Origin of the sequence: Blastococcus sp. CCUG 61487 (assembly GCF_005222955.1) — a bacterium.
GTDB lineage: Bacteria > Actinomycetota > Actinomycetes > Mycobacteriales > Geodermatophilaceae > Blastococcus.
The window spans coordinates 1-55,698 of sequence record NZ_LWUA01000279.1 but is presented as its reverse complement, the minus strand read 5'-3'; the positions used below and the strand labels follow the sequence as shown (position 1 = coordinate 55,698).

53 protein-coding genes, 1 tRNA gene and 1 pseudogene are annotated in these 55,698 nt (G+C 73.9%); 25 read left to right on the top strand and 30 right to left on the bottom strand.

What is annotated here, in order from left to right; translation table 11 throughout:
- Positions 1-683, bottom strand: a 683-nt coding sequence (locus tag A6V29_RS18775; RefSeq protein ID WP_212719614.1) for an RsbRD N-terminal domain-containing protein, incomplete at its 3' end; no start/stop codon positions are given.
- Positions 684-758: 75 nt separating this feature from the next.
- On the opposite strand from A6V29_RS18775, the gene A6V29_RS18770 reads away from it, so the two are divergent.
- Genes A6V29_RS18770 through A6V29_RS18755 form a run of 4 tightly spaced genes read left to right on the top strand, consistent with a single transcriptional unit; the run spans position 759 to position 3,943 of the window.
- Positions 759-2,060, top strand: a complete 1,302-nt coding sequence (locus A6V29_RS18770; protein WP_137161723.1) for an alkyl sulfatase dimerization domain-containing protein — start codon at positions 759-761, stop codon at positions 2,058-2,060.
- On the top strand, positions 2,060-2,422 hold the full coding sequence (locus A6V29_RS18765) for a YidH family protein (protein ID WP_137161722.1): 363 nt from the start codon (positions 2,060-2,062) through the stop codon (positions 2,420-2,422). The genes A6V29_RS18770 and A6V29_RS18765 overlap by 1 nt, the downstream gene beginning before the upstream one ends.
- A complete protein-coding gene (locus A6V29_RS18760; protein ID WP_137161721.1) occupies positions 2,422-2,754 on the top strand; it encodes a DUF202 domain-containing protein in 333 nt (110 codons plus the stop codon). Before A6V29_RS18765 ends, A6V29_RS18760 begins: the two co-directional genes overlap by 1 nt.
- A gap of 25 nt (positions 2,755-2,779) precedes the next feature.
- Positions 2,780-3,943: an acyl-CoA dehydrogenase family protein gene (locus A6V29_RS18755; protein ID WP_137161720.1), complete on the top strand. Its 1,164-nt coding sequence runs from the start codon at positions 2,780-2,782 to the stop codon at positions 3,941-3,943.
- Between the two features lie 20 nt (positions 3,944-3,963).
- On the opposite strand, the gene A6V29_RS18750 is transcribed toward A6V29_RS18755, so the two are convergent.
- Positions 3,964-4,668: a (2Fe-2S)-binding protein gene (locus tag A6V29_RS18750; RefSeq protein WP_137161719.1), complete on the bottom strand. Its 705-nt coding sequence runs from the start codon at positions 4,666-4,668 to the stop codon at positions 3,964-3,966.
- Positions 4,669-4,811: 143 nt separating this feature from the next.
- Here A6V29_RS18750 and acs point away from each other — a divergent pair, with 143 nt between their 5' ends.
- The 3 genes from acs (at position 4,812) to A6V29_RS18735 (ending at position 8,362) form a co-directional block, all read left to right on the top strand.
- A complete protein-coding gene (gene acs, locus A6V29_RS18745; protein WP_137161718.1) occupies positions 4,812-6,770 on the top strand; it encodes an acetate--CoA ligase in 1,959 nt (652 codons plus the stop codon).
- Between the two features lie 148 nt (positions 6,771-6,918).
- Entirely contained in the window at positions 6,919-7,428 is a 510-nt protein-coding gene (locus A6V29_RS18740; RefSeq protein WP_137161717.1) for a phage holin family protein, read from the top strand.
- Positions 7,429-7,435: 7 nt separating this feature from the next.
- Positions 7,436-8,362: an alpha/beta fold hydrolase gene (locus A6V29_RS18735; protein WP_137161716.1), complete on the top strand. Its 927-nt coding sequence runs from the start codon at positions 7,436-7,438 to the stop codon at positions 8,360-8,362.
- Between the two features lie 13 nt (positions 8,363-8,375).
- Here the strand turns inward: A6V29_RS18735 and A6V29_RS18730 are convergent, their stop codons facing one another.
- Genes A6V29_RS18730 through nth form a run of 5 tightly spaced genes read right to left on the bottom strand, consistent with a single transcriptional unit; the run spans position 8,376 to position 12,127 of the window.
- The gene (locus tag A6V29_RS18730; RefSeq protein ID WP_137161715.1) at positions 8,376-9,557 is read right to left on the bottom strand and encodes a MarP family serine protease; all 1,182 of its coding nucleotides are present in this window, start codon (positions 9,555-9,557) and stop codon (positions 8,376-8,378) included.
- 2 nt (positions 9,558-9,559) lie between these two features.
- Positions 9,560-10,006, bottom strand: coding sequence for a cupredoxin domain-containing protein (locus A6V29_RS18725; protein ID WP_249933342.1), 447 nt, complete (start codon positions 10,004-10,006; stop codon positions 9,560-9,562).
- Positions 10,003-10,773: an NUDIX hydrolase gene (locus A6V29_RS18720; RefSeq protein ID WP_249933341.1), complete on the bottom strand. Its 771-nt coding sequence runs from the start codon at positions 10,771-10,773 to the stop codon at positions 10,003-10,005. Before A6V29_RS18720 ends, A6V29_RS18725 begins: the two co-directional genes overlap by 4 nt.
- Positions 10,770-11,327, bottom strand: a complete 558-nt coding sequence (locus A6V29_RS18715) for a TlpA family protein disulfide reductase (RefSeq protein ID WP_137161714.1) — start codon at positions 11,325-11,327, stop codon at positions 10,770-10,772. Before A6V29_RS18715 ends, A6V29_RS18720 begins: the two co-directional genes overlap by 4 nt.
- Positions 11,327-12,127, bottom strand: a complete 801-nt coding sequence (nth, locus tag A6V29_RS18710) for an endonuclease III (protein ID WP_249933340.1) — start codon at positions 12,125-12,127, stop codon at positions 11,327-11,329. Before nth ends, A6V29_RS18715 begins: the two co-directional genes overlap by 1 nt.
- A gap of 103 nt (positions 12,128-12,230) precedes the next feature.
- Here nth and A6V29_RS18705 point away from each other — a divergent pair, with 103 nt between their 5' ends.
- Both A6V29_RS18705 and A6V29_RS18700 read left to right on the top strand, forming a co-directional pair.
- Entirely contained in the window at positions 12,231-12,470 is a 240-nt protein-coding gene (locus tag A6V29_RS18705) for a hypothetical protein (protein WP_137161712.1), read from the top strand.
- A gap of 139 nt (positions 12,471-12,609) precedes the next feature.
- The gene (locus A6V29_RS18700; RefSeq protein WP_137161711.1) at positions 12,610-13,287 is read left to right on the top strand and encodes a Crp/Fnr family transcriptional regulator; all 678 of its coding nucleotides are present in this window, start codon (positions 12,610-12,612) and stop codon (positions 13,285-13,287) included.
- A gap of 94 nt (positions 13,288-13,381) precedes the next feature.
- Here A6V29_RS18700 and A6V29_RS18695 read toward each other — a convergent pair whose 3' ends face one another.
- Genes A6V29_RS18695 through sp36 form a run of 3 tightly spaced genes read right to left on the bottom strand, consistent with a single transcriptional unit; the run spans position 13,382 to position 14,828 of the window.
- Entirely contained in the window at positions 13,382-14,194 is an 813-nt protein-coding gene (locus A6V29_RS18695) for an NUDIX hydrolase (RefSeq protein WP_137161710.1), read from the bottom strand.
- Positions 14,191-14,661 carry a RidA family protein gene (locus A6V29_RS18690; RefSeq protein ID WP_137161709.1) on the bottom strand — a complete coding sequence of 157 codons (471 nt, stop codon included), beginning with the start codon at positions 14,659-14,661 and terminating at the stop codon, positions 14,191-14,193. Before A6V29_RS18690 ends, A6V29_RS18695 begins: the two co-directional genes overlap by 4 nt.
- The gene (gene sp36, locus A6V29_RS21110; protein ID WP_170977958.1) at positions 14,658-14,828 is read right to left on the bottom strand and encodes a Sp36 family protein; all 171 of its coding nucleotides are present in this window, start codon (positions 14,826-14,828) and stop codon (positions 14,658-14,660) included. The genes A6V29_RS18690 and sp36 overlap by 4 nt, the downstream gene beginning before the upstream one ends.
- 112 nt (positions 14,829-14,940) lie before the next feature.
- Here sp36 and bagA point away from each other — a divergent pair, with 112 nt between their 5' ends.
- From bagA to A6V29_RS18675, 3 genes are read left to right on the top strand one after another with little or no spacing between them, the layout of a single operon-like run.
- Positions 14,941-15,960: an ATPase BagA gene (gene bagA, locus A6V29_RS18685; RefSeq protein ID WP_137161708.1), complete on the top strand. Its 1,020-nt coding sequence runs from the start codon at positions 14,941-14,943 to the stop codon at positions 15,958-15,960.
- On the top strand, positions 15,957-17,132 hold the full coding sequence (gene bagB, locus A6V29_RS18680) for an ATPase BagB (protein ID WP_137161707.1): 1,176 nt from the start codon (positions 15,957-15,959) through the stop codon (positions 17,130-17,132). The genes bagA and bagB overlap by 4 nt, the downstream gene beginning before the upstream one ends.
- Before the next feature lie 41 nt (positions 17,133-17,173).
- Positions 17,174-19,558 carry a transglycosylase domain-containing protein gene (locus A6V29_RS18675; RefSeq protein WP_212719612.1) on the top strand — a complete coding sequence of 795 codons (2,385 nt, stop codon included), beginning with the start codon at positions 17,174-17,176 and terminating at the stop codon, positions 19,556-19,558.
- A gap of 1 nt (position 19,559) precedes the next feature.
- Here the strand turns inward: A6V29_RS18675 and A6V29_RS18665 are convergent, their stop codons facing one another.
- Positions 19,560-20,012, bottom strand: coding sequence for a GatB/YqeY domain-containing protein (locus A6V29_RS18665; RefSeq protein ID WP_137161706.1), 453 nt, complete (start codon positions 20,010-20,012; stop codon positions 19,560-19,562).
- A 52-nt stretch (positions 20,013-20,064) separates the two neighbouring features.
- Between A6V29_RS18665 and A6V29_RS18660 the strand changes: the two genes are divergently transcribed.
- From A6V29_RS18660 to A6V29_RS18650, 3 genes are all read left to right on the top strand, one after another.
- Entirely contained in the window at positions 20,065-20,988 is a 924-nt protein-coding gene (locus tag A6V29_RS18660) for a metallophosphoesterase (protein ID WP_212719608.1), read from the top strand.
- Positions 20,989-21,039: 51 nt separating this feature from the next.
- Positions 21,040-21,116: transfer RNA gene (locus tag A6V29_RS18655), tRNA-Pro, on the top strand.
- 74 nt (positions 21,117-21,190) lie between these two features.
- Positions 21,191-22,987 (top strand): S9 family peptidase, encoded by a 1,797-nt coding sequence (locus A6V29_RS18650; protein ID WP_212719605.1) that lies wholly within the window; start codon positions 21,191-21,193, stop codon positions 22,985-22,987.
- Between the two features lie 34 nt (positions 22,988-23,021).
- Here the strand turns inward: A6V29_RS18650 and A6V29_RS18645 are convergent, their stop codons facing one another.
- A complete protein-coding gene (locus tag A6V29_RS18645) occupies positions 23,022-24,068 on the bottom strand; it encodes an aspartate-semialdehyde dehydrogenase (RefSeq protein WP_137161703.1) in 1,047 nt (348 codons plus the stop codon).
- Positions 24,065-25,330 (bottom strand): aspartate kinase, encoded by a 1,266-nt coding sequence (locus A6V29_RS18640; protein WP_137161702.1) that lies wholly within the window; start codon positions 25,328-25,330, stop codon positions 24,065-24,067. Before A6V29_RS18640 ends, A6V29_RS18645 begins: the two co-directional genes overlap by 4 nt.
- 436 nt (positions 25,331-25,766) lie before the next feature.
- Here A6V29_RS18640 and A6V29_RS18635 point away from each other — a divergent pair, with 436 nt between their 5' ends.
- A complete protein-coding gene (locus tag A6V29_RS18635) occupies positions 25,767-26,402 on the top strand; it encodes a helix-turn-helix domain-containing protein (RefSeq protein ID WP_137161701.1) in 636 nt (211 codons plus the stop codon).
- Between the two features lie 17 nt (positions 26,403-26,419).
- Here the strand turns inward: A6V29_RS18635 and secD are convergent, their stop codons facing one another.
- Positions 26,420-28,759, bottom strand: coding sequence for a protein translocase subunit SecD (gene secD / locus A6V29_RS18630; protein WP_212719602.1), 2,340 nt, complete (start codon positions 28,757-28,759; stop codon positions 26,420-26,422).
- A 167-nt stretch (positions 28,760-28,926) separates the two neighbouring features.
- Between secD and A6V29_RS18625 the strand changes: the two genes are divergently transcribed.
- From A6V29_RS18625 to mnhG (A6V29_RS18595), 7 genes are read left to right on the top strand one after another with little or no spacing between them, the layout of a single operon-like run.
- Positions 28,927-30,198, top strand: a complete 1,272-nt coding sequence (locus A6V29_RS18625; protein WP_170977957.1) for an AI-2E family transporter — start codon at positions 28,927-28,929, stop codon at positions 30,196-30,198.
- The gene (gene mbhE, locus A6V29_RS18620) at positions 30,189-32,927 is read left to right on the top strand and encodes a hydrogen gas-evolving membrane-bound hydrogenase subunit E (RefSeq protein ID WP_137161698.1); all 2,739 of its coding nucleotides are present in this window, start codon (positions 30,189-30,191) and stop codon (positions 32,925-32,927) included. Before A6V29_RS18625 ends, mbhE begins: the two co-directional genes overlap by 10 nt.
- On the top strand, positions 32,924-33,238 hold the full coding sequence (locus A6V29_RS18615) for a sodium:proton antiporter (protein WP_137161697.1): 315 nt from the start codon (positions 32,924-32,926) through the stop codon (positions 33,236-33,238). The genes mbhE and A6V29_RS18615 overlap by 4 nt, the downstream gene beginning before the upstream one ends.
- The gene (locus A6V29_RS18610) at positions 33,235-34,758 is read left to right on the top strand and encodes a monovalent cation/H+ antiporter subunit D family protein (RefSeq protein ID WP_137161696.1); all 1,524 of its coding nucleotides are present in this window, start codon (positions 33,235-33,237) and stop codon (positions 34,756-34,758) included. Before A6V29_RS18615 ends, A6V29_RS18610 begins: the two co-directional genes overlap by 4 nt.
- Complete coding sequence (locus A6V29_RS18605; RefSeq protein WP_137161695.1) at positions 34,755-35,153, top strand: Na+/H+ antiporter subunit E; 399 nt, start codon at positions 34,755-34,757, stop codon at positions 35,151-35,153. Before A6V29_RS18610 ends, A6V29_RS18605 begins: the two co-directional genes overlap by 4 nt.
- Positions 35,150-35,410, top strand: a complete 261-nt coding sequence (locus A6V29_RS18600; RefSeq protein ID WP_137161694.1) for an MrpF/PhaF family protein — start codon at positions 35,150-35,152, stop codon at positions 35,408-35,410. The genes A6V29_RS18605 and A6V29_RS18600 overlap by 4 nt, the downstream gene beginning before the upstream one ends.
- Positions 35,407-35,757 (top strand): monovalent cation/H(+) antiporter subunit G, encoded by a 351-nt coding sequence (gene mnhG / locus A6V29_RS18595; protein WP_137161693.1) that lies wholly within the window; start codon positions 35,407-35,409, stop codon positions 35,755-35,757. The genes A6V29_RS18600 and mnhG (A6V29_RS18595) overlap by 4 nt, the downstream gene beginning before the upstream one ends.
- On the opposite strand, the gene A6V29_RS18590 is transcribed toward mnhG (A6V29_RS18595), so the two are convergent.
- Complete coding sequence (locus A6V29_RS18590; protein ID WP_137161692.1) at positions 35,758-36,399, bottom strand: universal stress protein; 642 nt, start codon at positions 36,397-36,399, stop codon at positions 35,758-35,760.
- Positions 36,400-36,671: 272 nt separating this feature from the next.
- Between A6V29_RS18590 and leuA the strand changes: the two genes are divergently transcribed.
- Entirely contained in the window at positions 36,672-38,411 is a 1,740-nt protein-coding gene (leuA, locus tag A6V29_RS18585) for a 2-isopropylmalate synthase (RefSeq protein ID WP_249933339.1), read from the top strand.
- Between the two features lie 17 nt (positions 38,412-38,428).
- Here the strand turns inward: leuA and mnhG (A6V29_RS18580) are convergent, their stop codons facing one another.
- From mnhG (A6V29_RS18580) to A6V29_RS18545, 8 genes are all read right to left on the bottom strand, one after another.
- The gene (gene mnhG / locus A6V29_RS18580; RefSeq protein ID WP_249933343.1) at positions 38,429-38,866 is read right to left on the bottom strand and encodes a monovalent cation/H(+) antiporter subunit G; all 438 of its coding nucleotides are present in this window, start codon (positions 38,864-38,866) and stop codon (positions 38,429-38,431) included.
- A 5-nt stretch (positions 38,867-38,871) separates the two neighbouring features.
- Positions 38,872-39,192, bottom strand: coding sequence for an MrpF/PhaF family protein (locus tag A6V29_RS18575; protein WP_137161690.1), 321 nt, complete (start codon positions 39,190-39,192; stop codon positions 38,872-38,874).
- Positions 39,189-39,764 (bottom strand): Na+/H+ antiporter subunit E, encoded by a 576-nt coding sequence (locus A6V29_RS18570; protein WP_137161689.1) that lies wholly within the window; start codon positions 39,762-39,764, stop codon positions 39,189-39,191. The genes A6V29_RS18575 and A6V29_RS18570 overlap by 4 nt, the downstream gene beginning before the upstream one ends.
- Positions 39,761-41,515: a Na+/H+ antiporter subunit D gene (locus A6V29_RS18565; protein WP_170977956.1), complete on the bottom strand. Its 1,755-nt coding sequence runs from the start codon at positions 41,513-41,515 to the stop codon at positions 39,761-39,763. Before A6V29_RS18565 ends, A6V29_RS18570 begins: the two co-directional genes overlap by 4 nt.
- The gene (locus A6V29_RS18560) at positions 41,512-42,039 is read right to left on the bottom strand and encodes a Na(+)/H(+) antiporter subunit C (protein ID WP_137161688.1); all 528 of its coding nucleotides are present in this window, start codon (positions 42,037-42,039) and stop codon (positions 41,512-41,514) included. Before A6V29_RS18560 ends, A6V29_RS18565 begins: the two co-directional genes overlap by 4 nt.
- A complete protein-coding gene (locus A6V29_RS18555) occupies positions 42,036-44,906 on the bottom strand; it encodes a Na+/H+ antiporter subunit A (RefSeq protein WP_137161687.1) in 2,871 nt (956 codons plus the stop codon). Before A6V29_RS18555 ends, A6V29_RS18560 begins: the two co-directional genes overlap by 4 nt.
- A gap of 89 nt (positions 44,907-44,995) precedes the next feature.
- A complete protein-coding gene (locus A6V29_RS18550; RefSeq protein ID WP_137161686.1) occupies positions 44,996-45,655 on the bottom strand; it encodes a response regulator in 660 nt (219 codons plus the stop codon).
- Positions 45,652-46,878 carry a sensor histidine kinase gene (locus A6V29_RS18545; RefSeq protein ID WP_137161685.1) on the bottom strand — a complete coding sequence of 409 codons (1,227 nt, stop codon included), beginning with the start codon at positions 46,876-46,878 and terminating at the stop codon, positions 45,652-45,654. The genes A6V29_RS18550 and A6V29_RS18545 overlap by 4 nt, the downstream gene beginning before the upstream one ends.
- Positions 46,879-47,024: 146 nt before the next feature.
- On the opposite strand from A6V29_RS18545, the gene A6V29_RS18540 reads away from it, so the two are divergent.
- On the top strand, positions 47,025-47,726 hold the full coding sequence (locus tag A6V29_RS18540) for a hypothetical protein (RefSeq protein WP_137161684.1): 702 nt from the start codon (positions 47,025-47,027) through the stop codon (positions 47,724-47,726).
- Positions 47,727-47,837: 111 nt separating this feature from the next.
- On the opposite strand, the gene A6V29_RS18535 is transcribed toward A6V29_RS18540, so the two are convergent.
- The 7 genes and pseudogenes from A6V29_RS18535 to A6V29_RS18505 all read right to left on the bottom strand — a co-directional run.
- The gene (locus A6V29_RS18535) at positions 47,838-49,652 is read right to left on the bottom strand and encodes an ABC-F family ATP-binding cassette domain-containing protein (RefSeq protein ID WP_137161683.1); all 1,815 of its coding nucleotides are present in this window, start codon (positions 49,650-49,652) and stop codon (positions 47,838-47,840) included.
- Positions 49,653-49,695: 43 nt separating this feature from the next.
- A complete protein-coding gene (locus tag A6V29_RS18530; protein WP_137161682.1) occupies positions 49,696-50,556 on the bottom strand; it encodes an alpha/beta fold hydrolase in 861 nt (286 codons plus the stop codon).
- A 41-nt stretch (positions 50,557-50,597) separates the two neighbouring features.
- Positions 50,598-52,505: a clostripain-related cysteine peptidase gene (locus A6V29_RS18525; protein WP_137161681.1), complete on the bottom strand. Its 1,908-nt coding sequence runs from the start codon at positions 52,503-52,505 to the stop codon at positions 50,598-50,600.
- A gap of 117 nt (positions 52,506-52,622) precedes the next feature.
- Entirely contained in the window at positions 52,623-53,387 is a 765-nt protein-coding gene (locus tag A6V29_RS18520; protein WP_249933338.1) for a class I SAM-dependent methyltransferase, read from the bottom strand.
- Positions 53,384-54,358, bottom strand: coding sequence for a methylenetetrahydrofolate reductase (locus A6V29_RS18515; RefSeq protein WP_137161680.1), 975 nt, complete (start codon positions 54,356-54,358; stop codon positions 53,384-53,386). The genes A6V29_RS18520 and A6V29_RS18515 overlap by 4 nt, the downstream gene beginning before the upstream one ends.
- A gap of 110 nt (positions 54,359-54,468) precedes the next feature.
- Positions 54,469-55,227, bottom strand: a complete 759-nt coding sequence (locus tag A6V29_RS18510; RefSeq protein WP_137161679.1) for a VOC family protein — start codon at positions 55,225-55,227, stop codon at positions 54,469-54,471.
- Positions 55,228-55,295: 68 nt separating this feature from the next.
- Positions 55,296-55,698: pseudogene (locus A6V29_RS18505) on the bottom strand (TPM domain-containing protein); the annotation flags it as partial.

Sequence of the window (55,698 nt, the reverse complement as noted above, 5' to 3'; positions counted from 1 at the left end):
GGCGGGCAGCAGGACGAAGCCGCCGACCTCGTCGCGCAGGCTGAGCGCCCGGCTGCCGGCGCGGGCGGCCGCCTGGGCCAGCACCCACCGCACGGCCCGCGGGCGTCGGAGCCCGCCGCGGCGCGCACCCGCAGCACCAGGTAGCCGCTCTCCAGCGGCAGCCCGTACCGGGCGGCGACGTCGTCCGGCCCCTCCCCGCGGACCAGCGCCCAGGTGAGCTCGCGGAGCGCGGCGTGCTGGTCCGCGGCGCCCGCCTGGTATGCCTCGGTCACCTGGGCGACGGCCCGGCTCACCGCCCGCAGCTGCTCGCGGGTCAGCCGGAGCACGGCCGCCTCCTCCCCCGGGCCCGCGGCGTCGGCCAGCGCTTCCACGACCACCTCGGCACCCACGTGGTAGGTGTGCACCAGCGCCGCCAGCGGCACGCCCTCCTCGGCGCGCTGCACGGCCCGCTGCCGGGAGAGCCCCCCGCCGTCGACCGGCAGGCCCTGCGCGTGCCGGAGGAAGGCGCGGATCGCCGAGCGGGCGGTGGCCGCGACCTCGACGTCCTGCACCTCGCGCGGCAGCAGCCCGAAGCCCGGCACCTCCGCGGCGATCCGCTCGACGACGCGGCGGGCGAGCCGGGGCACCTCCGGGACGAGTCGTGCCGCGAGCGCGGCGGCCTGCTCGTCCCGCGCTTGTGACATCTCACAACCGTAGCCGTGCCTCACTGGTCGCCCAGCCGGTTGCCCGCCGCCCCCCGAACCGCCACGGTGGTCGGCATGACGCGCTCGCTGATCGACTACGCCGACGACGTCTGGCGCGGAGCCGCCGACGACAACATCGCCCAGAGCGGATCGAGCGGCACCGGCGTGCTCGACGTGACCGACGGCGTCGGCTTCCACGCCGGCTTCGGCAACGTCGTGACGTTCCGCGCCGGCGGTGAGCTGGTCCTCTTCGACAGCGGCAACCCGCTCGGGGCGCAGGCCCTGCACGAGGCGGTCCGCGCCTGGAGCCCGGACCCGGTGAGCACGGTGGTCTTCTCCCACGGGCACATCGACCACGTGTTCGGCGTCGGCCCCTTCGACGCCGAGGACTCCCCGCGTCCCACCGTCATCGCCCAGGAGCTGATCGGCGACAGGTTCGACCGCTACATCCTCACCAACGGCTACAACGCAGTGATCAACCAGCGGCAGTTCCAGGCGCCCGGCATGACCTGGCCGACCGAGTACCGCCGTCCCGACGTCACCTACCGGGACGGGATGACCGTCACCCGCGGCGGGCTCACCATGGAGCTCTTCCACGTCCAGGGCGAGACCGACGACGCCACGGTGGCCTGGCTGCCGGAGCAGCGCATCCTGTGCCCCGGCGACATGTTCATCTGGGTGACGCCGAACTGCGGCAACCCGCAGAAGGTGCAGCGCTACCCCCGCGAGTGGGCGATCGCGATGCGGCGGATGGCGGCCCTGGACGCCGAGATCATGCTGCCCTCGCACGGGGCGCCCATCTTCGGCGCCGACCGGATCAAGCAGGCGCTCACCGAGACGGCGGAGTGGCTGGAGAGCCTGGTCGAGCAGACCCTGGCGGGCATGAACGCCGGCGCCCGGCTGGACGAGCTCGTCCACGAGGTCACGCCACCGGCGCACCTGGCCGACCGGCCGTACCTGCGGGCCCGCTACGACGAGCCGGAGTTCATCGTCCGCAACCTCTGGCGCCGGTACGCCGGCTGGTACGACGGCAACCCGGCGCACCTGAAGCCCGCCCCCGACCGGCAGCTCGCCGCCGCGGTGGCCGAGCTCGCCGGCGGCGCGGCCGCGCTGGCCGACGTCGCCCGCCGCTACGCCGACGCCGGTGAGCTGCGCCTGGCCGGGCACTTCGCCGAGCTCGCCGTCCAGGCCGACGAGGACGACGCGACCGCGCACGCCGCCCGGGCCGACGTCTTCGAGGCGCGGGCGAAGGTCGAGGACTCCCTGATGGCGCGCGGCATCTTCACCTGGGCGGCCGCCGAGTCGCGCAAGCGCACCGGAGGGTCGGGACCGCAGGCCGGGCCGTCGTCGCGGCTGCTCGCGCCGAAGCCCGAGTAGTGCGGCGCTGGCCCGCCGCCCTCTACCGGGAGGGCGAGGAACCGGACCCGCGGTTCACCTTCGCCAACGAGCGGACCTTCCTGGCCTGGCTCCGGACCTCGCTGGCCCTCGTGGTGGGCGGCGTGGCGATCGACGTCCTCGCCGAGTCGGTCGAGTCGGGGAACGCCGACGGCTTCCGGCCGCTGGCCGCCGCGCTCGTCGTGCTGGGCATGCTGGCCAGCGGCAGTGCCTTCTTCCGCTGGATGACCAACGAGCGGGCGATGCGCCGCGGTGAGCCGTTGCCGGGGCTGGGGATGGGGGCGGTCCTGGCGCTCGGCATCGCGATCGTCAGCGCGGGACTCCTGATCCTGTTCCTCCTCTGATGACGCGCAGCCCCGGCCCGTGGGACCCCGGGCTCCAGCTCGAGCGCACGACGCTGGCCTGGCGCCGCACCGTGATCTCGGGGTACGGCGCCTCGCTGCTCATCGGCCGGCTGCTGCTGGACCGCTCACCGGTGCTGGCCGGGACGCTCGCCGCCGTCACCACCGCGCTCGTGGCGGTGATCGGCGTCCTGGCGTCCCGGCGCTCACGTGCCGCGGACGCGCGGCTGCGGCGCAACGACGTCCTGCCGGACGCCCGGCTCTTCCCCGTCATGTCGGCGCTGATGTTCCTGGCCGGCGTGATGGCGCTGTTCACCGTCGTCCTGCCACGGTGACCCGCCGCTCGCTACGTTCAGCCCCGTGAGCAGCGACGAGGAGCTGCGCGGCGAGGTCCGCACCTGGCTGGCCGCCCATCGGGACCGCGCGATCGACCCCACCGAGTGGCTGGCCATGGTGGTGGACGCCGGGTACGCCGTCCCCCGCTGGCCCCGCGACGCGTTCGGCGCGGAGCTGACCGAAGAGCAGGCGCGCATCGTCGAGGCCGAGTTCGCGCGGGTCGGCGCCCCGGGCAGCGGGCAGGACCGGACCAACCTCTGGGCGAACACCCTGCTCACCTACGGCACCGACGAGCTGCGCGAGCGGCTGCTGCGCCAGCTGCTGGAGAGCCGGCTGCGCATGTGCCTGCTCTACAGCGAGCCCGGCGCCGGCTCCGATCTGGCCGGCGTGCGCACCAGCGCCGTCCTCGACGGCGACGAGTACGTCGTGAACGGGCAGAAGGTGTGGACGTCGAACGCCGCGGGCGCCGACTTCGGGATGCTGCTGGCCCGCACCGACCCGACGGTGCCCAAGCACCGCGGGCTCAGCTTCTTCTTCCTGCCGATGGACCAGCCCGGCGTCCAGGTCCGCCCGCTGCGGCAGATCACCGGCGAGGCGCACTTCAACGAGGTGTTCCTCACCGATGCCCGGGTGCCGCAGGCGAACATGCTCGGCGAGCCAGGGCAGGGCTGGCGGGTCCTGGTGACGGCGCTGGCCTACGAGCGGGTCGCGCTCGGCGAGACCAACCTCGGGGCGAGCACCCGCGCGAACGGTCGTGGGCCGGTCGACCTGGCCGACCTCGTCCGGCGGCACGGCCGGACCGGCGACCCGCTGATCCGCCGGGACCTGGCCCGGGTGCACGCCCTGCGCGCGGTCAACCGCTGGACCAACCAGCGCGCACAGGCCCAGCTCGAGCAGGGCAGCTCCTCACCGCTGGCGTCGCTGGGCAAGCTGGCGATGTCGCGCATCGTGCACGAGACCGGCCGGGTGCAGTCGGCGATCGTCGGAGCCGAGGCGCTGCTGGAGGGGCCCGACCACCCGGACGGCGACGAGGCGAACTTCGCCTCGATGAACGCCTACTTCACCTCGATCGGCGGGGGCACCGACGAGATCCAGCGGAACATCATCGGCGAGCGGCTGCTCGGCCTGCCGAAGGAGCCCGAGGTCGACCGCGACGTCCCGTTCGAGGACATCCGGCACTCCTCCTGACCCAACCGTCCGGCCGGCGGTCACCAGCGGCGGGCGAGCTGCTCGAGGAGTTCCCGGCGCTCCTCCGGGGGGCGGCGGGGGCAGGACGTGCACAGCGCTCCCCCGGGCAGCCGGTAGAGCAGGCAGCACGACGCCCGGCGGGTGAACCGGGCGCCGCCGACGTCCTCGTACCGCGGCAGCGGCAGCGGGGCGCCGACCGCCTCGGCCAGCGGCCGGGCGCACGCCGTCGCGGCGGCCACGTCCCCGGTCGCCCGGCCCAGCGCGAGCAACTGGTTGGCCACGGAGTCGGCCGCCAACGCCCACAACGGGCGCTCGCGCACCCCGCCGGCCTCGGAGACGACGGCGATCACCGCTGCCAGCGAGGTCCGCAGGTCCGCGGCGAGCTCCGGCGAGCCGGACCCGCGGGCCACCGCCGCCATCGGCGCGTACCCGGGGAGCAGCGCCACGGTGAGGTCGGCGAGCCGGGCCGACAGCGGGATGCCGGTGACCAGCCCGGCCAGCGGCGGGGTCACCAGCACCGACGACGCCGAGTACCACCAGACGGTGGCGACCACCCGGCGGTCGACTGGCCGATGCCGTGGGGTGCGGGCGTCCAGGACCTGCGCCGTCCAGCCGGGATCGGCCAGCGCCGTCGCGGGCACGACCGCCGCCCCGGTCGGGAGCAGCAGGCCGAGAGCCGCGGCGCCGGGGATCCGGGCGGCCACGGCGGCCTGGGCGCTGCTCATCCCGCCAGTCTGACCGGCCATCGCACGGAACCGCCCGCCCGTCGCCCCGGGGCAGACGAGGAAACCCCCGACCCCATACCGTGTGACCCGAGCCACGTCGCGTCGCCAGGCTCCCGAGCGGCGCCGGACACCGGAGGTAGCGCATGAGCGACACGGTCCAGTCACCGGCCGAGGGTCAGACCTTCGCCCCGCCGGAGGCGCTCGCCGCGCAGGCCAACGTCGGGCCCGAGGTCTACGAGGAGGCCTCGCGCGACCGGCTCGCGTTCTGGGCGAAGGCCGCCGAGCGCCTGGACTGGGCGCAGCCCTGGGACGAGGTGCTCGACTGGAGCAACCCGCCCTTCGCGAAGTGGTTCGTCGGCGGGAAGCTCAACGTCGCCTACAACTGCGTGGACCGGCACGTCGAGGCCGGCCACGGCGAGCAGGTCGCCTACCACTGGGAGGGCGAGCCCGGCGACACCCGGGCGATCACCTACAGCCAGCTCAAGGACGAGGTGAGCAAGGCCGCCAACGCGCTCACCGAGCTGGGCGTGAACGCCGGCGACAGGGTCGCGATCTACATGCCGATGATCCCGGAGACGATCATCGCGATGCTGGCCTGCGCCCGCATCGGCGCCGTCCACATGGTCGTGTTCGGCGGCTTCTCCGCCGACGCGCTGGCCAGCCGGCTCGACGACTCCGGCGCCGTCCTCGTCATCACCGCCGACGGCGGCTACCGGCGGGGGGCGCCGAGCGCGCTCAAGCCCGCCGTCGACGACGCCGTGGGCCGCTCCCCCGGCGTCCGCAACGTCGTCGTCGTCAAGCGGACCGGCGAGGACGTGGACTGGACCGAGGGCCGCGACCTGTGGTGGGACGACGTCGTCGGGCGGCAGTCCACCGAGCACACCTGCGAGTTCTTCGACGCCGAGCACCCGCTGTACATCATGTACACGTCGGGGACGACGGCGAAGCCGAAGGGCATCCTGCACACCTCGGGTGGCTACCTGACCCAGGTCAGCTACACCCACTGGGCGAGCTTCGACCTCAAGCCCGACACCGACGTCTTCTGGACGGCGGCCGACGTCGGCTGGGTCACCGGCCACAGCTACATCGTCTACGGCCCGCTCTCCAACCGGGCGACGTCGGTGATGTACGAGGGGACGCCGGAGACGCCGCACCGGGGCCGCTGGTGGGAGATCGTGCAGAAGTACGGCGTCACGATCCTCTACACCGCGCCCACCGTCATCCGGACCTTCATGAAGTGGGGCGAGGAGGTGCCGGCCGGCTTCGACCTCTCCACGCTGCGCGTCCTCGGCTCGGTCGGTGAGCCGATCAACCCCGAGGCGTGGCTCTGGTACCACCGCAACATCGGCGGCGGCCGCTGCCCCGTCGTCGACACCTGGTGGCAGACCGAGACCGGCGGCCACATGATCAACCCGCTGCCCGGCGTCACCTCGCTGGTGCCGGGCTCCGCGCAGGCCCCCTTCCCAGGGATCTCGGCCAAGGTCGTCGACGACGAGGGCAACGAGCTCGCCGACGACTCGACCGGGCTGCTCGTGCTCACCGAGCCCTGGCCGTCGATGCTGCGCACCATCTGGGGCGACGACGACAGGTACGTCGACACCTACTGGTCGCGGTTCGCCGAGCAGGGCTACTACTTCGCCGGCGACGGCGCGAAGAAGGACGCCGACGGCAACATCTGGCTGCTCGGCCGGGTGGACGACGTCATGAACGTCTCCGGGCACCGCATCTCCACCACGGAGGTGGAGTCCTCGCTGGTCGGGCACCCGACCGTCGCCGAGGCCGCGGTGGTCGGCGCCAGCGACCCGACCACCGGGCAGGGCATCGTCGCGTTCGTGATCCTGCGCGGCACCGCGGAGGATTCCGGCGACGAGCTGGTGCAGACGCTGAAGACGCACGTCGCGAAGGACATCGGCCCGATCGCGAAGCCGCGCCAGATCATGGTCGTGCAGGAGCTGCCGAAGACCCGCTCGGGCAAGATCATGCGCCGGCTGCTGCGCGACATCGCCGAGAACCGCGAGCTCGGCGACGTGACGACCCTGACCGACTCCTCGGTGATGAACATGATCAAGGAGAAGCTGCCCGCCGCCCCCTCCGAGGACTGACCCCGCCCGGTGGTGGGGCCACAAGCATGCTTCTGGCCCCACCACCGGGGCGCGGACCTGCCTCGGTCGGAGGACGCGGGGGCGCGCGCTCGGGCGGGGTGCGGCACGATCTTCGGTGACCAGCACGTCCGTCGAAGAAGGAGCCACCGTGGCGCACAGCGTCTCCCACGCATCCGGCGCGTCGTCGGCCGCCCGCCCGGCGGGGACCGAGGAGCCGTCGGTCGGCACGCTCGTGCAGAGCGCGATGGCCGACGTCTCGACCCTGATCCGCGCCGAGGTCGAGCTGGCCAAGACCGAGATCAGCGGGTCGGCGAAGAGGGCCGGGATCAGCGTCGGGCTGTTCGCCGCGGCCGGCGTCCTCGTCGCCTTCGCCGCGATCTACCTGTTCATCACCGTGGCCGAGATCCTCGACATCTGGCTGTGGCGTTGGGCCGCCTTCGGCATCGTGACCCTCTTCCTCTTCCTGGTGGCGGGCGTCGCGGCGATGATCGGCCGGCGGATGCTCAAGAAGGTCGAGAAGCCCGAGCGGACCCTCGAGACCCTGCAGGACCTGCCCGACGTGCTGCACCGCGAGGCCCCGGGGCAGCGCCACCGCGCCGTGCCCGAGGTGAGCAACGGCAAGGTCGCCCTGCGGGGCAGCGAGTCGTACAAGCTCTGAGGACCGCGTGACAGTCCCGCCGGCCGGGCAGCCGGACGCGACCAGCGTCCTGCTCCCCGGCCCCTGGACCCACCGCGACATCTCGGCCAACGGCATCAGCCTGCACGTCGCCGAGGCCGGCGACGGGCCGCTCGTGCTGCTGCTGCACGGCTTCCCCCAGTTCTGGTGGACCTGGCGCGCCCAGCTCATCGGGCTGGCCGACGCCGGATTCCGGGCCGTCGCCGTCGACCTGCGCGGCTACGGGGCCAGCGACAAGCCGCCGCGGGGCTACGACCTGCCGACGCTGTCCGCCGACGCCGCGGCGCTGGTGCGGGCGCTGGGCGAGGAGGACGCCGTCGTCGTCGGGCACGACTGGGGCGGGCTGCTCGGCTGGACCATGGCCGCGCTGCACCCACGCACGGTGCGCCGGCTCGTCGTCCTGTCGATGGCGCACCCGCGCCGGCTGCGGGCCGCGATGACCGATCCGCGGCAGCGCCGCGCCTCGCGCTACGCCCTGGGGTTCCAGGTGCCGCGGCTGCCGGAGAAGCGGCTCACCCGAGCCGACGACGACCCGGTCGCCGACCTCATGCACCGCTGGGCCGGGCCGGAGTGGGCCCGGAGCGCCGACTTCGCGGAGGCTGTCGAGCGCTACCGCTCCGCGGCCCGCATCCCGCAGGCCGCCTACTCGGCGATGGAGTACCACCGCTGGGCGGGCCGCTCGCAGCTGCGGCCGGACGGGCTGCGGTACGCCCGCCGGATGGCGGCGCCGATCACCGCGCCGACGCTGCAGTTGCACGGCGGGGCCGACCCGTGCGTGCTGCCGGACACCGCCCGCGGCTCGGGCAGGTACGTGGCCGGCGCCTACGAGTGGCGGGAACTCCCCGGCCTCGGCCACTTCCTCCCCGAGGAAGCCCCCGACGAGGTCACCCGCGCCATCGCCGGGTGGGCGGCGTAGCGAGGGGGTCCTTCTACTCGCAGGGGCCGGTGGCCACTGCTGCTACGGCGTTCGCGCCGATGCCCGCGGCCTCGGCGACCTGCGGGCCGGTGAGCGCGTACCCGGTGTTCGGGTCGTCGATCGCCGAGGCGAAGACGACGCCGAGGACGGTGCCGTCGGGGGCGAACAGCGGTCCGCCGGAGTTGCCGGCCCGCACGGTGCCGTACAGCGCGTAGACGTCGCGGACGACGGTGCTCGAGTTGCGGAAGTCGGGGCCGCTGATCTCACCGCGGTCGCGGACGCGGGCCGCCCCGACGTACAGGTCTCCGCCCCCGGGGTAGCCCATGATGATCGCGTCGTCGCCGGCCTCGGCGACGCCGTCGGTGAAGGACAACGTCGCCTGGGGCAGCCCCGGCACCGCGAGGACGGCGACGTCGAGCGCCTCGTCGACGAAGACCGTCCGCGCGTCGTACTCCTCGCCCTCGGCCTGCACCGTCGGCTCGGTGACCCCGGCGAGCACGTGGGCGTTGGTCATCACCCGCTCGGTCGCGTACACGAACCCGGAGCCGTCGATCTGCCGCGAGCACGACGGCGCGACGCCCCGGATCTTCACGACCGATCCCTGCACCCTCGCGACCACCTCGCTGCCGGCGAGAGCGGGGTCGGGCGGGGGCACCTCGCGCACCCGCGTGGGGGTGAGCGGGTCGAGGACGTCGGGCAGGCCGCGCCGGTCGATGGCCTCGCGGAGGCTGTCGTAGACCGATCGCACGCTGCTGGGCACCGCGCTGTCGACGGCCTGGACCAGGGCCGACTGACGCACCTGGCCGGCCACCTCGGGGAACGGGGAGGTGGCCAGCGGCGAGGCCACCATCCAGGCCACCAGCAGCACGGCGACGGCGGAGACGACCGCGCCGGCGACCGAGTCGAGCATCTTCGCCGGTTCCCACGTCACCTGGCGGCGCACGGCCCGCCCGATCGCGCCGGCCAGGATCTGTCCCAGCAGCGCCCCGGCGAGGACGACGACGAGCGCGACGAACACCCGGGTGACGCTCGAGCCGTCGATGCTGTCGGCCACCGGGCCGGACAGCTGCGCTCCCACCACGGCACCGGCGAGGAAGCCGGCGATCGAGGTCGCCGAGACGAGCAGGCCCTGCCGGAAGCCCGACAGGGCGAACGTCAACGCCAGCACGATGAGGACGACGTCGACGAAGGACACGATCAGCCGTCCTGGCGGACGATCATCGTGCCGAACTGGCCCTGCGCGGTGTGGAACGTGCAGGTGAAGGGGTGCTCCCCCGGCACCGACACCTCGAACTCGATGGTCTTCTCCTGGCCCGGGCCGAGGAAGTCGACGCCGGCGTCGATGGCCTCGGGGCCCTCCCCCTCGTCGAACTCGAGGTTGTGCGTCATGTGGGTGGCCACGTTCCGCACGGTGAGCCGCACCGTCCCCGGTGCCACCGTGAAGCGGTCGGGGGTGAACTCGTAGTCGTCCTGGGTCTGGACGGTGACCTCCTGGACGCCGTCGGCCGCCACCGTCACCTCCCCGATGCCCTCGGGCACGGGGGCGGCGTCCCCACCGTTCCCGCCACCGTTGCCGTTCCCGCCGCAGCCGACGAGCAGCACACCGGCGGCAGCCACGACCGCCATCTTCCTCAGCGCCATCATCGGGGCGGAACCGTACGCGTCGGCGGACCGTCCGGCGCGGGATCGGCGACGGTCGGCGCGGCGGCGTCACCGGCCGGGTCGTCGTCGCCGGAGCCGGGCAGCGTGTACGGGCTCAGCCGGGGCGCGCCCATCGACCGCACGTCGCGGGTGTTCCACGGGCGCGCCAGCCCGGCGGCGTCCAGGATCGCGTCGACCAGCCCCGCGGTGAACCCCCAGATCTCCATGTCGGCGACGCCGAACGCCGGCCCGATGTAGCCCGACGGGTGCCGCAGCCGGTAGCGGTTGGCCGGGTCCACCAGGTCGTCGAGCGGCACCCGCGCCACCCGGGCGACCTCGTGCGGATCGCCGACGGTGACCTCGCGCGGGTCGTCCCACCAGCCGACGACGGGCACGACGAGCCGGTCCGACGGCGGCAGGTACAGCTCCTGCAGGGTCGCGAGCACCCGGACGCCCTCGGGGTCGATCCCGGCCTCCTCCTGCGCCTCGCGCAGCGCGGTGCCGATCGGGAAGTCGTCGCCGTGCTCGACGCCGCCGCCGGGGAAGGCCGGCTGGCCCGCGTGGGTGCGCAGGTGCGCGGACTTCTCGATGAAGACGAGGTCGGGCCCCACCGGCCCCTCGCCGAAGAGGATGAGCACCGCCGACTTGCGGGCGCTGGCCGCCGGCCGGGGCATCCGGCGGGCCAGCGGGAGGTCGTGCGCCCCGTCGAGGAGGCGGACCAGGTAGTCGGGCAGCCCGTCCGTGCCGGGCGGGCGCAGCGGTGCGCTCACACCTGCACCCCGAGGTGCTCGGCGACCAGGTCGTTCAGCTGGGCCACGGAGGTGACCGGCCTGGTCTGCACGTGCCGCAGCCCGCCGTCGGCGTCCACGAAGTAGGTGAAGGGGAGGGCGTTGAGCCCGAGTTCGGTCATCAGCTCGCCCTGCGGGTCGAAGGCGTGCGGGAACGCGGCACCGGACTCCACGGCGAAGGACTCCGCCTGCGACTGCCCGTCCTTGCTGATCACCCCGATGACGCGGACGCCGTCGCCGGCCTGCTCGGCGAACTCCTGCAGGACCGGCAGCTCCTCGCGGCACGGGACGCACCAGCTCGCCCACAGGTTGACCACGGTCGGCACTCCCGGCGCGCGACCGAGGTCGAGCTCCCCACCGCCCGGGCAGTCGAGCGCGACGGCCGGCATCAGCTCGGTGCCGCTCGACAGCTGCTCCGGCTGGTCCGGGCAGGCGCTCAGCGCGCTCCGCTCGGCGGGCGCCGGCTCGGGCTCGTCGGCGGTGCAGCCGGTCAGGAACAGGGCGGCGACGGCCGCCGCGGCCCACGCTGCGCGCATCACTCGGTGTCCGAGGCGGCCGGGGTCTTCACGAGCTTCATGGCCTCCTCCGGGTCGACCGGGCCGATGCCGAACGAGGGGCACCACTTCGCCAGGCCGCAGCCTCCGCAGGCCGCCTTCTTCGCGTGGCAGACGCGGCGGCCGTGGAAGATCACGCGGTGGGAGAAGTCGGTCCACTCCTTCTTGGGGATCAGCTCCGCGATCTCGGCCTCGACCTTGACCGGGTCCTCCTCCTCGGTCCAGCCGAAGCGCCGCACCAGCCGGCCGAAGTGCGTGTCGACGGTCAGCCCCGGGACGCCGAACGCGTTGCCGAGGACGACGTTCGCCGTCTTGCGCCCGACTCCCGGGAGCGTCACCAGATCGGCCATGCGGCCGGGCACCTCGCCGTCGAACCGCTCGACCAGCGCCTGCGACAGGCCCAGCACCGAGTTCGCCTTGGCGCGGAAGAACCCCGTCGGCTTGAGGATCGTCTCCAGCTCCTCGCGCTCGGCCCCGGCGAGGGCGACCGCGTCGGGGTAGCGGGCGAACAGCGTCGGCGTGACCTTGTTGACCATCTTGTCGGTGGTCTGGGCGGAGAGCACGGTGGCCACCAGCAGCTCGAAGGCGTTGGTGAAGTCGAGCTCGCAGTGCGCGTCGGGGTGGATGAGCGCCAGCTCGCGAGCCATCCGGCGGGCACGCCGGGTGCGGGCCAGCGGCGTCTCGGCGGGATCGTAGGGCGACGCCCCCGTGCGGGCCGCCACCGTGGGCCGGCGGGGAGGCGCCGGGATGGCGTAGTCCGGCGTCGGGGCAGGGGCTGACACGCTGTCGAGCGTAGGCGGCCCTGCTGACAGTGCCCGTTCGTGGGACCATCGACGGCGGACACGGCGGTCCGAGACGTACGAGCAGGCCCAGGAGGTGGTCGAGGTGGTCGCACTGAGCGTCATCCTCTTCCCCCCGCTGCTGATCGCCTTCCTCCTCGTCATGGAGCGGGTGGAGGAGCCCCTGCGCCGTCCCGCCTCGCCCCGCGAGGTCGACGAGTTCCTCGACACGGCGACCCCCGCCGAGGTCGACACCCTGGCCAGTTCCGGCCTGCGCCGCGCCCTCTTCCGCTGGCGCCGACGCCGTCGCGGTCGCCCGACGAGCAGCAATCCGCCCCTGGTCTGAGCAGGCCTGTGAGCCGGCCCACACGCCCGTAGGGGGGACGCCGCAGCCCACCGAACGGGTGACCAGCAGCACAGCCGCCTAGACTCCGACCGGACACGGGACGCCTCGCGCCCGTCGAGCAGCAGTGGGAGGACGTGCAGTGGACGAGCAGGTGCTGGCCCAATCGGGGCTCTTCCAGGGGATCTCGGAAGAAGCAGCGGCCCCGGTGATCAGCCGGCTCGAGGTCGTCACGCTGCCTCGGGGTCGGGTCGTCTTCAACGAGGGCGAGCCCGGCGACAGCCTCTACATCGTCATGAGCGGCAAGATCAAGCTCTCCCGTCGGGCACCGGACGGCCGCGAGAACGTGCTCGCCGTCATGGGCCCGTCGGACCAGTTCGGCGAGCTGTCGGTCTTCGACCCGGGCCCGCGGACGGCGACGGCGACGGCCGTGACCGACGTCCGGCTGGCGCACATGCCGCAGACGGTGCTCCGCCCGTGGATCGAGGCGCACCCGGAGATCGGCGAGCAGCTGCTGCGCGTGCTGGCCCGCCGCCTGCGCCGCACCAACGACTCGGTCGCCGACCTGATCTTCACCGACGTCCCCGGTCGCGTGGCCAAGGCGCTGCTGCAGATGGCCGACCGCTTCGGCAGCCGCGACAACGACGGGCTGCGCGTCAAGCACGACCTCACGCAGGAGGAGCTCGCCCAGCTGGTGGGTGCCTCCCGCGAGACGGTGAACAAGGCGCTGGCCGACTTCGTGCAGCGCGGCTGGATCCAGCTGCAGGGCAAGTCCGTCGTCGTCCTGGACGAGGACCGCCTCCGCCGCCGCGCACGCTGACGCCTTCCGTGTTGATCAGGTTTCCTGATCAACACGGGTCCTCCCTCGTGGTCGACCATGAGGGAGGACCCGGAACGACGAGGTAGGACGTCGCTCAGGACGGGAGCGGCGCGACCAGACGCACGCGGGTGCCGTCGGGGAGCAGCACCCAGCGGCCCTCGTCGTCCTGCTCGAAGCGGGGCAGGATCGGCTCGAGCGGGTCCGGCGGCGAGCCGGCCAGCGCGGAGGCGACGTCGGCGAACCGGCCCAGCTGCGAGAGCGTGTGCGACGTCGGCGGCAGCATCGGCCGGGTGCTCGCCAGGTGCTCCTGCAGCGCGGCGGCCGGCGAGAGCCACGCGGCCTCGTCCGCCTCGCCGGAGACGTCCCGCGCCTCCTGCCCGGCCGGCAGCGCGGCCACGAAGAACTTCGTGTCGTAGCGCCGCGACTCCATCGGCGGGGTGATCCAGTGCGCGAACGGCCGCAGCAGGTCCGAGCGCAGCACCAGCCCCCTGTCGGCGAGCAGCTCGCTCAGCGACAGCTCCCGGCTCAGCAACGCCTGCCGCTGCTCCTCCCAGTCGTCCCCGCTCACGTCCGGGACGACGGTGCCCTCGGCGGGCCCGGCCAGCAGGACGCCGGCCTCCTCGAACGTCTCGCGCACGGCGGCGCACACCAGCTCGCGCGCCAGCGGCTCGTCACAGCCGAACGCCCTCGCCCACTCGGCCGGCGTCGGACCGGCCCAGCCGATCTCGATGTCGGCGTCGCGCGGGTCCACCCCACCGCCGGGGTAGGCGGTCATGCCCCCCGCGAACGGCATCCCCTTCGTGCGCCGCAGCAGGTAGACCTCCAGCCCCGACGCTCCGTCCCGGAGCAGCAGGACGGTGGCCGCCTGGCGGGGCTCGACAGCAGGTTCGGCGGGAGGCGGGGTCACGCGGACAGCTCGACGGTGAGCTCGACCTCGACCGGCGACCCGAGCGGCAGCTCCGCGACCCCGATCGCGCTGCGGGCGTGCTGCCCGGCCTCGCCGAAGATGGTCCCCAGCAGCTCGCTGGCCCCGTTGACCACGCGCGGCTGCCCGGTGAAGCCCTCGGCGCTGGCGACGTAGCCGACCACGCGGACGATCCGGGCCACCGAGTCCAGCCCCACCAGCTCGTCGATCGCGGCGAGGCCGTTGAGCGCGCACACCTTGGCGTCGGCCGCCGCCGCCTCGACGTCCACCGAGCCCCCGACCTTGCCGGTCCGGCGCAGCCCGCCGTCGACGAACGGCAGCTGGCCCGAGGTGAAGACCAACGAGCCGCTGCGCACCGCCGGCACGTAGGCCGCCACCGGCGCGGCCACCACCGGCAGCCGGATGCCGAGCTCGACCAGCCGGGCGTGCCAACCGCCGGGGGCGCTCACGCCGGTCGCTTGAGGTAGGCCACCAGCTGGTCGGTGCCGCCAGGGCCGGGGAGCACCGTCACGAGCTCCCACCCGTCGACACCCCAGGAGTCGAGGATCGCCTTCGTGTTGTGGATCAGCAGCGGGATGGTCGCGTACTCCCACCGCTGGCGCGCCGTCTCGGTCATGCCGCGACGCTAGCGCAGCCCCCCTCGTGACGTGCTGGAGCGGCCCTCCTGCAGGGCCCCGCCGTGAGCTCGCGAACGGCGGGGGGCAGCAGGGTCCTTCTAGGCTGGAGCGGTGAGCCCGGCCCCGTCGTCCCCACGCCTGCACGTCGTCTCGGGCAAGGGCGGGACGGGCAAGACCACTGTCGCCGCCGCCCTGGCCCTCGCGCTCGCGGCCGACGGCGGGCACGTGCTGCTCGTGGAGACCGAGGGCCGGCAGGGCATCGCCCAGCTCTTCGACACCGCGCCGCTGCCCTACGAGGAGCGCCGGGTCGCGGTCGCGCGCGGCGGTGGCGAGGTCAAGGCGCTCGCCATCGACACCGAGGAAGCGCTGCTCGACTACCTCGACATGTTCTACAACCTGCGCCGCGCCGGCCGGGCGCTGCGCAAGATGGGCGCCATCGACTTCGCGACGGCGATCGCACCGGGCCTCCGTGACGTGCTGATCACCGGCAAGATCAAGGAGGCGGTCACCCGCCGCACGGACAGCCGGCACGTCTACGACGCCGTCGTCGTCGACGCTCCGCCGACCGGCCGGATCACCAGGTTCCTCGGCGTGACCGGGGAGATGTCGCAGCTCGCGCGCTCCGGGCCGATCCGGACCCAGAGCGACGGCGTCATGGCCGTGCTGCGCTCGCCGCAGACGGCCGTGCACCTGGTCACCATCCTCGAGGACATGCCGGTGCAGGAGACCGCCGACGCGATCGAGGAGCTGACCAAGGCGGACCTGCCGGTGGGGTCGGTCATCGTGAACATGGCGACCGACCCGGTGCTCCCGCCGGCCGAGCTCGCCCGCGCAGCCCGCGGCGAGCTCACCGCCGACGACCTGCTCCCGGGCCTGACCGCCGCCCACCTCCCCGGCGGGCGGGAGCTCGCGGCCGCGCTCGCGGCCGAGGTCACCGAGCACGCCGAGCGGTGGTCCGGCCAGGACGCGCTGCGCTCCCGGGTGGAGGCGCTGGGGCGCCCGACCGTCGAGCTGCCACTGCTCCCCGGCCCGATGGACGTCGGGCTGCTGTTCGAGCTGGCCGCGCTGCTGGAGGACCACCTCGGCGCGCAGACCGGCACCCTCGCCCGGGCGGCCGGGGGGACGGCGTGAGCGCGCGCCCCCTGGACCTGCAGGGGCTGATCACCGACCCCGACACCCGGATCGTGGTCTGCTGCGGCGCCGGCGGGGTGGGCAAGACGACGACGTCGGCCGCGCTGGCACTGGCCGCGGCCGAGGCCGGGCGCACCGTCGTCGTCCTCACCATCGACCCGGCCCGCCGGCTGGCCCAGTCGCTCGGCCTGACCGAGCTCGACAACGAGCCGCGGCGGGTCGACGTCGACGGGGCCGACGGCGAACTGCACGCGATGATGCTGGACATGAAGCGCACCTTCGACGACATCGTCGTGGCGCACTCGACCCCCGAGCGGGCCGAGCAGATCCTCGAGAACCCCTTCTACCAGGCGCTCTCCTCCTCCTTCTCCGGGACGCAGGAGTACATGGCGATGGAGAAGCTCGGGCAGCTGCGGTCCAGCGAGAAGTGGGACCTGATCATCGTCGACACCCCGCCGTCGCGGTCGGCGCTGGACTTCCTCGACGCCCCGAAGCGGATGGGCCGGTTCCTCGACGGCACGATGATCCGGCTGCTCATGGCGCCCAGCCGCGCCGGCTTCAAGTTCGCCAGCGCCGGGTTCCTGCTGTTCAGCCGGATCGTCTCGAAGATCCTCGGTGGGCAGCTGCTGCGGGACATCTCCGCCTTCGTCGCGGCGCTGGACACCATGTTCGGCGGCTTCCGCGAGCGGGCGACGGCGACCTACGAACTGCTCCGCCGCCCGGGCACGTCGTTCGTGGTGGTGGCCTCCCCCGAGCCCGACGCGCTGCGCGAGGCCTCCTACTTCGTGGACCGGCTCTCGGCGGAGGGCATGCCCCTGGCCGGGCTGGTGCTGAACCGCACCCACCCGCCGGCCACCGCGGCGCTCTCCGCGGAGCGGGCCGAGGGCGCGGCGGAGGAGGTGCTGGAGGCCGGTCGCCCCGACGCCCCGCTGGTCGCCGCGGCGCTGCGGGTGCACGCCGAGCGGATGGGGCAGGCCGCCCGCGAGCAGCACCTCGCGGACAGGTTCACCAGCGCCCACCCGGAGGTCGCCGTCCGGACGGTTCCCGCGGCGGCCGGTGACGTGCACGACCTGCCGGGCCTGCGGACGATGGCCGAGGCGCTGACCGGCGCCGACGCGGACACCCCGACCGGGACCCCGCGGACGCGGATCCTGCCCGCGCGCCGCGCCTGACGGCGGCGTCGCGGAGGCCGCGCGCCGTACGCTGGGCGGCGATGTCGGAGAACGCCCGTATCCAGACCCGTGTGCTCGCCAAGCTCGCCCTGACGATCGTCGTCGCCGGCGTGCTGCTGGCGGGCCTCCTGCTGCCCTGGGTCGGGGGCGGCGGGCTCGTCGCCCGCAACTCCGCGGACCTGCTCGACGCGCTCCCGGTGGAGCTCACCGACGCCACACCGGCAGGCCCGACGAAGGTGCTCGCCGCCGACGGGCAGCTGATCACCAACCTGTACGAGAAGAACCGCACGCCGGTCGCCTCCGACCAGATCGCCGACGTCATGAAGCAGGCGCTGGTGGCCATCGAGGACTCGCGGTTCTACGAGCACAACGGCCTGGACGTGCAGGGCACGATGCGCGCGCTGGTGAAGAACCTGGCCGCCGGCTCGGTGCAGGAGGGCGGCTCCACGCTCACCCAGCAGCTGGTCAAGCAGACGCTCCTGCAGACGGCCGACTCCCCCGAGGCGCGGAACGCCGCCACCGAGCAGACGCCGGCCCGCAAGCTGCGCGAGGCCCGGCTGGCGCTGGCCCTGGAGGAGACCTACGACAAGGACGAGATCCTCACCCGGTACCTGAACATCGTGTACTTCGGGAAGGGCGCCTACGGCATCCAGGCCGCCGCCCAGCAGTACTTCAGCACGAACGCCTGGGACCTCACCCTGCCGCAGGCGGCGATGCTGGCGGGGCTCGTGCAGCGCCCCTTCTACGACGACCCCATCGACAACCCGGAGAACGCCCAGCTCCGGCGCAACGTGGTGCTGCAGCGGATGCTGGACCTCGGGTACATCGACGAGCAGCAGTACACCGAGATCGCGCCGACGCCGGTCGAGGTCGCGCCGGGCATCGCGCCGCCCAACGGCTGCATCGACGCCACGATGGGCGGCTTCTTCTGCGCCTACACCCTCGAGTACCTGGTCCGGGAGCTCGGGCTCACCGACCGGCAGCTGAAGACCGGCGGGCTGACCATCCAGACCACCCTGCGCCCCGACATGCAGGTCGCCGGTGACCAGGCGGTGCTCAACACCCTGTCGATGGGCAACTCGCTCGCCGGCATGTACACCGCGCTGGAACCCGGCACGGGCAACCTGCTGGCGATGAGCGTCAACCGGCGCTTCGGCTGCGAGGGACCCGAGTGCGAGTCGGTCATCCTCAACGCGCGGGCCAGCCAGGGCGCGGGCTCGACCTACAAGGTGTTCACCGCAGCCGCCGCACTGGCCGAGGGCTACGCGCCCAGCCACACGATCACGACCCCGAACACGTACTCGTCCCGGGTGTTCAAGCAGAACGGTGGCACCCGCGGCGCGCCGTACACCGTGTCCAACGTCGGGAACTACCCGAACACCCTGGACATGACCGGCGCCCTGGTCCGGTCCTCCAACACCTACTTCCTGGCGCTCCTCGACCAGCTCGGCAGCGTGGAGAAGCCGGTGCGGATGGCGCAGGCCATGGGGCTGCACTCCATCGACCCCGTCGCCGACGAGATCATCGACGGTCGACAGGGCTCCTTCGTGCTGGGTCCGCACGCGACGAGCCCGCTCGACCTCGCCAGCTCGTTCAGCACGATGGCGGCCAGCGGCACCCAGTGCGACCCGACGCCGATCGCCGGCGTCCTCGACCGCAACGGGAAGCCGCTGGAGAAGGACGACGGCACGCCGGTCTGGGACGGCAACGAGTGCACCCCGGAGGCGATCCCGCAGGGAGTGGCCCGGACGCTCAACCAGATCCTCATCGGTGACGTCAGCAGCCCTGCGGGGACCGGCACCCGGGCCGCCGTCCCCGGCCACGAGATCGCCGGCAAGACGGGTACCTCGCAGAACAACTTCTCGGCGGCCTTCGTCGGGTACACCCCGCAGTACGCGGCCAGCGTGATGGTGCTCAACCCGAAGTCCAACCAGGACGTCGGCGGCTACGGCGGGGGCAAGCCGGCCACGATCTGGCACGACGCCATGGCGCCGATCCTCACCGCGCAGGAGCCGGTGCCGTTCCCGCCGGCCGACCCCGAGGTCGTGCGCGGCCGGAGCGTGCCGGTGCCGGACTGCGCCTCGGTGACCCAGTGCGAGGAGCTGATCCGGGCGGCCGGCCTGCAGACGAGCGTCGTCGAGGTCGAGAACGATGCCCCGCAGGGCACGTTCCTGGGCACCAGCCCGGGCGCCGGCGTGGAGGCCTACGGCAACGAGCCGGTGCAGATCCTGGTCAGCAGGGGCCCGCGGATCATCGTCGAGACGATCCCGGAGCCCGAGCCGGAGGTCGTCGTCGTGCCGCCGGGGCCCGGTCCCGGGCAGGGCGGCGGAGGCGGACCCGGCCCCGGTAACGGGGGCGGGCCGCCGAACCAGGGCGGCGAACCGGCGCCCGACGACCCGTTCGGCGAGGGCTTCCCCTTCGACTGATTCAGGCCAGCTGGCGGCGGACCTCCGCGGCCACCCGGCCGCCCTCGGCCCGGCCGGCCACCGCGGCGTTGGCCGCGCCCATGACCTTGCCCATGTCCTTCATGCCCGAGGCGCCGGTGCGGGTGATGACGTCGGCGACGAGCGCGGCCAGGTCGGCGTCCTCGAGCTGGGCCGGGAGGTAGCCGGCGAGCACCTCGCCCTCGGCCTCCTCGCGGGCGGCCTGCTCCGCGCGGCCGGCGCCGGCGAAGGCCTCGGCGGCCTCGCGGCGCTTCTTCGCCTCCCGGCGCACGACCGCCTGCACCTCGTCGTCGGAGAGCTCGCGGGCCTCCTTGCCCGACACCTCCTCGGCGCTGATCGCCGTCAGCACCATGCGCAGGGTGGCGGTGCGCAGTTCGTCACGGGCCTTCATGGCGGTGGTCAGGTCATCGCGCAGCTGCTTCTTCAGGTCGGGCACGGTCCCAGCCTGGCACGGCGCGCACCGAGCGCGCGCCCGTAGGCTCCCGGACGTGCGCTGGTACACCGCCGTCCCCACCGCCGTCCCCACCGCCGTCATCGCCACGGGCGCCGGCGCGCTCGCCTACGCGAGCCTCTACGAGCGCACCCGCTGGACCCTGCGGCGCTTCGAGGTGCCGGTGCTCGCACCCGGCTCCGCGCCGCTGACGATCCTGCACCTCTCCGACCTGCACATGACCGCGGGCCAGCGGTCCAAGCAGGAGTGGGTCGCCGGCCTCGCGGCGCTGGAGCCGGACCTGGTGATCAACACCGGCGACAATCTGGCCGGGTTCGACGCCGTCCCCGGCACGCTGCGGGCGCTCGATCCGCTGCTGGACCGGCCGGGCGCCTTCGTGCTGGCCAGCAACGACTACTACGCGCCGCGGCCGAAGAACCCGCTGAAGTACTTCTTCCCCGACCACAAGCGGGTGCACGGCACCGAGCTGCCCTGGCGCGACCTGCGCGACGGGATGGCCGACCGCGGCTGGCTCGACCTCACCAACGCCGCCGGCGAGCTCGTCGTCGGCGGACGGCGGATCGTGTTCGCCGGCGTCGACGACTCGCACCTGCACCGCGACAGGTACGACGTCGTCGCCGGGCCGGCCGACCGGGACGCCGATCTGCGGCTGGGCCTGGCCCACTCCCCCGAGCCGCGGGTGCTCGACAGGTTCGCCGCCGACGGCTACGACCTGCTGCTCTGCGGGCACACCCACGGCGGCCAGCTGCGGGTGCCGTTCTACGGGGCGCTGGTCACCAACTGCGGCATCGACCGGGAGCGGGCGCGCTGGCTGCACCGCTGGGCGGCACCGGCGGACGGCCGCCCGAACGGCACCTGGCTGCACGTCTCGGCGGGGCTGGGCACCAGCCCCTACGCCCCCGCTCGGTTCGCCTGCCCGCCCGAGGCAACCCTGCTCACGCTCACCGCGCGCCCCGCCTGAGCCCGCCGCCTGCCCCCGCGAGGAGGAGCGTTAGACTCGACCAGCGCACCTCGGGGTGTGGCGCAGCTTGGTAGCGCGCGTCGTTCGGGACGACGAGGCCGCAGGTTCAAATCCTGTCACCCCGACCAGTTGCTCAGGGGCCGCCGATGGCGGCCCCTGAGTCGTTCCCGGCCCGGTTCACCCGCCTGGGACCATGGACGTCGTGACCACCGAGCAGACTGCCTCCTCCGCCCTTCCGCCCGAGGTGACCGCCCGCTGGCAGGCCCGGTTCCGGGCGCCGCGCGTCTCGCTGCCCGACTGGGCCTTCGACGCCCCGCACCGCAACCTGTACAGCTCCGACGTCAGCGGCGTCGTCGAGCAGTACGCGTGGGACCGCTCGACCGGCACCCACCGGCAGGTCACCGACCGGCCCAACGGCACGCTCATCGGCACGCTCAGCCCCGACGGCGAGACCATCTGGTGGTTCGCCGACACCGACGGCGACGAGTTCGGCGTCTGGATGACCCAGCCCTTCGACGGCGGGGAGGACGACGTCGCCGTCCCGGAGGTCGGCCCGGCCTACCCGGCCGGGCTGGAGATCGGCGACGACCTGGTCGCGATCGGCCGCTCGACCGACGACGGCAGCGAGCTGTGGCTCGCCCCGTTCGGGGGCACCCCGCGGGTGATCTACCGGCATCAGGACCCGGCGTCGGTCGACGCGCTCACCCACGACGGCGACCTGCTGGTCATCTCGCACTCCGAGCACGGCGACCCGCGCTACCCCGCGCTGCGCGTGCTCCGGACGTCGGACGACTCGGTCGTGGCGGAGAAGTGGGACGGCGAGGGCCGCGGCCTGCACGCCTCGGAGTTCGCGCCGCTGCCCGGCGACACCCGGCTGCTGGTCGGGCACGAGCGGCGCGGCCGCGAGGAGCTGCTCGTCTGGGACGTCGCCACGGACACCGAGACCGAGATCGTGCTGGACCTGCCCGGCGACGTCTCGGCCGGCTGGTACCCCGACGGTACGGCGCTGCTGGTCGGCCACGACCACGCGGCCCGCACCGAGCTGTACCGCTACGACCTCGGCACCGGGGCGCTGGAGAAGCTGGACACCCCGACCGGCGTCGTGCGCGGCGCCAGCACCCGGCCCGACGGCGCGGTCGAGCTCGCCTGGTCCAACGCGGAGCGGCCGCCGGTGATCCGCCGCGCGGACGGCCCCGTCGTCCTCTCGGTGAGCGAGGAGGAGCCCCCGGCGGCCTACCCGGTCGAGGACCGCTGGGTGCCCGGCCCCGGCGGTGACATCCACGCGCTCGTGGTGCGGCCCGCGGGCCCGGCCCCGTACGCGACGGCGTTCCTGGTGCACGGCGGCCCGGAGGCGGCCGACGACGACTCCTACCGCGCCCGGCGGGCCGCCTACGTCGACGCCGGCTACGCGGTGGTGCACGTGAACTACCGCGGCTCCACCGGCTACGGCTCGGCCTGGCGGGACGCGCTCACCGGCCGCCCCGGGCTCACCGAGCTGGAGGACATCGGCGCCGTCTACGACGCGCTGGTGGCCGAGGGCTTCGTCGACCCGCAGCGCGCGATCCTGTCCGGCGGGTCGTGGGGCGGCTTCCTCACCCTGCTCGGCCTGGGCACCCAGCCGGAGCGCTGGGCGGCGGGCATCGCCGAGGTGCCGGTGGCCGACTACCTGGCCGCCTACGAGGACGAGATGGAGGGCCTGCGGGCCTACGACCGCGCGCTGTTCGGCGGGTCACCGGACGAGGTGCGCGACGTCTACGTGCGCTCCTCGCCGATCACCTACGTGGACGCCGTCGCCGCGCCGGTGCTGGTGGTGGCGGGCGCCAACGACCCGCGCTGCCCGATCCGGCAGATCGACAACTACCTGGCCCGGCTCGAGCAGCTGGGCAAGCCGCACGAGGTGTACCGCTTCGACGCCGGGCACGGCTCACTGGTGATCGAGGAGACCATCCGGCAGGTCGAGGTCGCGCTCTCCTTCGCCCTCCGCCACGTCAAGCCCTAGCCCCTGCCGGGCCAAAAGCGTGCTTGTGGCCCCTTCAGCGCTGGGCGGCGATGAGCTCGGCGATCTGGATGGTGTTGAGCGCGGCGCCCTTGCGCAGGTTGTCGTTGCTCACGAACAGCGCCAGCCCGCGGCCGCCGTCGACGCTCTGGTCCTGCCGGATGCGGCCCACGTAGCTCGGGTCCTTCCCGGCAGCCATCAGCGGGTTCGGGACGTCGGCGAGCGCCACCCCGGGCGCGGCCGCGAGCAGCTCGGTGGCCCGCTCGACGCTGATCGGACGCTCGAACTCCAGGTTCAGCGAGAGCGAATGCCCGGTGAACACCGGCACGCGCACGCAGGTGCCGGAGACCCGCAGGTCGGGGATGCCGAGGATCTTGCGGCTCTCGTTGCGGAGCTTCTGCTCCTCGTCGGTCTCGAACGAGCCGTCGTCGACGACGGAGCCGGCCATCGGCAGCACGTTGAACGCGATCGGCGCGACGTAGGTCGCCGGGTCGGGGAAGGCCACCGCCTCGCCGTCGTAGGCGAGCGCGTCGGCCTTGTCGACGACGGCCTTCGCCTGACCGTGCAGCTCCCGCACGCCGGCCACACCCGAGCCCGAGACCGCCTGGTACGTGCTGGCGACGATCCGCACCAGCCCGGCCTCGTCGTGCAGCGGCTTGAGCACCGGCATCGCGGCCATGGTGGTGCAGTTCGGGTTGGCGACGATCCGGCCGTGCGCCTTGGCGATGTCGCCCGGGTTGACCTCGCTGCACACCAGCGGGATCTCCGGGTCGCGGCGGAACGCCGAGCTGTTGTCGATCACGGTGACCCCGGCCGCGGCGAAGCGGGGCGCCTGCGCCCGCGAGGTCGTGGCGCCGGCGGAGAAGAGCGCCACGTCCAGGCCGGTGGGGTCGGCGGTGGCGGCGTCCTCGACGGTGATCTCGCCGCCGTCCCAGGGCAGGGTGGTGCCGGCCGAGCGGGCCGAGGCGAAGAAGCGGACCGAGGCGATCGGCAGGTCGCGCTCGGCGAGGATCGACCGCATCGCGGCGCCGACCTGGCCGGTCGCGCCGACGATGCCGATGTGCAGGCCGTCGCTGGTACTCATCGTCCCGTCCCTCCGTAGACCACGGCCACGTCCTCCGAGCCGAGGTCGAACGCGTCGTGCACCGCGCGGACGGCGATGTCGACGTCGGTGTCGCGGCAGACCACGGAGATGCGGATCTCCGAGGTGCTGATCAGCTCGAGGTTGACGCCCGCGTCGGCGAGCGCCCCGAAGAAGCGCGCCGACACCCCGGGGTGCGAGCGCATGCCGGCGCCGACCAGCGACACCTTGCCGATGTGCTGGTCGAAGTCGACCCGGCTGAAGCCGACGGTGTGCTTGACCCGCTCCAGCGCCTCGAGCGCCGCCGGGCCGTCGCTCTTGGGCAGCGTGAAGGAGATGTCGGCCAGCTTCTCGGCGCCGATCGACACGTTCTGCACGATCATGTCGATGTTGATCTCGGCGTCGGCGAGCACCCGGAACAGCTGCGCCGCCTCGCCCGGGCGGTCCGGCACGTCGTAGACGGTGATCTTGCCTTCGGAGCGGTCGTGCGCGACGCCCGTGATGATCGCCTGTTCCACCGGGAGGTCCTCCATCGAGCCGGTCACGAGTGTGCCCGGGAACTGTGAGTAGGAGCTGCGGACGTGCACGGGGATGCCGTAGCGGCGGGCGTACTCGACGCAGCGGAGCATGAGCACCTTGGCCCCGGAGGCGGCGAGCTCGAGCATCTCCTCGTAGGTGATGGTGTCGAGCCGCTTGGCGTTGGGGACGATCCGCGGGTCGGCGCTGAAGACGCCGTCCACGTCGGTGTAGATCTCGCAGACGTCGGCGTTCAGCGCGGCGGCGACGGCGACGGCGGTGGTGTCGGACCCGCCGCGGCCCAGCGTGGTGATGTCCTTGGTGTCCATGCTGACGCCCTGGAAGCCGGCCACGATGACGATCGAGCCCTCGTCCAGCGCCGAGCGCAGCCGGCCCGGGGTGACGTCGATGATCCGCGCCTTGCCGTGGCTGCCGGTCGTGATGACGCCGGCCTGCGAGCCGGTGAACGACCGCGCCTCGTAACCGTGCGTGGAGATCGCGATCGCCAGCAGCGCCATCGAGATGCGCTCACCGGCGGTGAGCAGCATGTCGAGCTCGCGGCCGGGCGGGTTCTCGGTGATCTGGTTGGCCTGGTCGAGCAACTCGTCGGTGGTGTCACCCATCGCGGAGACGACGACGACGACGTCGTCGCCGTTCTTCTTCGCGGCGACAATCCGCTCGGCGACACGCTTCATGTGCTCTGCGGAGGCGACGGATGATCCGCCGTACTTCTGGACGACGAGGGCCACGGGTCCACAGGCTACCGACGTGCGGCGCCCGACCGGCGGCTGCGTCCGCCGCTGCCTGCGGAATGACGCCCCGGGACGAGCTGCGGCGTCCGACCCGGCCACCAGGTTCCTCCGTCGAACCTCGGTCTCTGCTTCCACCTGGAAGCAGAGCCCGAGGATGGCCGGGAAGTTTTCTGCTCCACGCTCGGTCTCCGCTTCCACCTGGAAACAGAGCCCGAGCATGGCCGGGATGTTTTCTGCACACAGTCGGTCTCTGCTTCCACCTGTGAGCAGAGCCCGAGGATCGCCGGGGGTGTTCTGCGCACAGTCGGTCTCTGCTTCCACCTGGAGGCAGAGACCGACTGTGTGCAGAACTGGTCACCCACCCCGGCGCGCCCCGTCCACAGATGGGTCGCCGGCCCGCCGCGGCAGGCCGGCCACCGGCACGCTCGGTGGCGTGACCCCTGCCTTCGACCTGTGTGGCGCGCTGCGCCGCATCCGCCGGGTCGCCGACCTGTCGCAGCGGGAACTCGCGGCCGCCGCGGAGCTGAGCAGCTCCGCCGTCGCCCACGCCGAGGCAGGCAGCCGTGACCTCCCGGTCGGGGCGCTGGCACGTGCGGCGGCGGTGGCCGGGCTGCGGATCGCCCTGCTGGACGGGGCGGGCGACGAGGTCGGCGGGATGCGCCCCGAGGCGGTGCGCGACCGCGGCGGCCGGCGCTTCCCCGCGCACCTGGACACCATGCTCAGCGAGGAGCGCGCCTGGCGCTGGGACCACCGGCCCCGGTTGCGTCGACCCACCTACACCTTCGACCGGCGCTCCGAGTGGGACGACCCCCGCAGCCGGGAGACCGGCAGGCCCGACGACCATCTCGTTCCGCAGCCAGGTGATGCGCCGGAGGAGCGAGCCCGCGCCCGGGCCGACGCGGCACGGCGACGGCGGGAGGCGGAACTCGAGCGCCGACGGGCGGCCGGTGAGCTGCCGACGGTCGCCCCCTTCGCCTGCAGCTGCCCGCCGGCGTGCGACGAGCTCGACGACTGGTCGGCCCGTCCGGTGCACGCCGAGCACTGCCCCTGCCGCTGCGACGTCGGCTGACGGCGCGGCCCCAGGAGCTAGACGACCGCCCCGTCGGAGCGCCGCACCGGCGACTTCGGGCGCTCGGCCGGCTCCACCTCGGGCGCCGGCCACCGCCGGTCGAGCGCGACGGCGAGGGGCACGGCGACCGAGATGGTCGAGATCGTCCCGGCCACGATGCCCAGCACGAGCGCGAGCGCGAAGTCCGACAGCGACTCCCCACCCAGGAAGAGCAGCGCCAGCAGCACCAGCAGGGTCGAGGCGCCGGTGTTCACCGTGCGCGGCAGGGTCTGCATCACCGCCTCCCCGGCCACCGTGGAGAAGGGGCGCCGGCCCGGGCCGCGCCAGGTCTCCCGGACGCGGTCGAAGACCACCACGGAGTCGTTGACCGAGTACCCGATCACGGTCAGGACGGCGGCGAGGAACACCCCGTCGGCGACCCGCCCGGTCCAGGCGAAGAACCCGACGACGATGGTCGCGTTCGCCGCCAGCGCGGCCACCGCACCGGCGCCGTAGGTCCAGCGGAACCGGATCGCGAGGTAGGCCAGCTGGGCGAGCAGTGCGATGCCCAGCGCGATGAGTGCGTTGCGCCGGAGCTCGTCGCCCAGCGTCGGGCCGATCAGCTCGTCGGAGACGACCTCGGCGCCACCCCCGGCCTCGGCCAGGGCGTCCCTGATCTCCTCCTGCTGCGCGTCGTCGATCGGTCCGGTGCGGACCCGGATGTCGCCACCGTCGGCCTCCTGCACGACCGCCGTCGGCTGCCCGGCGTCCGCGACGGCCTCGCGGGCGCGGTCGGCGGAGAGGGTCTGCTCGGTCGAGTACTGGATGCTGCGGCCACCGGTGAACTCGACGCCGAGGTCCAGGCCGCGCACGACGAGCCCGCTGCCGAGGAGCACGACGACCAGCAGCGAGCCGGCGAGCCAGCGCAGCGGGCGCGCGTACAGGTCGATGTCCCGAGCGGCCAGCCAGGTGCGTACCCGCCCCAGCGTGTGCAGCCCGGTGAGCTCCGGCCGGCGGGAGACCGAGCGGCGGGTGGCCGCGAACTCCGCCAGCGACCGGGTGATGACCAGGGCGGAGAACATCGAGGCGAGGACGCCGACGCTCAGCGTGACGCCGAAGCCGCGGACCGGGCCGGAGGCGAGGAAGAACAGCAGCCCGGCGGCGAGCAGGGTGGTGACGTTGGAGTCGGCGATGGCCGAGAAGGCCTTGCGGAACCCTGTCGTCACCGCCGCGCGCAGCGTGCGCTTGGGGAGGGCGAGCTCCTCCCGGGCTCGTTCGTAGACCAGCACGTTCGCGTCGACCGCCATGCCGACGGCGAGCACGAACCCGGCGAGCCCGGGCAGGGTGATCGTGGCGCCGAGCGTGAGGAGTGCGGCGTAGGAGATGAGCGCGTAGCAGACCAGCGCGACGATGGCGAGCAGGCCCATCAGCCGGTAGACCGTCACGATGAACAGCGCGGTCAGCACGACGCCGATCGCCACCGCCTGGACGCTCGCGTCGATCGCCGCGGCACCGAGGCTGGGGCCGACGGTCCGCTGCTCGATGACCTCGACCGGAACCGGCAGCGCGCCGCCCTCGACGAGCGCGGCGAGGTCCTGCGCCTCGTCCTGGGTGAACTGCCCGGTGATCCGCGTGTTGCCACCGGTGATGCCCACCCCGCAGCGGACGTCCGGGTTCACCGCCGGCGACGTGATCACCTCGCCGTCGAGCACGATCGCCACCCGGCGGGTCGGGTCGCCGGGCGGGGCGCAGGCGGCCTTCCCGGTGAGCTCCTCCCACGCCGTCCGCCCGCTGCCGGTGAAATCGACCGTCACGAACCAGCCGAGCGCCGACTGCAGGTCGACCGCCGCGTCGGCGGCCTCGACGCCTTCCCCGGTCAGCGCGGCCGGCGCGAGCCGCAGCGGTGTCCCGTCCTCGTCGGGGAGCGTGAGCTCGTCCTCGGGCCCGACCGCCTCGGGGTCCGTGGGCTCCGCCTCGGGATCAGCGAAGCCGAGCACCTCGTGGAAGGTGAGCTGGGCGGTGCGGCCGATGACCTCCACGGCCTCCCGGGGCTCCTGGAGACCGGGCAGCTCCACCACGATGCGGTTCTCGCCGGCCCGCACGATGGTGGGCTCGGCGACCCCCAGCGCGTCCACGCGGCGGCGGAGCACCTCCAGCGCGCGGTCGGTCGCCTCGGCATCGGCCTGGACCGTCGGGGTGTCCTGGGCCTCGAGCACGATCTGCGTGCCCCCACGCAGGTCGAGCCCCAGCGTCGGCGACGAGGTCAGGACGGCGGCGGTCGCCGCGATCAGCACGGCGAGGGAGATGAGCGCCCGCAGGAGTGGGCCGCGGTCGGGCGAGTTCGACGCCTTGGCGGTGCTCCGAGAGGAGGAGGCCACGCATGCACTCCGAGACATCGGGATCAGGGACAGCTGTCAGCGCGCCGACTGGCGAGGACGTGTCGACCGTGACCGCCGCATCCTCCGCTCCCCCGGTGCGTGGCGGGAGCCTAGCGGGCGACCGGACGCCCACGGATGAGGACCGCGGCCGTGGGCATGACCCGACCATGACCGACACGGATGCTCCGCCGCACAACGACGCCATCCTCCTGCGCTCCGGGCGGCGGGCATGGGCGGCGCTCGGGATCGCCGGCGTCGTCGTGCTCGTCTACCTCCTGCTCCGGGAGGTGAGCATCATCGCCACTCCGCTGGCCGTCGCGCTCTTCCCGGCAGCGGTGCTGTGGCCGGTCGCCCAATGGGTGAAGCGGCGCGGGGTCCCGCCCTCGCTGGTCGCGCTGGGACTGGTCCTGGCCCTGCTCGCGGTCATCGGGTTGGCGCTCTGGTTCGTGGTGCCGCGCTTCGTCGACCAGGTGCCCGACCTCGTCGACAGCGTCGAGCAGGCCGTGGCCGACCTCGACGACGTGCTCGCCGACGCGCCGGTGTCGCTGCCCTTCGACGTCGGGGAGGGCGGGTTGGCCGAGGCGGCCCGGCAAGCGCTGGACTCGTTCGACGGCGACGCCGGCGCCGTGGTGGGACAGGGCATCGGCGCTCTCTCCCGGCTCACCGACATCGGGACGTCGCTGCTCCTGTTCCTGGTCGCGCTCTTCTTCTACCTGCGCGACGGCGAGCGGATCTGGGCCGGCGTCACCAGCGTGCTGCCCACGGGGACCCGGCGGCACGTCCGGCGGGTGTCCCCGCGGGTGGGCTGGACGCTGGGGGCCTACTTCCGCTCGCAGATGCTGGTGGCGCTGGTCGACGCGGTGGGGATCGGGATCGGTCTCGTCCTGCTCGACGTTCCTCTGGCACTGCCCCTGGCCCTGCTGGTGTTCCTGGGCGGGTTCTTCCCCATCGTCGGGGCGTTCGTCTCCGGTCTCGTCGCCGTGCTGGTGGCGCTCGCCGACCAGGGGCTGGGGACGGCGCTGCTCGTCCTGGCTCTGGTGATCCTGGTCCAGCAGGCCGAGGGCAACCTGCTGGAGCCGCTCATCCTCGGGCCCGTCCTCCGGCTGCATCCCTTCGCGATCATCCTCGCCGTCACCGCCGGCGCGGTCACCTACGGCGTCCTCGGCGCGTTCCTCGCGGTGCCGGTGGCGGCCTCCGTCGCCCGGATAGTCGACTACGTCCGCGGCCGACCACCCGCCGCGGGTCCTGGCTCCGATGTCGAGAGCGGCGAGTCCGCATGGGGGACGGACGAGGACGACGACGGGGACGAGGACGGGGCGAGGACGGCGACGCCAGCCCGGCCCCGGAACGGCCGGGTGGCGCGACCGCCGCGCGTGGGTGAGGCTGGAGGCAGGGTCGGCGCGGAGCGGAGGGACCGAGAGGTGCGGCAGTGGTCCTGATCGCCGCCATCAGCGCGATGCTCGCCCTCGCCGTCGCCGCCCCGCTGCTCGCGCGCCGGTGGGGCCCTGACGCCGGGTACCTGCTCGCCGCCGGGTTCCTCGCCGTCGGGGGCCTGCTGGCCACCGGCGCGCCGACGGTGCTCGACGGTGGCGCGGTGACCGCCTCGTGGCGGTGGATGCCGTCGCTGGACGTCTCGCTGTCCCTGCGCCTGGACGGCCTCGCCGCCCTGTTCTGCGTCATCGTGCTCGGCGTCGGCGCGCTGATCCTGGCCTACTGCCCCCGCTACATGGACGAGGGCAACGACACCAACGGCGTGGTGCTCGGGCTGCTCACCCTCTTCGCCGGCGGGATGCTCGGCCTGGTGCTCGCCGCCGACGTGGTGCTGCTCTACGTCTTCTGGGAAGTCACCACGATCTGCTCGTTCGCGCTCATCGCCACCGCCGGTCCGGTGGCGATGAGGCCCGCCCGGCGCGCGCTGCTGATCACCGCCGCCGGCGGGCTGGCGCTGCTGCTGGCCGTGGTGATGCTCTCGGTCGTGGTCGGCACCACCGACCTGGTCACCATCCTGGCCGAGCGCGACCGCGTCGTGGCATCCCCGCTGGCCTGGCCGATCGGCGCGCTGATCGCGACCGCGGCGTTCACCAAGTCCGCACAGCTGCCGCTGCACTTCTGGTTGCCCGGCGCCATGGTCGCCATGACCCCGATCAGCGCCTACCTGCACGCGGCGACGATGGTGAAGGCCGGCATCTACCTGCTGATGCGCATGACGCCGCTGTTCGCCGGCCAGCCGGCCTGGTCGGTGCTCCTGCTCGCCGTCGGGCTGACCTCCGCGGTCGCCGGCGCCTTCATGGCGCTGCGCGAGCACGACCTCAAGGCCATCCTGGCCCACTCGACGGTGAGCCAGCTCGGTCTGCTCATCGCCGTCATCGGCGTCGGCACGCCGGTCGCCCTGGCCGCCGCGATGCTGCACACCTTCGCCCATGCGCTGTTCAAGGCGACGCTGTTCATGCTCGCCGGGGTCGTGGACAAGCAGACCGGCAGCCGCGACATCCGGGAGCTCTCCGGGCTGCGCCGGGTCATGCCGGTGACCGCGGCCGTCACGGCGCTGGCGGCGCTCTCCATGGCCGGAGTGCCGCCGATGCTGGGCTTCGTCAGCAAGGAGTACCTGTTCCAGGGCTTCCTGGAGGCCGACGTCACGCCGTGGATCGGACCGCTCGCCGGCGCGCTGGCCGTGACCGCGTCGGCACTGACCTTCGCCTACGGCGCGCGGATCGTCTACGGCGCCTTCGGCGGTCCGCTGCGCCAGCCGGAGCTCCGCGAGCCGTCGGCCGCCTTCCTCGCCCCGGCTGCCGCTGCCGCGCTCGCGGGCCTCGTGCTCGGCCCCGGCATCGACCTGCTCAACCCCGGGGTCCGCCGGGCGGCGGCCGACGTCGTCTACGTCGGCGCGGTCCCCGAATTCTCCTTCTGGCACGGGCTGAGCCCCGAGGTGCTCATGTCGGCCGTCACCGTGGCGGTCGGGACGGCGCTGTTCCTGGCCCGCGCCCCGGTCGACCGGTTCCTGCAGCGGGTTCGGCTGCCCGACGGCGGGGCGATCTTCGACCGCACCCACGATCGGACCATCAGCGCCGGGTACACCGTCGGCCGCCCGGACCGCGTCCCCGGTCTGGCCCCGCACCTCGCCCGCCCGCTCGTCGCCGTCGCCGTGCTGGGCGTGGCGGGGGTGGCGACAGTCGGTACGCTGCCCTCGCCCGCACCGACCGTCGAACCGCTCGACTGGCCCGTCCTGGCCCTGCTGGTCGTGACGGTGATCGCCGCCGCGCTCACCCGGTCGGCGCTGGCCGCGCTCGCCCTGGTCGGCTTCGTCGGCCTGGTGGTGACCGGCTGGTTCCTGCTCGCGGGCGCCCCGGACGTCGCCCTGACCCTGCTGCTGGTGGAGATCCTGACCGCGGTCGTCGCCGTGCTGGTCCTGCGCTCGCGCCCCGCTCGGCTGCCCGGGGCATCCCGGCTCCGTGCCATGTACGCCGCGGCCCTGGCCCTCGGTGCCGGGCTCGTGGCCGCCGGCGCGACCGCGGCCTTCACCGGCCGGCGCGAGCTCTCTGCTCCCGGGGCGTACTTCCTGGAGGCGGCGGAGCCCGAGACAGGCGGCTCGAACGTGGTGAACACGATCCTCGCCGACTTCCGCGGCATGGACACGTTCGGCGAGGCGATCGTGGTCGGCTCGGCAGCGCTGGGGCTGCTCGTCCTCCTGCGCGGCGGCCCCGCCGACCGGGCGCGGGCGGCCGCCGCCGTGCGCGCGGAGCAGACCGACGAGAGCCTGGTGCTGCAGGTCAGCAGCCGGGTGCTCGTCCCGGGCATGGCCGTGCTCTCGGCCTTCCTGCTGTGGCGGGGGCACGACGAGCCCGGCGGCGGCTTCATCGCCGCCCTCGTGGCGGGGGTTGCCGTCGGCTACCACCAGCTCGCTTCCGGCTTCCCGGGCGTGCCGCGACTGCTCCGGCCGGAGGGCCTGGTCGGCGCCGGGCTGCTGGTGGCCCTGGGGACGGGGCTGGCCGCGGTCCTCCGGGGCGACCCGTTCCTGACCCCGTTCGACGTGCCGGTGCTGGGCGCGGTCGGGATCGGGTCGGCGCTGCTGTTCGAGCTCGGCGTCTACCTCATGGTGCTCGGGCTGCTGGTCGCGGCGTTCGACAGGTTCGGCGCCGCTCGCGTGAGGGAACGGGAGGCCGCCCGATGACCGCCGCGATCGCCGTCGGAGTGCTGGTCGCCGGAGGCGTCTACCTCGTCCTCCAGCGCGGCCTCCTGCGCGTCGTCCTCGGGTTCATCCTGCTCGGCCACGCCGTCAACGTCCTGCTGGTGGCAGCCGGCGGATTGGACCGGCGCGGGGTGCCGCTGATCGGGCAGAGCGACCCGTCGACGACGGCCGACCCCCTCCCGCAGGCCTTCGTGCTCACCGCGGTCGTCATCACGTTCGCGGTCACCGTCTACCTGCTCGGGCTCGCCCGAGCCGGTGACTCGGGGGACGACGACGCGGAGGGGCCCCGATGAGCGGCGGCCTGCTGGTCCTCCCGGTCCTGGCGCCCCTCGCGGCGGCGGGGCTGCTCGTCCTGCTCGGCCGGCGCGGCGCGGGCACCCGGCTGCCTCGGCTGGTCGCCTGGCTGGTCGGTGCCGGGGTGCTCGTCTTCGCGGGCGTGCTGCTGGCGCACACCCTCGCCGGCGAGTTGCCCACCGTCCGCCTCGGCGGCTGGCCGTCCGGCATCGCGATCACCCTGGTCGCCGACGTGTTCAGCGCTCTGCTGCTGGCCGTCACCGCGCTGCTGGTGGTGGTCTCGCTGGTGTTCGCCGCGGCGACCGGCGAGGACGAGGATCCCTTCTTCCTGCCACTGGTCCTGGTCCTCGCCGCCGGCGTCAACGGCGCCCTGCTGACCTCGGATCTGTTCAACCTGTTCGTCTTCGTCGAGATCATGCTGCTGCCCAGCTACGTGCTGCTCACCGCCGCGGGCGGCGGGCAGCGCCTGGCGGCGGGCCGGCTCTACGTGACGGTGAACCTGCTCGCCTCGACGGTGCTGCTGGCCGGCATCGGGCTGCTGTACGGCGTGACGGGCACCGTCGGGCTCGGAGAGCTGGCCGGGGTGGGCTCGGCCGACCCCGCGGCGGGCGTGGCCGGTGCCGTCGTGCTCCTGGCCCTGGCTGTCAAGGCCGCCGTCGTGCCCCTGCACAGCTGGCTGCCCAGCACGTACTCCTTCACGGGGCCGGCGGTGACGGTCCTGTTCTCGGGGCTGCTCACCAAGGTCGGGGTGTACGCGCTGATCCGCATCTACGCCGTCGTGTACGAGGGCGACCGCCGGTTCCTCTGGCTGATCATGACGGCCGCGCTGGTCACGATGGTCGTCGGCGTCCTGGGTGCCGTGGGCGAGAAGGCGATGCGGCCGGTCCTGACCTTCCACATGGTCAGCCAGGTCGGCTACATGCTCCTGGGGCTGGCGCTGTTCACCGCCGCCGGGCTGGCGGCGGCGATCTTCTTCCTCGTCCAGTACGTACTGGTGAAGGCCGCGCTGCTGATGTGCGCCGGGGCGGTGATCGTCGGCCACGGCACCGACGACCTCGATCGGCTCGGCGGGCTGATGCGTCGCGAACCGGCGCTGGCGGTGGCGTTCGCCATCAGCGCGCTCGCCCTCGTCGGGATCCCGCCGCTGTCGGGCTTCGTCGCCAAGCTCGGCCTGGCCACGGCCGCGGTGGCGCAGAACCAGTACCTGGCCGCCGCTCTCGTGGTCGTCGTCAGCCTGCTGACGCTGACCTCGATGCTCAAGCTCTGGAACGCGGTGTTCTCGGGACCGACGCCGGACGACGACGGCGCTCCGGCGGAGGACACCCCGGGCGCGCCCACCCGGACGGCGACCCCGCCGCGCGCCCGGCTGCGCCCGGCGCTCACCGCGCCGGCGCTCGTCCTCGCCGGCCTCGCCGTCGCCCTCGGTGTGTGGGCCGAACCGCTGCTGGCGGCCAGCGCCGAGGCCGCCGACGGGCTGGTGGACACCGGCGCGTACGTGCGGGCGGTGAGCGGGCCGTGAGCCGACGGTGGGGCCCGGCGAGGGTCAGGACGATCGCGGGGTTCCTGGGCTGGTACCTGCTCACCTTCCTACGGGCGAACTACCGGGTGGCGAAGGAGATCGTTATGCCGAGCGACGGGCTGGCGCCCACCTTCGCCGAGGTTCCGCTGCGCACGCGCACCCGCGCCGAGACCGCCTCCTACATCAGCCTGGTGACGCTCTCCCCCGGCACGCTGGTGATCGCCGTCCGCACCGACCCCTCCCGGTTGCTGGCCCACGGCATGCACGCCCGCGACCCCGACTCGTTCCGCACCGAGCTCCTGGAGCTGCAGGACCGGCTGCTGGCCGCCTGGCGCCCCGTCGACCAGCAGCAGGCGGCCCCCGCGGCACCGACTTCCGAGGGAGAACCGACATGACCTTCCTGGACGCGGCGCTGGTCGTCCTCGGGCTGGCGCTCCTCGTGGCGACGCACCGGGTGGCCGCGGGCCCCACCGACGCCGACCGGGCACTCGGCGTGGACCTCGGTTTCGCGATCGTCATCGCCGCCGTCGCGGTGCTGGCCGTGCGGCTGGAGGCTCCGGCGGTGCTGGACCTGGTCCTCGTCGCCACGCTGGTCGGCTTCCTGTCCACGGTGGCCGTCGCCCGGCTCGTCGCCTCGAGGGGATCGTCGTGACCGCGCAGGAAGTGGTCGGCGACGTGTTCATCGCGCTGGGCGTCGCGCTCATCGCCCTGGCCGCCATCGGTCTGCTCCGGCTGCCCGACGTCTACAACCGGGCCAACGCGGTGGCCAAGGCGGCCGGCCTGGGGATGGTGCTCGTCCTGTTCGGGGTCGTGGTGCTGGCTCCGGGGGTGACCCCGGTGATCACGCTGCTCGTGGCCATCGCGCTGCAGCTGTTCACCGTGCCGATCGCCAGCTTCAAGATCGGCGAGGCCGCCTACCTGACCGGTGCGCCGATCGTGCCGGGCACCGCGGGGCGCGAGCTGGCCGGAGATCCGCCCGAGACCGAGCCCGAGGAGTGATCAGCCGGTCTTCCGGTCGGCCGGCGTGGCCAGCAGCACCGGGATCCGCGACGACGCGCTGATCTGCTGCGCCGCGCTGCCGATCAGCGCCCGCGACAGCCCCCTGCCGCGGCGCCCCACCGCGATCAGGTCGACGTGCTCGTCGGCCGCGAGTTCGAGGAGTGCCTGGGCGGGCGAGCCGGCGAGGACCCGTGTCTCGATCTGTCCGTCCGCCGTCGCCGGGATCTGCTCGGCCACCCGGGCCAGCAGCGCGCGGGCCTGTCCGCGTTCGGCGGCGTCCTCCCGCTCGGCGCTGTCGACGTCCAGCACGGTGGCCAGCACCAGCCGCGCGCCGGCCGTGCCCAGCAGCCGGGCCGCGTCGCGGACCGCCTGGTCCGACTCGGGTGAGCCGTCGACGCCGACGAGCACCCGGAGCTGCACCGCCCCGTCACCCCAGGTGCCGGGCGCGTCCTCCCGCTCGAGCACCACGCTGCGCGACCGACCGCGCTCGTAGGCGATCGGCACCATGAGCGGGCCGAGGACCGCGCCGAGCAGGTACCAGATGGTGTCCGCGTGCCCGCGGCGGTGCAGCAGCACCAGCACCGCGAGCACGCCGATGACCACCCACAGCACTCCCAGCAGCAGTCCGAGCTCCCAGCTCATGGGCGGGTCCGGCGGGCGAGGACGGGGCGAGGTGATCGGGCGCGCATGCCCCGACCGTATCCAGCCCGGGCCGTGCGGGCGAGCCGACGCAGCGCGACCCGGCCGCGAACTGCTACCGTGGCACCCGTGCGCGGCAGCCTCCTGCTTACCCGCCGCGGCGAGGCCCTCTCCTAGGTCGGCCCCCTCGCCGCGGTGATCTGCCGTGACGTCTCCGGCGCCTGCTGACCGCCCATCGGAGCGACAGTCCGCCCGCGCCAGAGGAGCCCGTCACCGTGAGCACGAACGCCCAGCACCCCCACGTACGCCATCCCCAGCAGCCCTCGGGCATGCCGATCCACCGCTACGAGCCCTTCCGCCCGGTGGACCTGCCCGACCGCACCTGGCCGGAGAAGGTCACCACGGTCGCCCCGCGCTGGTGCGCCGTCGACCTGCGCGACGGCAACCAGGCGCTGATCGACCCCATGACCCCCGACCGCAAGCGGCGGATGTTCCAGCTGCTGGTCCGGATGGGCTACAAGGAGATCGAGGTCGGCTTCCCGGCGGCCAGCCAGACCGACTACGACTTCGTCCGCCAGCTGATCGAGGACGACCTGGTCCCCGACGACGTCACCATCCAGGTCCTCACGCAGGCCCGCGACGAGCTGATCGAGCGCACCTACGAGTCCCTGCAGGGCGCCAAGCAGGCGATCGTGCACCTGTACAACTCGACCTCGACCCTGCAGCGCCGGGTGGTCTTCGACAGCGACCGCGCCGGCATCGTCGACATCGCCGTCCACGGCGCGCAGCTGGTCCGCAAGCTGGCCGAGCAGATGCGCGACACCGAGATCCTCTTCGAGTACTCCCCCGAGTCGTTCACCGGCACCGAGCTCGACTTCGCCGTCGAGATCTGCAACGCGGTCACCGACGTCTGGGAGCCCACCCCCGAGCGGCCGACGATCCTCAACCTGCCGGCGACCGTCGAGATGGCCGAGCCGACCGTCTACGCCGACCAGATCGAGTGGATGCACCGCAACCTGGGCCGCCGCGACGCCGTCGTCCTGTCCTTGCACCCGCACAACGACAGGGGCACCGCCGTCGCCGCCGCCGAGCTGGGCTACCGCGCCGGCGCCGACCGCATCGAGGGCTGCCTGTTCGGCAACGGCGAGCGCACCGGGAACGTCGACCTGGTCACGCTGGGCCTGAACCTGTTCAGCCAGGGCATCGACCCGCAGATCGACTTCTCCGACATCGACGAGATCCGCCGCACCGTCGAGTACTGCAACCAGCTGGGCGTGCACGAGCGGCACCCCTACGGCGGCGACCTGGTCTACACCGCGTTCTCCGGCTCCCACCAGGACGCGATCAACAAGGGCTTCAAGGCCCTGGAGGCCGACGCCGCGGCCGCCGGGGTGCCGGTGGAGCAGCAGGCGTGGGCGGTGCCCTACCTGCCGATCGACCCCAAGGACGTCGGCCGCAGCTACGAGGCCGTGATCCGGGTGAACAGCCAGTCCGGCAAGGGCGGCGTCGCCTACATCATGAAGACCGAGAACCACCTGGACCTGCCGCGCCGGCTGCAGATCGAGTTCAGCGCCGTCGTCCAGCGGCACACCGACGACGAGGGCGGCGAGGTCACCGCCGAGCAGATGTGGGCGGCGTTCTCCAACGAGTACCTGCCCGACCCCGCGGCGCCCTGGGGCCGGTTCGGGCTGGTCGGGCACAGCCACCGGTCCGACGGCGACCAGGCCGACGAGATGGTCGTCGAGCTCACGCAGGACGGCGTCCCCGTCACGATCCAGGGCCGGGGCAACGGCCCGATCGCGGCCTTCGTCGACGCGCTGCGCAGCGTGGACGTCGACGTCCGGGTGCTGGACTACGCCGAGCACGCGATGAGCTCCGGTGGGGACGCCCGGGCCGCCGCCTACGTCGAGTGCGCCGTCGGCGACCGGGTGCTGTGGGGCGTGGGCATCGACCCGAACATCCTCACCGCGTCGCTGCGGGCGGTCGTCTCGGCGGTCAACCGCGCGCAGCGCTGAGCAGGGATCCGGCCGGGTCAGCCGCCCCGGCCGGATCCGCCGTCCCGGCTCTCACGCAGCGAGCGGAACGGCTCCTCCGGCGGGGCGTCGGCCGGCTCGTCCCCGCGGAACAGCCGGTCGCTGTGCTCCCCGGTGTGCAGCTCGTCGACCATGAGCAGGTCGCGGCGCACGTGCCGGCGCCGATAGGCCACCCGGCTGATCATGTGGGCGGTCACCGGGGCGGTCAGCAGCTGGAAGAGCGCCACCAGCAGCAGCATCCAGGTCGCCGACCAGCCCTGCAGCCGGATCGCCGAGCCGCTCATGATCAGCAGGACGCCGAGCGCCTGCGGCTTGGTCCCGGCGTGCATCCGGGTGAGGACGTCGGGGAAGCGCACCAGGCCGAGCCCCGCGGTGAAGCAGAGGAAGGCACCGCCGACCAGGGCGATCAGCGCGATGACGTCGGCGGGCCCCTGCACGTCGCTCAACGTTCCTCCCCCCTGCCGGTCACGGATCCGCTCTCCTGCTCCTCCGCCGCCGGCGACTGCACGACCATCCCGGCGATGTACCGGGCGACCGACACCGAGCCGACGAAGGCGAGCAGCGAGACGACGACGAGCACGGGCACCACCGTTGGCTCCCGGTCCAGCGCGGCGTAGACCGCCAGCCCGGCGGCGACGATGACCAGCATCGTGTCCGCCGCGACCACCCGGTCCAGCAGCGAGGGCCCCCGGGCCAGCCGCACGAGGCAGAGCAGCGCACCCCCGGCCAGCAGGCTGAAGGTCAGCACGAAGACCAGCGTCACGACGTCCCTCCGGCCGGTTGCGCGCTCGGCTCTGGCGGGAGGTCGAGCGCGGCGATCTGCTCCGGGGTGCCGAACGCACGCACCACGCGCTCCTCCTCCTCCAGCACCGACCGGCGGCGCTGCTCGACGTCCTCCTCGTCCTCGACCGCGAGGATGTGCAACGCGAGGACGCGGCGCTCGCGGTCCATGTCGATGACCACCGAGCCGGGCACCAGCGTGAGCGTCTCGGACACAATCGTGAGCAGCAGGTCGGAGTCGGTGCGCATCTGCACCGCGATGATCGCGCTGTAGCGGATCCCGCTGGGCCGGATCGTCTGCCAGGCCACCAGGGCCGCAGAGCGCACGAGGTCGTAGAGGAACGTGCCGACGAAGACCACGAGGCCCACCGGGTGCACCCGCGCCCCGCCCTCCACCGGCGGCAGGGGCAGCAGGATCGTGACCGCCAGCGCGACGACGACGCCGCTGAGCAGGTTCGCCCACGACCACGTGCCCCACAGCAGGTTCCAGACCAGGACCAGCCACAGCAGCAGCGGCCCCTGGGTCCGCAGCCGGGTGACGACGTCGTCGCTCACGAGCCGTCCCCGTTCGCGTCGATCACCGCGGTGATGTACGGCGCGCGGTCCAGCAGGTCGACGGCGGCCCGATCGGCGATCGCGTACAGCGGACCGGCCAGCGCGGTCAGCGACACGGTGACGACCACCATCGCCGCGGTCGACATCATCATCACGCGGGGCAGCGGATCCTCCGGCCGGGGCCGCCGGGAACGCACCGCCACACCGGCCAGCGGCGCATCGGTGGCCGTCGCCACGGCAGTGTGCCGCTCCCAGGCAGCCCGCCGGGCGGCCGCGCGGGAGGACAGCCCCGATCCGTTCGCCGCGCCGTCGTCCGGCGGTTCGCCGTCCTGCTCTCCCCCGGCGGTCGACGGACCCACGGGACCACCGTCGAGCTCGGGGCCCGCGTCCGCCGCGGCCGCCGCGGCGGACTCGCCGGCCGGCGCCTCGACGGGCTTGCGCCAGAACGAGCGGTTCCAGACGCGGGAGACCGCCAGCAGGGTGAGCAGGCTGGTCAGCGCGCCGGCGGCGACGAGGACCACCGGCAGCCAGCCGCCGTCGGCGATCCCGGCCTCGAGCAGCCCCAGCTTGCCGACGAACCCGGAGAACGGGGGGATCCCGCCCAGGTTCAGCGCCGGCACGAAGTAGAGGACGGCCAGCAGCGGCGAGCTCTTCGCCAGGCCGCCCAGCCGGTCCATGCTCGTCGAGCCGCCCTGCCGCTCGATCAGCCCCGCGACGAGGAACAGCGTGGTCTGGATGGCGATGTGGTGGACGACGTAGAAGATCGCGCCGGCCAGCCCCGCGGTCGAGGCCAGCGCGATCCCGAAGACCATGTAGCCGATGTGGCTGACCAGGGTGAAGGAGAGGATCCGCCGGATGTCGGTCTGCGCGACCGCGCCGAGGATGCCGACGACCATCGTCGCCAGCGCCGCCCACATGAGCACCTGGTCCAGCGCGCCGCCGGGGAAGAGCAGCGTCTGCGTGCGGATGATCGCGTAGACGCCGACCTTGGTCAGCAGGCCGGCGAACACCGCGGTGACCGGCGCCGGCGCGGTCGGGTAGCTGTCCGGGAGCCAGGCCGAGAGCGGGAAGACCGCGGCCTTGATCGCGAACGCGATGAGCAGCAGCGACTGCAGCAGCAGCTGGGTGCCGGCGGGCAGGTCGCCCAGCCGGTCGGCCAGCTGGGCCATGTTGACCGTGCCGGTCGCCCCGTAGATCAACGCGATCGCCGCCAGGAACAGCAGCGAGCTGAGCAGGCTGACGACGATGTAGGTGACCCCGGCGCGGATCCGTGGCGCCGACCCGCCGAGGGTCAGCAGCACGTAGCTGGCGGTCAGCAGGATCTCGAAGCCCACGTACAGGTTGAACAGGTCGCCGGCCAGGAAGGCGTTGGCCACGCCGGCGATCAGCACGAGGAACGTCGGGTGGAAGATCGAGACCGGTGTCTCCTCGTCGCCGTCGGCGGCACCCTGCCCGACGGCGAACACGAGCACGCCCAGCGCCACCGTCGCGGCGATGACCAGCATGAGCGCGGAGAGCCGGTCGACCACCAGCACGATCCCGAGCGGCACCGGCCAGCCACCCACCGAGACCGCGGCGGCGCCGTCGGCGTCGGCCAGCAGCAGCAGCGCCAGCGAGACCCCCAGCACGGCCGTGATCACCGCGATGCTGACGATGCGCTGGGCGTAGGGGTGCCGGCCGCCGACGATCAGCGCCGCGGCCGCGCCGAGCAGCGGCAGCAGCACCGGCAGAGGAGTGAGGGCGCTGATCATCGGTCCGTCCGCTGGGTCGGGTCGAGCGCGACGTCGTCGGACGGGGTGCCGACCAGGCCGCCGGACCCCTCGCTGTCGACCTCGTCGTCGACGGCGAGCGTGTCGGCGTGCATCGCGGGGCGGTCCTCCGGTGCCAGGTCGTCGGGGTCGATCTCGTCGGCGTCGGTGCCCGAGCGCCGGGCCACGCGGCGGTCCTCCTCGTCGACGCCGACCACCTCCTGGCGGACCAGCCGCCAGGACCGGTAGATGATCGCCAGCACGAACGCCGCGACGCCGAAGGTGATGACGATCGCGGTCAGGATGAGCGCCTGGGGGAGCGGATCGGTCATCTCCTCCGGCTCGGCGTAACCGAGGATCGGCGCCTCGCCGGACGGGCCGCCGCTGGAGAGCAGCAGCAGGTTCGTCGCGTTGCCGAGCAGCAGGAAGCCCAGGAGCACCCGGGTGAGGCTGCGGTCGAGCAGCAGGTAGACGCCGGCGGCGTACATGCCGCCGATGACCAGGGGGAGGACGACGGTGGGAGTCATCGGGCGATGACCTCCTCCGGCTGAGCGTCGATGTAGTCGTCCTCGTCGGCCTGCCGGTCGAGCTCCGCGCCCAGGCTGCGCAGGATGTCCAGCACCAGGCCGACGACGATGAGGTAGACGCCGACGTCGAAGAACAGCGAGGTGACCAGCTTGACGTCACCGAGCACGGGCAGCGTGGTCTCCAGGATCGCCGTCTGCAGCACCTCGGCGCCCAGGACCAACCCGACCGCGCCCGTGCCGCCGGCGAACAGCAGGCCGGCGCCCAGCAGGAGGCCCGGGTCGACCGGCGCGGCCTCGCCGAGCTCGTAGCGGCCGCCGGCCAGGTAGCGCAGCACGAGCGCGAGCCCGGCCACCAGCCCGCCGGCGAAGCCGCCGCCGGGCTGGTTGTGCCCGCTGAACAGCAGGTACAGCGAGAAGACGACGATCGGGTGGAACAGCACGCGGGTGATGACCTCGAGGACCACCGAGCGCCGCTCCGGCGAGAGCGCCACCGAGGCCGACAGCCAGCGCCTCCGGGGAGCCCGCCGCATGTCCCCGGTGCCCAGCCGCCCCTCGTCCAGCCGGTCGATCACCCCGGTGCGCCGGCGCAGGAAGACCAGGCTGGCCACACCGGTCGCGGCGACCACGAGCAGCGAGATCTCGCCGAGGGTGTCCCAGGCGCGGATGTCGACCAGGGTGACGTTGACGATGTTCTCCCCGCCGCCGAAGTCGTAGGCGGCCTCGGGGTAGTCGACCGATACCGGATCGGCCGTGCGCACGCTCATCGCGACGGCGCCGGCAGCAGCCATGAGCGCGCCGACGCCGACGGCGATCACGCCGCGGACCGCGCGCTCGCGCGGCCGGTGCCGCTCGGCGATGTCCTTGGGCAGCTTGCGCAGCACCAGGACGAAGACCACCAGGGTGAGCGTCTCGACGAGGAACTGGGTGAGGGCGAGGTCGGGCGCGCCCTGCAGGACGAACAGCACCGCCAGCGCGTAGCCGGTGACGCTGACGACCAGCACCGCCGAGAGCCGCTGCCGGATGCGCACCGCGAGCACCGCGGCGATCAGCGCGACCGCACCGACCAGCGCCTGGATGGGGGTGTCCCAGGCGCGCCACTCGTCCGGCCAGGGCGCGCGGAAGAGCAGCACCGAGCCGGGCAGGGCGAGGACGACGACGAGGATCGTGCCCAGGTAGGCCGGCAGCGATCCGCGCTGCGTGGTGCCGGTGACCAGCACCGCGAGCCGGTCCAGGGCCTGCATCGTGTTCCAGTAGCCCTCGTCGGCGGAGCTGCGCACCGCGAGCGCCCGCTGCCGGCGGTAGACCTGCTTGCGGGCGGCGAACAGCGCGGCACCGCCGAGCAGGGTGACCAGCGAGAGCCCCAGCGCGGGCTGCCAGCCGTGCCAGAGGGCCAGCTCGACGGCCTTCGGGGCCAGCAGCGGCAGCTCGTCGGCGTACCGGCCCACCAGCGGCTCGAGCAGCGGGCTCAGCGGACCGGCGACCAGGCCGGCCGTGGCCAGCAGCGCCGGCGCGGTCAGGAACAGCGCGCTGGGCCGGTGGAGCACCTCGATGTCCGCGCAGCCCGGCTTGGCCGCGAACGCGCCCCACAGGAAGCGCAGGGTGTAGCCGACGGTGAACACCGAGCCGAGGACCAGGCCCACGAGCAGGAGGACGGCGGAGGTGCGGTCGGGCAGCCCGCCCTCCCAGAGCGCGGTGAACGCGGCCTCCTTGCCCACGAAGCCCAGCAGCGGCGGCAGGCCGGCCATCGAGGCGCCGGCCAGCCCGCCGATGACCGCCAGCCCCGGCAGCTGCCGGCCCAGCCGGGAGAGCTGGCGCAGGTCGCGGGTGCCCGTGGCGTGGTCGATGACGCCGACGGTGAGGAACAGCGTGGACTTGAACAGCGCGTGCGCCACGGTCATGGTCAGGCCCGCAGCCGCGAGCTCCCGGCTGCCGCCGCCGACCAGGGTCATGAGGAAGCCGAGCTGGCTGACCGTGCCGAAGGCGAGCAGCAGCTTGAGGTCGTTCTGCCGCAGCGAGCGGTACCCGCCGACGAGCATGGTGGCCACGCCGAGCCCGAGCACGATCGGCCGCCAGCCGGGGACCTCGGCGAACCCGGGGGCGAGCCGGGCCACCAGGTAGATGCCGGCCTTCACCATCGCCGCGGCGTGCAGGTAGGCGCTGACCGGTGTGGGCGCCTCCATCGCGGCGGGCAGCCAGAAGTGGAACGGCACCATGGCCGACTTCGTGATGGCGCCGACCAGCACGAGCACGGTGCCGGCGATCAGGAAGGGACCGTCGCCGGGGTTCGCGACCACCTCCGACAGCAGGTAGCTGCCGCTGGTCTCGCCGAGCATGATCAGCCCGACCAGCATCGCCAGCCCGCCGGCGGTGGTGAGGATCAGCGCCTGGCTGGCCGCCCGTCGGGCCGCCAGCCGCGTCCCCGACCCGCCGATCAGCAGGTAGGAGAAGACGGTGGTCAGCTCCCAGAACACGTAGAGCAGCAGCAGGTCGTCGGCGACGACCAGGCCGAGCATCGACCCGGCGAACGCGGTGAGCTGGCCGGCGAAGCGCGCCGTCCCCTCGTCGTCGGGCTCGAAGTAGCGCGAGCAGTACAGGAGCACGAGCGCCCCGACCCCGGTGACCAGCGCCGCGAGGGTGAGCGACAGCGCGTCCAGGCGCAGTGCGACGTCCAGGTCGAGGGCGGGCACCCAGGGCACCGTCTCCCGGACCTCACCGCCGTCGGTGACGGTGCCGAGCTGCGCCATCACCCAGACGAACCCCGCGGCCGGCACCAGCGCCAGGGCCGCGAAGGCCTGCCGTCCCCACCAGCGGACGAGCAGCGGCGCGACGACCGCGGCGGCCAGGTGGAGGAGCAGGAGTGCTAGCACGGGTCTCCGGGAGTCTCGGCGGGCTCGGGGACGACCACAGACGTCGGAAGGACACCGGCGGCGATGCCGTTCAGGTTAGCGCCCCCGGTTCAGCGTCCGCCGGGGGTGACCAGGCCGCTCTCGTAGGCGAACGCGACCGCCTGCACCCGGTCGCGCAGGCCGAGCTTGAGCAGGACCCGGCTGACGTGGGTCTTGACCGTCGCTTCCCCGAGGTAGAGCCGCGCGGCGATCTCCGCGTTGGACAGCCCGGCCGCCACCAGCGCCAGGACGTCGGTCTCCCGTTCGGTGAGCCCGGCCAGGGCCGCGGCGCGGACCGGGTCGGGGGACGGGGCGGCCGCGTACCCCTCGATCACCCGCAGGGTGACCGCCGGGTCGAGCAATCCCTGACCCGCCGCGACCGTGCGCACGGCGGCGACCAGGTCCTCCGGCGGCGCCACCTTGAGCAGGAAGCCGCTCACCCCGGCCCGCAGGGCGGCGGTCACGTACTCGTCCTCGTCGAAGGTGGTGAGGACGACGACGCGGGTGGGCAGGTCGGCGGCCAGGATGCGGCGGGCCGCCTCGAGCCCGTCCATCCCGGGCATCCGGACGTCGAGCAGGACGACGTCGGGCCGCAGGTCGGTGACCACGCGCACCCCGGCGGCGCCGTCGGCGGCCTCCCCCACCACCTCGATGTCCGGCTCCGCGGCGAGCACCATGCGCAGCCCGGTGCGCACCATGGCCTGGTCGTCGACGAGCACGACGCGGATCACGCGGACACCTCCCGCGCGGCGGCGGCCGTGCCGTCGTCCTGCCGGGGCAGCGGGAAGGTGGCGCACACGCGGTAGCCGCCCCCGCGGACCGGGCCGACGTCCAGCCGTCCGCCCGCCACCGCAGCCCGCTCGCGCATGTGCAGCTGACCGTGCCCGCCCACCCGCGGTGGTGCCGGGGGTGCGGGAACGCGGGCGACGCCGTCGTCGGTGACCGTGACCGTGAGCCGGTCGGTGGCGTGGTCCAGCTCGATGCGGGTCGCCGCCGCCCCGGCGTGCCGCAGCACGTTGGACAGCGCCTCCTGCACGATCCGCACGGCGGACACGTCGACCAGCTGCGGCAGCTCGCGCGGAGCGCCGGTGACCACCAGCTCGATCGGCATGCCGCCGGCACGCAGGTCGGCCAGCATCGGCTCGAGCCGGCTCAGCGAGGGCTGAGGAGCCGGGACGCCGTCGGCACCGTCGCGCAGGATGCCGACCACCCGGCGCATCTCGTCGACCGAGTCGCGGCCCAGCCGCTCGAGGTCGAGCAGCACCCGCTGGGCGTCGGGGTGGTCGGGCAGCAACCGGCGCAGCCCGCCCATCTGCAGGACCATCACGCTCACCGCGTGCGCCACCGAGTCGTGCACCTCGCGGGCGATGCGGGCCCGCTCCGCGGTGACCGCGGCCGCGGCGACCGCCTCCTGCTGCTCGGCCAGCCGGGCCGCCAGCACCTGCAGCTCGCCGGAGCGCTGCTGCACCTGGCGGACCAGCGTGCCCACGGCCCAGCCCGCGCCGGTGACCACCGAGTAGAATACGCCCTCCCACGGCGACACGGAGAAGATCGACCCGGAGACCAGCGCGATCGCCGAGCTGACCAGCGTCGCCCGGATCCCGGCGCGGGGCGGCAGGACGGCGACGGCGTGCCCGACGAGCACGCCCATGCCGACCAGCTGGGCGCCACCGGGGCCGGGGGTGTCCATCGCGAAGTTGCCGAGGATGGTCAGGGCACCGCCGACGGCGGCCGCCTCGGGCCAGCGCGGGCAGACCGCGAGGAGCAGGCCGACGACGAGCGCGGGCACGGTAGTGACCAGCGGGAAGCCGTAGAACTCGTCGGTCAGGTTCTCCACGACCGACAGCCCGGCGATCAGCAGGCCGACGGCCGGCCACAGCAGCCGGCGCGCGGGCCTCGTGACGGGCCGCGTGATGGGCCTCGTGATGGGCCTCGTGGCGGGCCAGGGGCGCATGGCGACGACGCTAGAGGCCGCGCGGCCGTCCCGGCGTCCCCCGTGCGGCCGAACGACGGGCGGCTGCGTTCCCCCTCACGGCGGACGCAGGTCGGTGCGTTCCGGCGGACGCCCCGGCAGCCCCGCCGTCCCTAGCTTTTCGGGCCATGACGACCCAGCTGATGCCCCCGTCCCCCACCACCACCGCCGTCGAGCGCCCCGCCCGCTCGGCCGGCGCCCGGCTCCTCCCGCTCGCCGGCGGCGCGATGATCGCCGGCTCGCTGCTCTACGTGACCGGGATGGCGACCTCGCCGCCGGCGGACTCCATGTCCGACGCCGACTACATCGCCTCGCTGGCCCGCGACGAGGGCCGCACGGCGCTCTCTGCGCTGCTGCTGCACTACGGCAACATGGCGCTGGCCCTGGCGTGGCTGGCCGCGCCGGTTCTCGTCCGCGGCCGCCGCGGCAGCACGACGACGATCGTGGGGGCCCTGCTCTCGGCGCTCGGGCTGGTCACCGTGACCGGTCTCGTGCTGTACGACTTCTGGACCGGCGCCGTGGGCCGGGCCCTCGAGCCCGCGGCCGCGCTCGCGCTGTTCCAGGACGTGGCCGGCTCCCCTGCGCAGGGGATCGTCGGGACGCTCACCCTGCTCGGGCTGATCGGGCCGCTGGTCGGCATCTCCGGCCTCGTCCGGGCCGGCGTGCTGAGCAGGTGGCTGATCGTCCCCGCGGTCGTGGCGCTGGTCGCCTCGATGGCCACGCCGTTCTCGCCGCTGCTGTTCGGTGCGTACGCCGTGATCGGCGCCGTCCCGGTCGTGGCGATCGGGCTGCGGCTGATCCAGCGCCACCGGGCCGAGCCCACCACCTGAATCCCTTCGATGTTGATCAGCCTTCCTGGTCATCTGACGTCCTCCCTCACTGTCCACCGTGAGGGAGGACGTCTGTTGACCAGGTCAGCTGATCAACATGGCCCCGAAAGGTCAGCCCTCGGCGAGCTCCGAGGCGGTCAGCCAGGCCTCCTCGACCTCGTCCTTCTCCGCCTGCAGCGCCTTGAGCCGGGCGTCCAGCTCGGCCGCCTTCGTGTAGTCGGTCGCGGCAGCGGCGAGCTCCTCGTGCAGCTTCTTCTCGTCGGCGTCCAGCTTGAGCATCCGCCGCTCCAGCTTGGCCGCCTCCTTCTTCGCCGCCCGCGCCTCCGCGGCCGAGACAGCGGGGGCCGCCGTCGAGGGAGCCCCGACCGGACGCGGCTCCCCCGCCGCGGTCGTGAGCGGCGCGCCACCGGCCGCCCGGCGGGCCAGGTACTCCTCCACCCCGCCCGGCAGCTCGGCCAGCGAGCCGTCGCCCAGCAGCGCGACCACCTTGTCGCAGACCCGGTCGACGAAGTAGCGGTCGTGGCTGACCACCAGCACCGTGCCGGGGAACCCGTCGAGCAGGTCCTCCAGCGCGGTGAGCGTGTCGATGTCCAGGTCGTTGGTCGGTTCGTCGAGCACCAGCACGTTCGGCTCGGCCATGAGCAGCCGCAGCAGCTGCAGCCGCCGCCGCTCGCCGCCGGAGAGATCACCGACCGGCGTCCACTGCCGGTTCGCCGCGAAGCCGAACCGCTCGGCCAGCGACGACGCCGAGATCTCCTGGTTGCCGATCCGGGCGATCCGCGCGACGTCCTGCACCGCCTCCAGCACACGGGCCTTCGGCGGCAGCTCGGTCACGTGCTGGGACAGGTACGCCGGCGACACGGTCTGGCCGACGACGACCTTCCCGGCGTCCGGGGAGACCTCCCCCACCAGCATCTTGAGCAGCGACGTCTTGCCGGCGCCGTTGACGCCGACGATGCCGATCCGGTCGCCCGGCCCGACGTTCCAGGTCAGGTCGCGGAACAGCATGCGCGGTCCGTCGTCGGTCGGGACGGAGTAGTCCACGCCCTCCAGCTCGTACACGGTCTTGCCGAGCCGGCGGGCCGCGAAGCCCTGGAGCGCCAGCGAGTCGCGGGCCGGGGGCTCGTCGGCGATCAGCGCCTGGGCCGCCTCGATGCGGAACTTGGGCTTGCTGGTGCGCGCCGGCGGGCCCCGCCGCAGCCAGGCCAGCTCCTTGCGCACCAGGTTGAGCCGGCGCTCCTCGGTGACCGAGGCGATCCGCGCCCGCTCCGCCCGCGCCAGCGTGTACGCCGAGTAGCCGCCGTCGTAGGCGTGCACGTTCCCGTCGGCGACCTCCCAGGTCGTCGTGCACACCTCGTCGAGGAACCACCGGTCGTGGGTGACGACGACCATCCCGCCGGCCCGTGCCTTCACGTACTCGGCCAGCCAGGCCACGCCCTCGACGTCGAGGTGGTTGGTCGGCTCGTCGAGGATCAGCAGGTCCAGCGGGCGGATCAGCTGCGCGGCCAGCGCCACCCGGCGCCGCTCGCCGCCGGACATCGGGGCGACCGGCGCGTCCAGGCCCATCCGGTCGAGCTCCAGCCCGGCCAGCACGCTGCGCACGGCCGGGTCGGCGGCCCACTCGTGCTCGTTGGCGAACGTGCTCGTCGGAAGGACGACGTCGCGGATCGTCGTCCCCGGCGGGAGCGTGCCCAGCTGGTCGAGGACGCCCATGGCGAGGTCCCCGCGGCGGGTGACCCGGCCGGAGTCGGGCTCGTCGGCGCCGGTCAGCAGGGAGAGCAGCGTCGACTTGCCGCCGCCGTTGCGGCCCACGACGCCGATCCGCTCACCGGCGGCGACGCCCAGGGAGACGTCGTCGAGGATCACCGTCGTGCCGTGTGCCTTGTGCACCCGCTCGAGGTTGACCAGGTTCAGGGGTGCGCTCATCGCGACCAGTATCCGCGTCCCGCCGCGGCCCGTCCGCGTCGGCTCAGGCGGAGCGCGGCGGAGTCGTCCGGTCCAGGAACGCGGTCACGGCGCCGGCGAACGCGGCGGCGTCGTCGAGCCAGGGATAATGCCCGGCTCGCGGCTGGACGGTGAGCGCCGCGTCCGGGAAGAGGGCGGCGAACTCAGCGGCCCGGTTCGGCGGGATCACCATGTCGTACTCGCCGGTCAGCAGGAGGACCGGCACCCGGAGGCGGGTGAGACCCGCGCGGACGTCGGCGGCGTCGAACGCGCCCGGAGCGTGGTACCGGGCGCGGGCGTCCTGGTTGCGCTGGTGGGCGTCGGCGGCGGACAGCGCGCGGGCGGCGTCGTCCCACCGGCCGTAGTTGAACGGGGCGCTCGCGTCCCAGTCGGCCTCCGTCGGCTCGCCGGCCTGGATCCGCTCGAGCGCGGCGAACGCGTCCGGGAACCAGGGCTCGTCGCGCCGCTGCTCGGCGACCGCGCGCCGGTCGTCGTCCGAGACCGTCACGCCGGCCACCTGGGCACTGGGCCCCACGAGGACGAGCCGGCCGACCCGCTCGGGGTGCCGGCGGGCGTACAGCACCGCGAGCGTGGCCCCCGCCGAGTGCGCGACCAGGTCGAGCCGGTCCAGGCCCAGGTGCACCTGCAGCGCCTCGACGTCGTCGACCTGCGCGTCGCACCGGTAGGTCGCCGGGTCGGCCGGGACCGCGGACCCGCCGGTCCCGCGCAGGTCGAGCAGCACGAGCGACCGCCGCAGCCCGCCACCCAGGTCGCCGAGGTAGTCGGCGGCGCGCATCGGGCCACCGGGCAGGACGACCAGCGGATCGCCGTCCCCCGTCCGGCGGTACGCGAGGGTGGTGCCGTCCGGGGCGTCGAAGGTGCGCACGGGCGCAGCCCACCACACCTCGGCCGGCGGCGCTCACCTCGTCACGGGACGGTGACCTCCACGGCGACGGAGTCGGTGTTCCCGCCGAAGTCCTCCACCAGCAGCTCGGCGTACAGCGCGGTGCCCGAGGGCAGCGCGACGAAGTCGTACTCCAGGTCGGGCAGGTCGGCGTACAACCCGACGTCGGACGCCGGCTCCCACGACGCGATCCCGTCCGGGGAGACGACCAGGAGCTTGGGCACGATGAGCCCCTCCGGGTCGGCGGTGAGCTCCCCGTACGTGCCGGCCGCGGTGTACGAGTAGTACGTCTCGTTCAGCACCTCGCCGGTCTCCGGGTCGAAGCTGATGGTCAGCGTGACGTCCCGGTACTCCTCCTCGCCCGGCTCGAAGTAGGCCAGCGGGACGTCGATCGTGGCCACCCCGGCGTCGTCGTCGCCCCACGTCACCGTCAGGTAGGCGTAGGAGGTGTCGATCCCGTCGCTGATCGTCATGGTGGTCAGGTCGTAGCTGCCGACGACGAGGCCCGACCCGTCCTCGGAGACGTCGGCCTGCTCCTCGCCGTAGAAGGTCACCGACCCGTCCTCGCCGATCTCGCCGTAGCCGATGCTCGCCCAGATCACGTTCTCCTCGGCGGCGGCGTCGAACGCCGCTTCGAGGGCGAGCCCGTAGTCGTCGAAGGAGACCGCCACGTCGCCGTCGACGAAGGTGGGCCGGCTCTCCTCGGGGATCGCGGCCCCCGCGTCGAAGTAGCTGCCCAGGAAGTCGCCCCAGGCCTGGGCGCTCTCCACCGAGGCGTAGTCGGTGTCGAGCAGGTCCTCGGTCGGCGGGAAGTAGATCGACAGCCCGCTCGCACCGCCCGCGGCGGGGCCGGTGACCTGGTAGGTGACGGCGTCGGCGAGCGCGCTGATCACCGCCTCGGCCTCGCCGGCGACCCCGGGCGCGTCCTCCCCGATCTCGGCGGCGAGCAGCCCCAGGTCGGCCATGTGGGTGTCGACCGACGGGTCGGGGTCGCGGCCGAAGGAGAGCACCTGCGCCCGCTCGCGGCCGACGACGGGCGCCACGTCGGCGGCCCGCTCGCTCAGCACCTCGCTGAACTCCTCGACCGCCGCGTCGATGGCGGGCACGCGGTCGAGATCGATCATCGACAGGGTGATGTCGGCTCCCGTGCCCTCCTCGTCGGCCTGGGCGGCAAACCCGTCGATGATCGCCGTCCCGAGGGTGTCGACGTCGACGTCGGGGTCGTCGGCGGCGACCTCGAAGGCGCCGTAGTCCCAGCCGTGGCCGGGCTCGAGCTCCTGCGAGGCGATCATCCGGTCGGCCACCGGGGCGAGGGTGCTCGCCGTCTCGTACGTGGCCATCAGGCAGGCGTCGAAGCCGAGCAGGTCCAGCTTCTCCACGCCGGCGGCGTCGAGGCCGTCGGCGATGCCCTCGCGCAGCTCCTCGAGGGTCAGGGTGCTCATGCCCGAGCCCTCGTCCCCGCCGACGCCGGGCCACGAGGCGCCGTGGTCGGAGATCACCAGCGCGTAGCGCTCGGCCGGGTGGTCGGCGATGCCGCGCTCGAGGAACTCGGCCAGCTCCGCCGGGTCCCCGGTGTCGACGTCGCCGAGGTCGTCGAGCTCCTCGGCGCTGCCCTCCCCGAGGGAGAGGTACTTGGCGCCCACCCAGTCGCCGACGTCGAGGAACTCCTCGTCGCTGTAGTCGGCGGCGCGATCGACCAGCGCCGCGATCTGGAGGTCCTCCCCGGACTCCACCTCGGCGAGCTCGGCGAGGTCGCCGAGCAGGAACGGCTCGAGGTCGGTGTCGGCGATCGAGTAGACGAGCACGGTCCAGCCCTCGCCCTCGGTGGCGCCCTCGGTGGCGGACTCGGCGGACCAGAACCCAGCGCCGCACCCCGACGCCGCCAGCACGCAGGCCACCGCGCCCAGGACCGACCACCGACGACGACGCATGCGCCCATCCGTTCCTCGCCGGCGCGTCGAGCGGCCGGGCGAGGCATCGTCGCAGGTCGGAGCCGGTTGCGACCAGACCGGGCCCGGTGTGTCGCGGCGCTCCGGACGGCCTCGGCATCAGCGCGCGACGGCGACCGCCAGCCAGGCCCGCAGCCCTCCCTCGCCCAGCAACCGGCCCACCCGGCCGGACTGCTCGCGCGCCTGCTGGAAGCGCGGGTCGTGCCCGTGCCGCCGCTCGATCTCGGCGTCGACGGCGTCGGCCGCCTCGGTCCACTCCGGTGGACTGTCGGCGAGGTCGGCGTCGGCGGCGTCGCGGAGCTCGAACCCGGCGGCGGCGAGCAACGCGCGCGTCTCGACCTCCGACGGGAACTCGTTGCCCTCGGGCAGCGGCGGCGGGAGGGGCGCGTCGGCGACGAACACCAGCAGGCCGAGCCGGCCGCCGTCGTCGAGGACCCGCCGCAGCTCCGCCAGCACCCCGGCCTTGTCCGAGGTCGTGCACAGCACGCCGAGGCACTCCGCGGCGTCGAACGAGCGATCGGCGAAGGGCAGCCGCTGGCCGGTCGCGACCACCGAGCGCAGTCCGAACAGCCGGCGCGACGCCTGCGCCGCGGCCTCCATCGGCTCGGCGCACACGGGTCGCACGCCGCGCTCGGCCGCGAGCCATCCGGCGGGACCCCCGACACCCGCGCCGGCGTCCAGCACCCGGCTGCCCGGGTGCAGCTCCAGCCGGTCGGCCAGCCAGCGCAGCGCGCCCTCGCTGCCGCTGCCCCGGCACCCGGCCGGGATCGCGTGCCCGGGGCCGAGCGCGCGCACGGCCTCCTCGGTCCAGCCGGCGACGGTGTCGAACTCCGCCTCCATCGCCTCGCTCTCGAGCTCGGTCACCGCGCTCCTCCCACTGCCGCCGCCACGGCGGCCTTGACCCGTGCCCCGTCGTCCTCACCGCGTGCCGAGCCCATCCCGGACAGGTTCACCCCGACGACGCCGTCGACGGCGAGCAGTGCCCGCGCCTCCTCCACCGCCGCCTCGATGCCGGCCGCCCGGGGATCGGGGGCGGCGAGCACCTGCTCGACGCGGGCGTCGTCGAGGTGCAGGCCGGGGAACCGCTGCAGCACCCGCGCGGAGGGCTCGTCGGTGTAGACGGCGACGCCGGCGACGAAGGGCAGCGTCGCTCCGGCGGCCCGCGCGGCGGTGACGAACTCCGCGACCCGCGCCGGGGTGCTGACGTGGTTGAGCACGCACAGCTGGGCGCCGGCCCGTTGCTTCTGCGCGACCCGGGCCGGCCGCGCGCCGGCGGGCGGCGCCTCGGGGGACTCGGCGACCGCGACCGGCAGCCCGACGTCCGACGCGAGCGCGGCCAGCCGGGGCCCGTCGAGGTCGAACACCTGCGTCGCGCCGGCGCGCACCCCCGGGCCGCGCGCGTCGCCGGTGACGGTGAGGACGCCGTCGACGCCGAGTGCGGCGAGCCCGGCGAGCTCCTGCTCGAGCACCACGCGGTTGCGGTCGCGGCAGGTCAGCGTCGTCCAGAGCCGGCCCCCGGCGTCGAGCACCCGGGCGGCGAGCATGGTCGGCGGGAAGTCCGGCCGGTTGGCGTACTCGCCCGCGAGCAGCGCGTCGGAGACCGGGGCGAGCACCTCCACGACCCGGCGCACCGAGTCGGTGTCGAAGGGCGCCGTCGTCAGGTCGCTCAGGACGACGGGGCCGCGCGCCGCCGCGGTGAGCAGGCCGCTGACCGCCGCCGGTGCCGCCGGCGGGTCGGGCCAGGCCGGGAGCGGACCGTCGAGGAAGACGCAGCGGTGCTCCGCCACCTCGCAGCGCTCGTTCCCGCGGACCCCGCCGCAGGGGCCGAAGACCATGCGCTTCGGGCACCCCGGGCGGGGCAGCGGTCCGTCCGGCACCGTGCAGCGGTGTCCCGAGCGGGCGGGTGGCAAACCCGCCGGTCGAGCGGCCGGTGCCGCGAGGCTCGTCAGCCGGCGGGCACCTCCATCACCGAGACGGGCGCTCCCCACGGGTCCCGCAGCACGGCGAACCGGCCGAACTGCGTGTCCTCGGCGGGCGTCAGCACCGCGCCGCCGCGCGCCTCGACGGCGGCGACCGCCTCGTCGGTCCCCGACACCGCGAAGCAGGTGGCCCAGCCCCCGGGCAGGCCGGGTGAGGCCGGGCCCAGCCCGCCGAGCGGATCGCCGCCGAGGCTGAAGGTGGCGTAGGGCTCCATCCCGGGGAACTCCGTCCAGGTGAAGCCGAACACGGCGGCGTAGAACTCGCGGGCGGCCACCGGGTCGTCGACCGCGGCGTCGTTCCACACCAGGGCGCCCGGCTCGTTGTACCGCTGGACCCCGGTGTGGCTGCCGGCCTGCCAGAGGCCGAAGGCGTTCCCCTGCGGGTCCAGCGCGACGACCATCGAGCCCATCGGCCCGACCTCCATCGGCTCCATCACGACGGTGCCGCCGGCTTCCCTGATGCGGGCGGTGGACGCCACCGCGTCGTCGGTGGCGAAGTAGGTCGTCCACCAGGGCGAGTCGTCCTCGCTCATCAGCGGGCCCAGGCCGGCCACCTGCCGGCCGTCCTTGAGCGCGTTGAGGTAACCGCCGAACTCCGCCTCGCCGCCGCTCCAGGTCCAGCCGAACAGCTCGCCGTAGAACTCCTGGGCCGCGGCCACGTCGGCAGCTCCGTAGTCGACCCAGCAGGGCGTCCCGGGCGGCCAGGCAGTGTCTCGAGTGGGCATCGATCCTCCCTCGGGTGTGAGGGGGATCACGGTGCCACCGGGGTCCGACAGAACCCAGAGGTCCCGGTCTAGAAGCGGCCCCCGCCGCTGCGGCCACCGGAGCCGCCGAAGCTGCCGCCGCCGGAACGTCCCCCGCCGCCGAAGCCGCCGCCACCGAACCCGCCACCGCCGAACCCGCCGCGCATGCCGCCGGCCAGGATGCCGCCGAGCACCAGGCTGCCCAGGTCCACCCCACCGCGCCGGGGCCCGCCGGCGAACCCGCCGGGGCCGTACCCGCCGCCGTACCCGCCGCCGTAGCCGCCCGGCCCGCCCCAGCCGGAGACGTCGGACTGCGCCGTCTGGAGCGCGGACTGGGCCAGCCGGGTGGCCTGGTGCGCCTCCCGCAGGGCGTTCTCCGGGTCGTCCCGGCGCTGGTCGATCGCCACCTGCAGGTGCCGCTGGGCCTCGGCCAGCCGGGTGCGCGCCCGGGGG

What these genes read in the sequence shown, in the direction of transcription:
- A6V29_RS18535 (WP_137161683.1), bottom strand. Translation starts at nt 49,652, where the DNA reads ATGAGCGCACCCCTGAACCTGGTCAACCTCGAGCGGGTGCACAAGGCA.
- A6V29_RS18525 (WP_137161681.1), bottom strand. Translation starts at nt 52,505, where the DNA reads ATGCGTCGTCGTCGGTGGTCGGTCCTGGGCGCGGTGGCCTGCGTGCTG.
- A6V29_RS18770 (WP_137161723.1), top strand. Translation starts at nt 759, where the DNA reads ATGACGCGCTCGCTGATCGACTACGCCGACGACGTCTGGCGCGGAGCC.
- A6V29_RS18515 (WP_137161680.1), bottom strand. Translation starts at nt 54,358, where the DNA reads ATGGTCTTCGGCCCCTGCGGCGGGGTCCGCGGGAACGAGCGCTGCGAG.
- A6V29_RS18565 (WP_170977956.1), bottom strand. Translation starts at nt 41,515, where the DNA reads ATGATCAGCGCCCTCACTCCTCTGCCGGTGCTGCTGCCGCTGCTCGGC.
- A6V29_RS18675 (WP_212719612.1), top strand. Translation starts at nt 17,174, where the DNA reads ATGTCGGAGAACGCCCGTATCCAGACCCGTGTGCTCGCCAAGCTCGCC.
- A6V29_RS18610 (WP_137161696.1), top strand. Translation starts at nt 33,235, where the DNA reads ATGAGCGGCGGCCTGCTGGTCCTCCCGGTCCTGGCGCCCCTCGCGGCG.
- A6V29_RS18540 (WP_137161684.1), top strand. Translation starts at nt 47,025, where the DNA reads ATGACGACCCAGCTGATGCCCCCGTCCCCCACCACCACCGCCGTCGAG.
- A6V29_RS18615 (WP_137161697.1), top strand. Translation starts at nt 32,924, where the DNA reads ATGACCGCCGCGATCGCCGTCGGAGTGCTGGTCGCCGGAGGCGTCTAC.
- A6V29_RS18545 (WP_137161685.1), bottom strand. Translation starts at nt 46,878, where the DNA reads ATGCGCCCCTGGCCCGCCACGAGGCCCATCACGAGGCCCATCACGCGG.
- A6V29_RS18560 (WP_137161688.1), bottom strand. Translation starts at nt 42,039, where the DNA reads ATGACTCCCACCGTCGTCCTCCCCCTGGTCATCGGCGGCATGTACGCC.
- A6V29_RS18725 (WP_249933342.1), bottom strand. Translation starts at nt 10,006, where the DNA reads ATGATGGCGCTGAGGAAGATGGCGGTCGTGGCTGCCGCCGGTGTGCTG.
- A6V29_RS18715 (WP_137161714.1), bottom strand. Translation starts at nt 11,327, where the DNA reads ATGCGCGCAGCGTGGGCCGCGGCGGCCGTCGCCGCCCTGTTCCTGACC.
- A6V29_RS18645 (WP_137161703.1), bottom strand. Translation starts at nt 24,068, where the DNA reads ATGAGTACCAGCGACGGCCTGCACATCGGCATCGTCGGCGCGACCGGC.
- A6V29_RS18590 (WP_137161692.1), bottom strand. Translation starts at nt 36,399, where the DNA reads ATGAGCTGGGAGCTCGGACTGCTGCTGGGAGTGCTGTGGGTGGTCATC.
- sp36 (WP_170977958.1), bottom strand. Translation starts at nt 14,828, where the DNA reads ATGACCGAGACGGCGCGCCAGCGGTGGGAGTACGCGACCATCCCGCTG.
- A6V29_RS18510 (WP_137161679.1), bottom strand. Translation starts at nt 55,227, where the DNA reads ATGCCCACTCGAGACACTGCCTGGCCGCCCGGGACGCCCTGCTGGGTC.
- A6V29_RS18750 (WP_137161719.1), bottom strand. Translation starts at nt 4,668, where the DNA reads ATGAGCAGCGCCCAGGCCGCCGTGGCCGCCCGGATCCCCGGCGCCGCG.
- acs (WP_137161718.1), top strand. Translation starts at nt 4,812, where the DNA reads ATGAGCGACACGGTCCAGTCACCGGCCGAGGGTCAGACCTTCGCCCCG.
- A6V29_RS18760 (WP_137161721.1), top strand. Translation starts at nt 2,422, where the DNA reads ATGACGCGCAGCCCCGGCCCGTGGGACCCCGGGCTCCAGCTCGAGCGC.
- A6V29_RS18625 (WP_170977957.1), top strand. Translation starts at nt 28,927, where the DNA reads ATGACCGACACGGATGCTCCGCCGCACAACGACGCCATCCTCCTGCGC.
- A6V29_RS18600 (WP_137161694.1), top strand. Translation starts at nt 35,150, where the DNA reads ATGACCTTCCTGGACGCGGCGCTGGTCGTCCTCGGGCTGGCGCTCCTC.